We start from the raw sequence: 55,071 nt of genomic DNA on the forward strand, positions 1-55,071 counted from the left end.
GGGGGGGGGGGGGGGGGGGGGGGGGGGGGGGGGGGGGGGGGGCGGGGGGGGGGGGGGGGGGGCGGGGGGGGGGGCCCCCCCCCGCCCCCGTGGTGCGCGGGGTGCCGCGGTGTCGTTCCGTCAGCCGCGGCGGCGGAACGCCTTCCTGATGAAGTGCACGATCATCCAGATCACCAGGATCACGATGACGATGATCACGACGACGATCACGATCAGGAAGATGCCGAGCTTCTTGAAGAAGCCCATCTTCTTCTTCGGCTTGTCGTGGGTCGTGAAGGACGTCTGCTGCGCGGTGTGGTGGTAGGTGCCGTGCGAGCTGTGCGTGATGTGCCGCCACTTCATGGGCGTTCCGACGGCGGCCGCGGCGATGCGGGCGGAGGAGTCGGCGGCGGGCGCGGCCTGTTGGGCGGTCACGACGGCCGGGCGGGCCGCGGACGCGTCGGCAAGGCCGGCGGCGGCCGCCGGCCCGGCCGCGACGGCCAGCAGGCCGAACAGCAGCGCCAGGACGGCCACCGGGCGGCGGCGCGCCGCGGCCCGACGGGTGGATATCCGCGGCGAACCGGGCGTGCGGCGCGCGGAGTTGAAGAGCTTCGGTCGCATGGGTGCCTTTCCCCCTCGTACGGTGCGTTCAGCCATTATGGGCCGGTGCGGGCATCCCGGCGGACGTCTCGATCTCCAGCAGGGAGGCGCTCTGCCGCTCCTCGTCGAAGGCCGCGCGGCCGCCGCGCAGCCCGAACAGCCGCTTGGCGACGGCGATGTAGACCACGGCGAGGATGTTGATGACCAGGGTGGCGATCTTGAGCCAGCTGACCTTCTCGGTCAGTTCGTAGATCTCCAGCGGGAGGAACGCGGCGGTCGCCACCACCGCCAGGTACTCCGCCCAGCGCTGGGACATCCACAGGCCGACGCCCTCGACGATCTCCACCACCGCGTAGGTGAGCAGCAGCCCGGCCACCAGCAGCAGGGTGGAGTGGTGGTAGCCGAAGGTCTTCCGGATGGTGTCGACGATCGGCGAGTGGTCGAGGTCGTAGTGGAAGTGGACAGCCACCGGGCGGATCACTTCCAGGTTCTTGTCGAAGAACTGGCGGACCGCGTCCTGGCTGTTGCTGAACTGCCATACGGCGAGCGCCACCAACACGATGAACACCCCGCGCAGCGCCCGCTCCACGGCCAGGAACCGCAGGATGAACAGGTCCCGCAGCACCTTGCCGCGGGCGACCAGCGGGGCCTTCGCGGCCGGCCCGGTGGCGTGCGGATCGCCGAGGACGAAGTCGCCGCAGCGCAGACAGCGCCAGGCCGTGCCGTGAGCGGTGGCGGCGTGCAGTCTCGCCTGGAAGTGCTCCTCGTGCGGGAGATACGTGGTGTGGCCGCGCCGCGCGCAGGTGCGCCGGTCCCAGTCGATCTTCATCGTCGGAGCCCCGTGTTCCTCTCGTCGTCCGCGCAGGCTCGCGCCGCGGCGGTCGGCCGCCGCGGCGCACCCCGCGCTCCATGCCGCGTGATTGTCGCGTACATGCGCAAGCCACGGGCGTACGGGGATGCCTTACGGGGAGAGGGACGAGAAGAACGGCCCGGAGGTTGCCGGCGGGGCGTTCCGGCAGGGGCGCGCACGGCGCGCGGGCGGGGCGCTGGTTGGACGGGGGAGGCGGACCAAGGGGACGGCCGCCTCCCCCGATGAGGACCGAGCCCCGAATCCGGCGCCGCGTGAGCAAGGGACGCACGGTCCGGACCCCGCAGTGGGGCCAGGTCCCGGGGCCCCGCGCATTCCTGCCAGATCCGCCGGGCCTCGTTCCCTCATCCTGCCGCGCCGGCGCCGCCCCAACAGCCAGACGAAAGGCCCTCCTTGAGGGACCTTCGGCCCCTGGTCGCGGCGCGCGGGACGGGCCGAGCGGCCCTTTCCGCCTCGCCGGGTCGAACACGTGTGGTTACACTCGGCCGACTGCCCCGGAGGCCGGGGCGGCCATCGCCGGGGCCCGGATCCCGGGGGGATCGCCAGAGGCGACAGGGACCTGCCGCAGGGGAGACGGAACAGATGGCGACAGCAAAAAGAGTCGTGATGTGGGCGGTCATCGTCTTCGTGGCCTGGACCATCATCGCCACCCCCAAGCGGGCCGGAGCGCTCGTCCAGGTAGGCTTCGAGGGCATTTCGAACGCCGCGCAGAGCGTCGGCGTGTTCATGACCCAGCTGGTCAGTTAGGCCCTGGTCGGCCCGCCGGACCGGCCGCCCCTCGTCCCGCCGCACGGAGGCCGCAGTGATCCGCCACCTGGTCCTGTTCAAGCTCAACGAGGGCGTCTCGCGCGACGAGGAGCGGGTCCTGGCCGGCGCCCGCGCCTTCGCCGAATTGGGCACCCAGATCCCGGAGCTGACGTTCTGGGAGTGCGGGTGGAACCTCAGCGACCGCCCGATCGCCTACGACTTCGCGATCAACTCCGCGGTCGCCGACGCCGACGCGCTCACGCGGTATGTGGAGCACCCCGCCCACCAGGCGGCTGCCGCCCAGTGGCGCGAATTCGCCACCTGGGTGATCGCCGACTACGCGTTCTGACCCGGCCCCCGACGGCCCTCCGCGGCGCCCGCGCCGCCGCCCCCTTCCTGGCCCCTCGCCCCTGCGGCGGGGGGCTTTCCCGCGGGCCCGAACCACCCGCCGCACCCCCTCGCGCACCGCCCCCGCACCCCGCCAACTCTCTCTTCAACACGGCGTTATGGGGTGCTTGCACACAGTGCACATGTCTTGTGATGCTATGACCGCTTTTGCCGGATACATGCGATACGCGATACATGCGAACTGCACTGTGAAGGGTGGCGTGACCGTGACGGCCCGTACTGCGCCCAAGGCTCCGGCCCGCGAGAGCCGTAGCGCGGACACCCGGGCGCTGACGCAGGTGCTCTTCGCCGAGCTGGCAGGACTTGAACCCGGCACCCCAGAGCACTCCCGCGTCCGTGCCGCACTGATCGAGGCCAACCTGCCGCTGGTCCGCTACGCCGCGGCCCGCTTCCGCAGCCGCAACGAGCCGATGGAGGACGTGATCCAGGTCGGCACGATCGGCCTGATCAATGCCATCGACCGCTTCGATCCGGACCGCGGTGTCCAGTTCCCGACCTTCGCCATGCCCACCGTCGTCGGCGAGATCAAGCGCTACTTCCGCGACAACGTCCGCACCGTCCACGTCCCGCGCCGCCTGCACGAGCTGTGGGTGCAGGTCAACGGCGCCACCGAGGACCTCACGGTGCTGCACGGCCGCTCCCCCACCACCGCCGAGATCGCCGAACGGCTCAAGATCGGCGAGGAGGAGGTGCTGGCCTGCCTGGAGGCCGGCCGCTCATATCACGCCACATCTCTGGAGGCCGCCCAGGAGGGCGACGGCCTGCCCGGCCTGCTGGACCGGCTCGGCTACGAGGACCCCGAACTGGCCGGCGTCGAGCACCGGGACCTCGTGCGACACCTTCTCGTCCAGCTCCCGGAGCGTGAGCAGCGCATCCTTCTGCTCCGTTACTACAGCAATCTGACGCAGTCCCAGATCAGTGCGGAACTTGGGGTTTCGCAGATGCACGTGTCCCGGCTACTGTCGCGGAGCTTCGCCCGGCTGCGATCCGCAAACAGGATCGACGCCTAACCAGCACGGGCGACCCGTTCCTGCACAGATATGTCGACAAGACGCTACAGCGTGTTGCCGACATGTGACATTCTGCAGGAACCGCGTTTGCCGTGGTGCTGCCTCCGGTATTCAGGTGGAGGCATAACTCCTCGGTCCGCCCTGGGCCGGGGACGCCGCAGCGACCCGTCCGCGACCTCAAGGGGGTGGCATGTCCGTAGAACTGGGCAGCTCAAAGGTGCTTTCCGCGATTCCCGCGCCGGCACCACACGTGCATGACGACGTCGACGCCATCAACACCCGCTCGCTCTCCCGGTCCCTGTTCCTGCGGCTCGCCACGCTCGACAAGGACTCCGCCGAGCGCGCGTACGTGCGCGACACCCTGATCGAACTGAACCTCCCGCTCGTGCGCTACGCGGCCGCGCGCTTCCGCAGCCGCAACGAGCCGATGGAGGACATCGTCCAGGTCGGCACCATCGGCCTGATCAAGGCAATCGACCGTTTCGACTGCGAACGCGGGGTGGAATTCCCGACGTTCGCGATGCCCACCGTGGTCGGCGAGATCAAGCGGTTCTTCCGCGACACGTCCTGGTCCGTGCGCGTCCCGCGCCGCCTCCAGGAGCTCCGCCTCGCCCTCACCAAGGCCAGCGACGAGCTCTCCCAGAAGCTGGACCGCTCGCCGACGGTGCCCGAACTCGCCCTGTGCCTGGGGGTGTCGGAGGAGGACGTCGTCGACGGCCTGGCGGTCGGCAACGCCTACACCGCCTCCTCGCTCGACTCCCCCTCCCCCGAGGACGACGGCGGCGAGGGCTCCCTGGCGGACCGCCTCGGCTACGAGGACACCGCGCTGGAGGGCGTGGAGTACCGCGAGTCCCTCAAGCCGCTGCTGGCCAAACTCCCGCCCCGGGAGCGCCAGATCATCATGCTGCGGTTCTTCGCCAACATGACGCAGTCGCAGATCGGCGAGGAGGTCGGCATCTCCCAGATGCACGTCTCCCGGCTGCTCACCCGCACGCTGTCGCAGCTGCGGGAAGGTCTGATCTCGGACTGAGGCACGGTCCGCCGAGGGGCAGCCGGCGACAGCCGCTCCAGGTCGCTCGGCGGACAGCAAGGGAGACGGCGCCGCGCCACCGCGACGGTTCCGGCCCGCATGCCCCGGCCGCATCCGGTGACCCCCCACACCCGGCCACCTGCCGACCCACGCTCCGCCCACACTCTTCACACCTGACGTTGCGTCAGCCACACTGCCCCCAGCCACCGCTGGGAGGTACCCGCATGACGCGACGGACCACACCTGTTGCCTCCGCCTCGGCGATCGTGCTCTGCCTGGGCGTCCTCCTCACCGGCTGCGGCGCGGCCGGCTCCGGCTATGCCGCGGTGGGCCCGGCAGGCCCCCTGGACGGCACCGCCCGCACGACGCCCGTGGCCCCACCGGGCCGCGTCGAGCTGACGCCCCTGGACGGCGGCGACCGCGGCCCCGCACGCCCCGGCCCCTCCGGCGGCCCTCCCGGCCCTTCTACGGGCCCGACGGGCAGCGCCCCGGCCCCAGGCTCAGCCACCCCACCGGCAACACCGCCACACGGCTCCCCTACGGGCCCCGGCACCACAGGCGCCCCTGGCCCCACTCCCGCCCCCGGGCCCGGCACCAACCCCTCGTCCCCGCCCGGCGGTTCCAGCAGTCCACAGCCCGGCGGCTCCTCGCCCACTCCCGCGCCGCCCTCCCCCACCGTCCCGGCCGGCCCGGACGCCCCACCCGGCCTCGTGGTGGGCAAGCCGGTGCTCGCCGACACCGACGTCCGCTGGTGCCAGCAGGTCACCATCGACTTCCTCAACACCGGCGACCACCCCGTCACCACCGGCACCGTCACCCTCGGCAGCCACGTCATCGACGCCCTCGGCATCGACTGGGCGACCGTCGACTCCCCCCAATCGCTGCCGCTCCCCCTCATCCCCGGCAAACCGGCGACCGGCAGCTGGCGGGTGTGTGTGGACGCCTGGCGGGTGCCGCCGGGGATGCATCTGGACACCAAGGACGTCACTTTCAAGACAACTTAAGCGCCCGGGAGTTGTCGGCGTCGGCCGGGCTGCGGACCGTGGCGGGAACCCGCTCCCCGGAACCTGCCGCACCCGCTCGGCACGCTCCGCCTACGCCTCCATGGCGTATTCGAGGACGTACGCGGCCGCGTCCAGGATCATCTCGTTGACCTCCACCGGGCGGCCGCCGTCCATGAAGGCGATGCGGGTGATGAGGAACACGGGTGTGCCCGCGCTGAGGCGCAGCCGGTTCGCCTCGTCCCGGGACGGCATCCGGGAGCGGATCTCCTCGCGGAACTGCCGTGGTGCGCGGCCCAGTTCGGCCAGGCGCGCGTAGAGGCCGCCGGGGCCGGTGTCCTCCTGGGCGATCGCCGAGCCGGCCACCAGGTCGGCGGGGAGGAAGCTCGTCGCCAGCAGCACCGGTTTGCCGTCGAGGACGAACCGTCGGCTGCGCACGCAGGCCGGTTCGGCCGGTTCCATGCCGAGCGCGGCGGCGACGTCGGCGGGCGGCGGGGCCTGGTGCACGGCGACCTGGTCGACGATCAGTTCCCGCTCGCCGATGTCGGCCCACCAGATGGACCGGCCCGCTCCCCACTGCTCCCACGCCAGCCGCTGCACGCCGTGCCGCCGCAGCGGCGGGAAGTGGTCGTCGTTCTCGCCGGACCCTCGCCCACCGGGGCGCTGCTCCCGCGCCGCACCGGTCTCCGGCCGTGCAGGGGCCGCCCCGCGGCATTTCGGCTCGCGGCCGTCGACGTTGACGCTCATACGCCCTCCCTCTCCGCTCTCCAGGGGCCGGGCCGTCCGCCCCCGCCCCATCGGACAGGCCCTCGGGGCGCTCGGCTGCCCCTTCGCGGAATTCCCACCCGAATGGCGATGTCTGCGGCGCCGCGCGGTGGTCGATACACAGGACGGCCCCCGGCCACCAACCGACCGCAGCCACCCGGCCGTCCACCGACCGGCCCGACCGCCAGGAGCACGCCATGCCGAGGATCACCCCCAACCTCTGGTTCGACGCCCAGGGTCTGGAGGCCGCGGAGTTCTACTGCTCCGTCTTCCCCAACTCGCAGATCAAGCACGTCACGCACTACACGGAGGCCGGCCCGCGACCGGCCGGGACCGTGCTGACCGTCGAGTTCGTGCTGGACGGCCAGGAGTTCACCGCGATCAACGGCGGCCCGGAGTTCACCTTCGACGAGGCGATCTCGCTGGCCGTCAGCTGCGCCGACCAGGAGGAGGTCGACTACTACTGGGCCAAGCTCTCCCAGGGCGGCGAGGAGGGCCCCTGCGGCTGGCTCAAGGACAAGTACGGCCTGTCCTGGCAGGTCGTCCCGGAGGTGATGACCGACGTCCTCCAGGGCACCGACCGCGGCCGCGCCACCCGCGCGATGCGGGCCATGCTGGGCATGAAGAAGCTGGACATCGCGACCTTGAAGGCGGCGATGGAGGGGGAGGGGTGACGCTTCCGCGGAGGAGTTGCGCGGAACTGTCTCGGTACGACAACGGCCCCCGCTCAGGGGGCCGTTCTGCTGCTCGCGGCGTGCTCCTGAGTCAGCAGGAGAGCGCATCTTCCTTGACGGCCGTGACGAAGGAGGAGAAGGAGGAAGCCGGGAAGGAGAGGAGCGGACCCTCTACGGCCTTGCTGTCCCGGACCGGGACAACGCCGTGAGAGGGCACGAGGTTGATGGCGACCTCGACGCACTGTCCCCCGTTGGACCCGCTGTACGAGGACTTGACCCACACAGCAGCGGCGAGCTCGATCTCTGCGTTCATGAGATGTACTCCTTGTGCAGTTCCTCGGCGCACCTGACTGCCGATATGAACGTCGACCAACCACCCGCAGAGAAAACCAACGCGGGACCTTGCGGGTCCTTGGAGTCTCGAATGGCAATGCCCGAGTGCGTACCGGATATTTCGGCAACCTCGACGCACTGTGATTCGCTGCCTCCGCTGTAGGAGGACTTCTTCCAGAGGGCGCCTTCGACCGCATGGGCCATGAGGACGCATCCGATCTTCGCGGTCACTTGTGCAGTCCTTCCAGATGCTCGTTCAGACGATCCCGCGACTTCTCAACGGGAAGCGCGATGCGGGAGATTGCGGCGAACTCTTTCTCCAGGACGCCCACTTGCTCGGCATCATCCGTGTGGTTCCCGCCCATGGGGTTGTCGACGCTGACCACCTTCGACCACGGGTGCCGGTAGGACAGGACAGTCATGGCACCGATGGCCCCGTACGTCGGGTGAGCAGTGAGTGGGATGAGTTTGAGCTCGACGTTCGGCATCTCCGAAGCATCAAGGAGCCTGCGGATCTGGTCCCGCATGACCCCAGGGCCCGACTCGAACTGGGCGTGGAGAGCCGACTCCGGCACAAGTGCGTGGAGCTTGGTCGCTTTGCTGAGGACAGCCTGTCGCGCCAACCGAATGGAAACCAACATCTCAGCATGCTCAGCGGACACCGTGGTGAGTGCTCGGGTAATCATCTCCCTTACGTATCCGGGCGACTGGAGCAGCCCGGGCACGATCACCGGATGCTGGATGTGGATCGCCTGCGCTTCGGCTTCCAGCTCGATGAAGTCCAGGTAGTTCCGGCCGATGCGCCCGGCGTAGGCCGCCCACCAGCCTCCTCCTACCGGCTCCTCCGCAGCTTTCGCGACTTCCTCGACGCCAACCGGGTCTTCTACTCCCAACTTGGCGCACATCGCTCTGACTTCGTCACCCGAGATCCGGTATGTGCCGCGCTCGATTCGACTGAGGCGGGTGGTGTCCCAACCCATGAGCTTCGCCGCGTCGCCCGACTTCACAGATGCACGCCAGCGACGCAACTGACCGCCAACCCTCCGCCGTTTGATAGTCGGCGTTGCTCGTTTCTGCGTCATGGGCGCAGTTTGACACGACGCCAACTAGCTGTGCTATGGGGACACTTGTTCCATCCTCTTGGCAATACGCATCTCGGTGTTGCACATAGACCGCCAAAAAGAGCACAGTGGATCCGAGATCGGGAGGCGTCCGGTGTCGAAGACCGGCGCCTTCCCCTCCCTTGCTGGCCGGTGCCGTAATACCTCCGAGGAACGCGGCGCTCGTCAGCCCTCCGAAACAGAGCTCGCCGCATGAGAAGACCCCCGCGACGTTGCTGTGGCGGCGAACGTCCGGGGGCCGCGGCCATCAACCCCATGGAGGTTGACGACGTGCTTCAGGCTATCCGAACGATCTTCGAATCGCTGCTGTGCCGGTTACTCCCCGCGCATGGCCGCCACCGCGCCACCCCTCCCCGCCTCACCGCACGGCGGGAACGCCACTTGCAGCCCGGCCGGCGGCGGGAGCAGTGGCTGGCGGTGCATGGCATCGACGTGGCGCCTCATCGGTTCCACGGGATGGAGGTGGCCGCACGATGAGTCGCCACTTTCCGGACGACGCCAGGTTGCTGCCATGGACCAGCCCGGACGGGAAGCCGTGCTATCTCCTCGACGGCAGCGGGACCGGTTACGTCTCCCGCCTTGCGGACCGGGTGGAGGCCGAACAGATGAGCTCGGCCGGCGAGTTCATCGTGGAAGCCCGTCGCCTTCTCGTGGGTCGCGCGTGGACGCCGGGTGAAATCCACCTGCTGGCCGCGGACTTGAACGATCACCTGGTGCGGGTGCATCGGGTGTCGAGGAGTCGGGGTGCTCGGTTGCGGCTGCTGATCGACGGCCCCGATGAGGACGGCGGGGACGAGGAAGGGGAGGGGGCTCCGCCCGTCGCGTAGAGGAAGGCGGGGCGGTACGCGTCCCGCCCGGTGTGGATGAGGCCGGGCGGGGCCAGCGTGCGGTGGAGGCCCCGGAGGGGACGGAGGGGACGGAGGGGACGGAGGGGACGGAGGGGTGGTGCGGGCGGCGCCGGGGTGGTGGCCGGGGGCCGAACCCCCGCCTCCCGTCGGCCCGTTAGGCCAGTGCGAGCCAGGCGGCGCCGACCACCACGAGGATGGCGACGATCACGCCGACGATCAGGCCGAAGCGCGGTCCGCCCGACGCACGCTGGGGCGCGGCGGCGCGGCGGCCGCCCTGGGGAGCACCGGCACCGGCACCGGCGCCGGCACCCGGACCGGCGCTGCCGTCGTCGACGAAGGCCTGGAACATCTGCGTGCTGCCCGCCGGGTCGTAGTTGCCGGGCTGGTTCTGCGGGTTGGTCGCCATGGGGAAGGACCCTAGCGAACCCCTGAGCAGGGGGCACCCTTGGGGCGCGTATCCTGCGCGCGCGTACGCGGGTGGTGGGGAGCGGGCCGCCGCGGGCGCACTCACCGTGCGCGCACGGGCCGGGTACGGAGCGCAGGCGGGGCGGGCACGGAGCGGGGCCTGACGCGCACATGGCGTGACGCGCCGGATGGGCACCGGGGGCACGACCGCACAAAGGCCGCGGGTTTGCCGTCGAGTGCGACGTCTACCGCATTGACCAGCATCTTTACATGGCAATGCGGATTTATTGAGGCATACGTGACTCGGACTTTGCCGGTTCCATGCCATAAGCGGCCCGAAATCGTTTGCCTTCAGCAACCAACTTTGCCTATGGTTGCCCCAAGCAACAAAACATGCGCGAAGGCTGCGCAGGTGAAGAGGCGCGGAGGAGCCGATGGCCGCTCGAAGTCACTACGAAGAGCTGGCCCGGCAACTCAGCGCCGTCGGGGCCGTCAAGCGGGAGCTCGGGCGCATCCTGCCCCAGGAGTGCCCGCCGGCATCGGCCGCGGTGCTCACGCTTCTCGACCGGCACGGCGAGATGCGGATGAGCCAGCTGGCCGAGCTGCTCGCGATCGACATGTCGGTGACCAGCCGGCACGTCGCCCATGTCACGGAACACGGCTGGGTCGAGCGCGAGCCCGATCCGGCGGACAAGCGGTCACGGCTGCTGCGACTGACCCCGAACGGCAGGGAGCTCCTCGCGGAGCTCTCGGAGCGCTACACGCAGACGCTCGCCCGGTACTTGGACGACTGGACCGACACCGACGTCGGGCACCTCATCGAGCTGCTCGCCAGGCTCCGCAGGAGCTTCGGCGACTGCCGCACCCGGGCACCGCACGACTCCGCCTCCACCACCCGTGCCCCCGCAGCAGGATGAAAAGGAAGTAAAGGAACCACATGGCTACGACCTCACCAGCCGGTGTGCGGGGCGGGCATGCCAAGCATGGGGGCGGTCACAGCGCTTCCCCTGGCGAGCCCATGACGCACCGTCAGATCATGGAGGCGCTGTCCGGGCTGCTGCTCGGCATGTTCGTCGCCATCCTGTCGTCGACGATCGTCTCCAACGCACTGCCGCACATCATCCATGACCTGGGCGGCGGTCAGAGCGCCTACACCTGGGTCGTCACCGCCCAGCTGCTGGCGATGACCGCGACGACGCCGGTATGGGGCAAGCTCTCCGACCTGTTCAGCAAGAAGCTGCTGGTCCAGCTCGCCCTGGTCATCTACGTCGGCGGCTCGGTCGTCGCCGGTCTGTCGGAGAACCCCGGCATGCTGATCGCCTGCCGGGTGATCCAGGGCATCGGCGTGGGCGGTCTGTCCGCGCTGGCCCAGATCGTCATGGCCGCGATGATCTCCCCGCGGGAGCGCGGGCGTTACAGCGGCTACCTGGGCGCGACCTTCGCCGTCGCGACCGTCGGCGGACCGCTGCTCGGCGGCGTCATCACCGACACCAGCTGGCTCGGCTGGCGCTGGTGCTTCTACGTCGGCGTGCCGTTCGCGGTGATCGCGCTGATCGTGCTCCAGAAGACCCTGAAGCTGCCGGTCGTCAAGCGCGAGGGCGTCAAGGTCGACTGGGCCGGCTCGTTCTTCATCGCCGCGTCGGCCACCCTGCTGCTGATCTGGATCACGCTGGCCGGCAAGAACTACGACTGGATCTCCTGGCAGACCTGCGCGATGCTCGGCGGCTCGATCGTGCTGGCGCTGATCTTCGTGCTCGTCGAGACCAAGGCCGCCGAACCGCTGATCCCGCTGCGGCTGTTCCGCAACAAGACGATCACCCTGGCCACGCTGGCCTCGCTGTTCGTCGGCGTCGCGATGTACAGCGGCACGGTCTTCTTCTCGCAGTACTTCCAGCTGGCCGAGGGCAAGAGCCCGACGATGTCCGGCGTGATGACCATCCCGATGGTGACGGGCCTGTTCCTGTCGTCGATGGTCTCCGGCCAGATCATCACCCGCACCGGGCGCTGGAAGGTCTTCCTCGTCAGCGGTGGCGTGCTGCTCACCGCGGGCCTGGGCCTGCTGGGCACGCTGCGCACGGACACCCCGTACTGGCACACCGCGACCTTCATGGCCCTGATGGGTCTCGGCGTCGGCATGATGATGCAGAACCTGGTGCTGGCCACCCAGAACCAGGTCGCGCCCCAAGACATCGGATCTGCCAGCTCGTTGGTGACGTTCTTCCGTACCCTCGGTGGTGCGGTGGGCGTCTCGGCGCTCGGCGCGGTGCTCGCCAACCGGGTCACGCACTACGTGACCGACGGTCTGACGGCCCTCGGGCCCAAGGCCGCCGCGGCGGCGAGCCACGGCAGCAGCAGCGACGGCATCCCCGACCTGTCCACGCTGCCGGCCCCGATCCGGTCGATCATGGAGGACGCGTACGGACACGGAGTCGGTGACGTCTTCCTCTACGCCGCCCCGTTCGCCCTGCTCGCCCTGCTCATCACCCTGTTCATCAAGGAGGTCGCCTTGCGCAGCAAGTCCGGTACGGAGCGCACCCTCGCCGCCGGCGGCGACGGTGACGCAGCCCAGGCCCCCGCGGCCGCCCCGGCCACGGCCCCGCTCGCCGCGTCCGCCCCGGCGGCGTCCGCCGCCGAGGAGCGCGAGCCGGCCCTGGTCGGCGCCGCGCCGTCCATATCCGACGACGACGCACTGCACACCCCGTCCTGGGCCAAGGCGGCCCCGGCGGCCCAGCCCCTGGCGGCGTTCGCGTCGGCCGGCGGCGGTGACGCCGTCCCGTCCGGCCCCTCCGTCCACGGCTTCGTCCGCAACGCCGACGGCAACCCGGTGGCCAGCTCGGCCGTCACGCTGATCTCGCTCAGCGGCCGGCAGTTGGGCCGCGCGGTCGCCCAGGCCAACGGCGAGTACGCGCTCCAGGCCCCCGGCGCCGGCTCCTATGTGCTGATCGCGGCGGCCGACGGCCACCAGCCGCAGGCGTCCACGGTCGTGGTCGGCGAGGCGCCGCACGGCTACGACATCCTGCTCAGCGGCACCAGCGGCCTGTCCGGCCTGGTGCGCGGCGCGGTCACCGGCGAGCCGGTGAGCGGCGCGATGGTCGTGGTCACCGACGTCCGCGGCGAGGTGCTGTCCACCGGGCAGACCACCGCCGAGGGCACCTTCTCCTTCGGTGAGCTGGCCCCCGGCACCTACACCGTCGCGGTCAACGCGGCCGACTTCCGGCCCGTCGCCCAGCCGGTCGAGGTCGGCGGCCAGGGCACCACCCGCACCGAGATCGAGCTGCTCTCCGGCGCCCGGGTGCAGGGCGTCGTACGGGCCGGGGCGAACGGCGCCCCGCTGGCCGACGCCCGGGTCACCCTGGTCGACGCGGCGGGCAACGTCGTGGCCACCTCCACCACCGGCGAGGACGGCGCCTACGCCTTCACCGACCTGGACGCCGGCGACTACACGGTCATCGCGAGCGGCTACCCGCCGATCGCCGCCGGCCTGGTCGTCGACGCCGGCGGGGTGGACGGCTACGACGTCCAGCTCGCCCACCCCGGGGACTGACCCGGACCCGGGCCCCGCGCTCCGCGGCGGCCCGGGCGAACACCCCGGCCCGGGGCGCGCGTTGAGCGGAGACGCGCCCCGGACCGGACAGGGCTCCGGCGGCGGCGCTGCGCACAGGCAGGGGACGGCCTGCACGCCGCCGGCGGAGCCCGGCACCACCACCGACCGGCCGGGGAACGGTACGCACCGGGGCCGGAGCGGGCCGTCGCGGCCCACAGGACCACCCGCTCACACGGACACAGGCACGGACAGGCACGGCACGTACCCGACGGCACGGCACGTACCGGCACTGAACGGGAGAGGCACGCAGATGACTTCGACGGGCGCGGGAGCTGCCGGCGTACGGGCGCAGGTTCGCACGCGGGACGGCTGGGCGGTACAGCACGCCGTGCTGACCGTCACCGACATGACGGGCGCGCAGGTGCTGCGCGCGAACGCCGACGAGGACGGCGCGGTGCGCAGCGCGGAGCCGCTGCCCGCCGGCCCCTACACGGTCATCGTGACCGCCGTCGGCTATGCACCGGTCGCCTCCACCGCGATCGTCACGGCCAGCGGCCGGGTGGACGTGGGCACCGTGGTCCTGGCCCGCCAGGGCGGCGTGGAACTGCCGCCGCCCGGGCCCTGGACCATCGACCCGATGCACTCCACGGTGGGCGCGGTCGCCCAGCACCTGGGCATCTCCAGCGTGCACGGCCGCTTCACGGAGTTCAGCGGCCGGATCGACATCGCCGAGGACGTCGAGCGGTCCCGCGTCGAGGCGGTCATCAACGCCGCGTCGATCGACACCGGCAACGGCATGCGCGACGGCCACCTGCGCAACGAGGACTTCCTCGACGTCGAGGTCTATCCGCAGATCACCTACCGCAGCAACGGCCTGACGCCGGCCGGTCCGGACCGCTGGACGGTCCACGGCGACCTCTCGCTGCGCGGGGTGGTCCGCCCCGTCGACCTCGACCTCAGCTACCTGGGCACCGGCCCGGACCCGTGGGGCGGCACCCGCGCGGCGTTCCGCGCCACCGCCGAACTGCACCGCGAGGACTTCAAGATGAACTACAACCAGGTGGTGGCCGCCGGTATCGCGGCCATCGGCACCACCTTGAAGGTCGAGCTGGACATCCAGGCCGTCCAGGGCGAGAGCCTTCCGATGGCGTAGCGCGGCGGTCCGCGTGCGTCCGTGCGCGCGGGTGGCACAAGGGGCGGTCCCGGCAACGCGGTTGCGTGCCGGGGCCGCCCTTTTCGCCGTTCCCGGCCGTCCGGTCCCGCCGGTCCCCGGCCGTCCGTTCCCGCCGGTGGGCCCGTTACGACCGCAGCGCCTCCCGGGGTTCGGGGGCCGTCGCCGCGCTCTCCCACACCGTCAGGAAGGCCAGCCGCAGGCAGGCCGCGAGGGCGGGGTGCTCGATGACCAGGGCGGTGGTGGAGCCGGCGCCGGCGACCGGGTCGGGCATGTCGCACAGCACCAACGCGGCGTCGGCGATGACGAGTTTGAGCGGGAGGTCGTCGGTGAAGCGGGCCTCCTCGCCGGCCTCCGCGAAGCTGCGGACGTTGGCGAGCATGCCGGCGTCCGCCAGGGCGCCGGAGGTGTAGATGGCCCGGACGGTGCCGCCGGCCCGGTGCAGCCGGCGGGCGGCCTCGATGCCCTCGGCGTTCTCCGCCGGGGCGACGAACGGCGGTTTGCAGAAGCTGAGCAGTTCGCGGCGGGCCTGCCGCTGGATGTCGGCGAACCGCTCGGAGATCGCCACCGGTTCGCGCAGGATCTCCACGTAGTCGAGCGGGTCGGAGTGGTCGCGCCCGTCCGCCCACAGCGGCTGGAGGGCCGCGGCCAGGCTGCCGGAGGCGCGCTCCAGCCGCTCCAGGGACTCGCGTTGCAGCGCCACCAGGCGGTCGACGGCGAGTTCGGGCGCGACCGCCGAGTACGTCGCCACCCGCCCGGGGTGCGTCTGGGCCAACCGGCGGCGGACCAGGGCGTCCAGGACGTCGTAGACGCGCTGGCGCGGTACGTCCGCCTCACGGGCCACCTCGGCGGCGGTGTACGACTCACGTTTGACCAGGGCGAGGTAGACCCGCGCCTCATACCGGGCCAGCCCCAGCGCGACGAGGTTGCCGACCGCGTCCTCTTCCCACTCCATCAAAGTCCTTTCGAGGGGGCCACCGGCTTTGGCCGGTGGGGGAATCCAATCTCAGACTGTGCGCCGATCGCCGCGTGATCGCAGTGGACGCCCGCAACACCTCCCGCACCTGCCCGTCCGAGATCGGTGGATGTGGGCACGTCGCGAAGGAGAACCGCCTCACCCGAGCGAAGTTCGAGTGCGTCACATGCGGCCTGGTGGAGAACGCCGACCGCGTGGGCGCGCTCAACGTCCCGCACAGGGCCGGGCCGGCCCTCTGCGCGGAGGCTTGGCCACCGACGCAGGAAGCCCGCGACGTCAGTCGTGGGTGGAGTCACGGGTGGACAAGGTAGCGGCCTCGGACGCATGACGGGCCGGTGTCCACAAAGCCGACGGCGGCGGACCAGAAGAAGGCTTTGCCGTAACCCGGTGTCCCTTTGACGGTGTGTTCACTACTTTCCTAGCAAGCCACCACTGACCGGGGTGGCACCCACCGAGTGCACATGCGCGACGCACCACCGGAGTTGCACACACGCCCCACGGGGGGCTGGACGCCCTGACCGCGGCATGACCACGCATGAATGTCATGTGCGCGTCATGACGCCCAGGCGTGCGACTTCAACCGCCGGGTCCCCCACAGGTCCGCCTCCCGGCACCACGCACCACCCGCACCGCACCGGCACCCCCCACCCGGCCGCCGCCACCGTCGGCCGCCGGCCCCCCTCTCCCCCACGGAGGTCATCCCTTGCCTTCCCTGCGAACGAGCTCGGCGGACAACAGAGCGGACCGCACCCGAGGAATGGTGCGCCGGGGTGTCCCGGCGCTGCTCTCGGCGGCCACCCTCATCGTCGGCGGTCTGATCGCCGCCGCCCCGGCGGGCGCCGCCCCGGCCCCGGCCGCCCCGCACACGGCCCCCACCGCGTCCGGTTCCGCCGCCGTCCCCACCCACCGCCTGTGCTCCGAGCCGACCAAGCCCGGCTACATGGCGTGCAACGCGGTGGCCCGGACGGACGTCAAGCAGAGCCTGGCCCTCGGCCCCCACATCACGCCGTCCGGCTTCGGCCCCAGCGACCTGCGGAGCGCCTACAAGCTGCCCACGACGGGCGGTTCGGGCCAGACGGTCGCGATCGTCGACGCCTACGACGACCCCAACGCCGAGAAGGACCTGGCGACTTACCGCTCCCAGTACGGCCTGCCCGCCTGCACCACGGCCAACGGCTGCTTCAAGAAGGTCGACCAGAACGGCGGCACCAGCTACCCGACGGCCGACGCCGGCTGGGCCGGTGAGATCTCGCTCGACGTCGACATGGTCAGCGCCGCCTGCCCCTCGTGCCACATCCTGCTGGTCGAGGCGAAGAGCGCCAGCATGAGCGACCTCGGCACGGCGGTGAACCGCGCGGTCACCATGGGCGCCAAGTACGTCTCCAACAGCTACGGCGGCGGCGAGTCCTCCTCCGACGCCAGCTACGACACCTCGTACTTCAAGCACCCGGGCGTGGCGATCACCGTCAGCTCCGGTGACAGCGGCTACGGCGTCGAGTACCCGGCGGCCTCGCAGTACGTCACCGCGGTCGGCGGCACCTCGCTGAAGAAGGACAGCAGCAGCCGCGGCTGGTCCGAGTCGGTCTGGGGCACCAGCGCGGGCGGCGAGGGCGCCGGCTCCGGCTGCTCCACGTACGACGCCAAGCCGGCCTGGCAGAAGGACACCGGCTGCGCCAAGCGCACCGTCGCCGATGTCGCCTCGGTCGCCGACCCGGCCACCGGCCTCGCGGTCTACGACAGCTACCAGGCCACCGGCTGGAACGTCTACGGCGGCACCAGCGCGTCGTCCCCGTTCATCGCCGGCGTCTACGCCCTCGCGGGCGCCCCGGGCTCGACCGACACCCCCGCCTCGTACCCGTACAGCCACACCTCCTCGCTGAACGACGTCACCAGCGGTGCCAACGGCTCCTGCTCGCCGTCGTACCTCTGCAAGGCGGGCACCGGCTACGACGGCCCGACCGGCCTCGGCACCCCGAACGGGACCGCGGCCTTCACCAAGTGACCCACCCTCCGGTGGTCTGACCGCCCCCGCAAGCGGCCCCCGGGCCGCCCGGGGGCGGGAGGGACCGCCCCACCGACCGTCGCAGTCCGGCGCCCGTCCGACGAACCGGGCTGCGACGTCCCACCCCGTGGACCCGGACCGTTTCCCAACGGTCCGGGTCCACTCGTGCGCGGGCGCCCGCGGAGCCGGCGTAATTCGCTGGCCCGGGCCCCGTCGCCGGGGCTACGGTCCTGCGGTGGATATCGATGGAACGACGGTGATCCGCCCGGCAGTTGAGGGCGACGCGGCGGCGATCGCCCGCCTCCACCTGGCCTCGCGCGCGGCGACCATGCCGTATCTGCCGCCGCAGCGGCGCACGGAGGACGAGGTGACCCGCTGGATCCGGGAGATCGTGCTCCCGGAGTGCCGGACCTGGATCGCGGCGCGCGACGGCGAGCCCGTGGGCTACGCGGCCGTCGAGGACGCGCTGCTGGAGCAGCTCTACCTCCGCCCGGACGTCCTGCGCCAGGGCATCGGCACCCTCCTCCTCGACGAGGCCAAGCGGTACCGCCCCACGGGGCTGTCGCTGCACGTCTTCGAGCAGAACACCGGCGCCCGCGCGTTCTACGCCCGGCACGGCTTCACCGTCGTCGACCGCAGCGACGGCAGCCGCAACATGGAGCGGCTGCCGGATATGACGCTGCGGTGGACACCGCAGCGCGCGGCCGACGGGGACTGACCGCCGGCCGCGATGCGGCGCCGGGTCAGCGGCGGTGGGACGTCGTCCGGTACGGCGCCGCCGCCTGCTTCGCCGCGTACAGCAGGGCCGGCTTCAGCTTCGGCCAGAAGTAGCCGTCCTGGCAGGTGTACTTCGGGGTGAAGCCGGAGCAGCCGCGGCCGTCGCTGTCGCCGATCTCGATGGTGAAGCTGGCCAGTCCCAGCTTGTCGTAGGTCCAGTCGTCGGTGCCGCCGGACGCGTCGTAGAGGATCTCGCCGGCCTGTCCGGACTGGTAGCCGGTGAGCGAACCGAGCCGTCCGGCCAGCGCGCGGAGCGAGGCGTCGTTGCCGGTGTGCCGGGTGTGGTCGTCCTCCCAGGGGAACAGGACCATGCTCGCGTCGCTGTGGAGGCTGATCATCATGCCCTTGGCGGTGTCCGGCGCCGGATCGCCGTCGCCGGTGCCGGTGCGCACGGCCGGGTACAGCTTGCGGAACAGGCCCTCCAGGGCGCTGTTCTCCGGTTCGGAGTCGGCGGCCGGGCCCAGGTAGATCTCGCTGCACGGCTGGGTGGAGGTGCCCTCGCCGCCCCAGTGGCTGCCCGCGTTGCGGTTGAGGTCCACGCCGGTCTGGCCGTTCGCGCCGCACGTGCCCTTCGCGTCGTCGGCGTTCTTGCGCTGGAGGAGGGGGTGGTCGCCGCCCTGGGCGACGATGTCGACGCCGTCCGGGTTGGTGATCGGGACGACCCACATCTCGGTGGAGTCCATCAGGGCGGTGATGTCGGGGTCCTTGCCGTACTCCTTGGTCAGGGTGTCGATCCAGCGCCAGGAGACCTCACCGGTGGTGAGCTCGCGCGCATGGATCTGGCTCATCAGGAAGAAGCGCGGCTTGGGCGCCTTCGGATCGAGCCGGCAGTCCCCCTGCTTCATCTTGGTGAGGCAGACGGCCTTCAGATCGCGGCCGCCGCGGCCGTGCTCCTTGAGCCAGCTCTTCCCGTAGGTGACGACCTTCGCCATGTCCGGGTGCTGGGCGGCGACTTGGTCGAGGTGCGCGTAGTGCGCGTCGACGGTGTGGTAGCCGCCGTCGTAGGTGTCGTCGACCCCGCCGGTGGTGCGGGGCGGGCGCGGGGTGCGGGGCAGCGGCTGCTTCGTCGTCTCGACGGCCGTGGGGGCGAAGCCGAGCCGGCGCAGCCCGTCGGCGGTGCCCGGATCGCCCATGACGAACAGGTCGTCGCCCTGGCGGCGCTCCATCAGGTCGTATCCGGCGGAGATCAGTTTCTTCGCGTCCCCGCGGTCGTGGGTGGGGACGCGGTAGACGACCAGGGTGCGCGCGCCGGACGCGGCGGTGGGCTCCGGCGTACGGGCGAGGGCCGACGGGGACGCCGGGGTAAGGGCCGTAAGGGCCGCGACCATCGCTGCCGCGGCCGTGGTCACCAGGGATTTCCGGGGCATGGCTGGGCCTTCCGTGGGGGGTGTGGGGCACCTGCACACGGACGGGACACGCAACCGCGCGGCTCGCCCGCGACGGCTCCCGGAAGGCCGGACCGGTCGGCGCTCCGGACGCCTTGGTCGACGCAGAGGTATCGAGGGGCCTGGACGGATGGGAGGCATCGTGCCATGGGCATGCCACGCTGAGAAGGGAGCGTTCCGGGCGTTCTGACGACGAAGTCACCGGCGGGGCGCGGGAGTTCGGATGCGCGGGCGGCTTCCTGCATCCATGCCCCTGGACGGTGCGGCGGATACCTCTGCGGAGGTCTCCCCTGCGGAGGGCTGTTGCGGAGGCCCCTACGGGTGGCTCTTCGGCGGCGCGGGGGCCGGATCGGTCCCGCCCGCCTTCTCCCGCATCGCCTCGATGCCGGCGATCTGGAGGTCCAGGGCGAAGGCGAAGTCGCGGTCGAGCATCTCGCGGGCGCCGCCCTCGCTCGTGGCCCAGCCGGCACGGGAGGACAGGTCCATCGTCTCGGCGTACTCGGGCCGGTCCGAGATCGCCGAGACGAACTGGGCGACGTGCTCGTCGAGGCTGATGCCGGCGGCGCGGCAGCGGGCCTCGTGCAGGGACCGGATGGTCGCGAAGCCGTAGACGAACTGGAAGAGCGAGGCGAGGGCGCCGGAGGTGCCGTCCGGGCCCAGGCCGCTGCGGGCCATCACGCGCAGGGTGGCGTCGGAGAAGGCCGTGGAGCGCGGGCCGATGTTGAGGAACTCGCCGAGCAGCCGGGGCGCCCAGGGGTGGCGCAGCAGCACATCGCGGTAGGTCGTGGCCAGCTCGCGGAGCTGGTCGCGCCAGTCGGCGTCCGCGTCGGACTCGTCGGGCAGCGCCAGCTCGCCGGCCACCGCGTCCACGGCCCGTTCGAGCAGGTCGTCCTTGGTGTCGACGTACCAGTAGAGGGACATCGCGGTGACGCCGAGTTCGGCGGCGAGGCGGCGCATGGAGAACTTGGCCAGGCCCTCGTCGTCGAGCAGCCGGACGGTCGCCGCGACGATCCGGTCCAGGCCGAGTCCGGCCGGCTGCTCGGCCTTCCGCCGCAGCGGGGGGCGCTGGGTCAGCCAGACGCTGTGCGGCCGTTGCTCGGCGCGCCCGTTCGTCGCCGCTGCCATGGCGCCCCTCCTCGGGTCGTGCGGTTGGTGCAGGTGGTGCAGATCGTGCCGGTCGGACGGGGCGTCCGGGCCGGCCCACCCGGACGGTCACCGGTCCGGACGGGACAGGAAGCATCCCGTCCGGAACCGATGCTATTCCGCCGGCGCGGGGGCCGGCCGGGGGCCGGTGTCCTGGCCGCCGGCCGCGTCGCCGGTGCGCTCCGCGCGGCGCAGCAGCACCGCGGCGACCAGTCCGCCGAGGAAGACCGCGGCCGCGCCGACCAGTTGGCTGGTGCCGATGCCGGCGGCGAAGGCGTCGTGGACGGCGGTGCGCTCCTGCGCCGTGTGCGTACGGGCCAGGGCCGCGGGGACCGAGCCGGCGCCCGCGGCGACCAGCGGAAGCAGCGCGGCGAAGCGGGAGTTGAGCACCGCGCCGAGCACCGCGACGCCCAGGCCCTGGCCGAATTCCATCAGGGTGCCGTTGACCCCGGCACCGACGCCGGCCTTGGCGGGCGGGATCGCGGACATGATGGCGTTGGCCATCGTCGGCATCGCGATCGCCACACCGATGCCCATGACGATCAGGCCGAGCAGCATGCCGCCGTAGCCGTGCGCGCCGAACAGCGAGATCGCGGCGAGGCCGGCGGCCAGCAGCGTCATCCCGGTGACGATCATGCCCGGGGTGCCGAAGCGGGGCATCAGCCGGGCGCCCAGACCGGTGAAGTTGATCAGCACGACGGTCAGGGCGAGCGGCGCCATCCGCAGACCGGCCTCCAACGGCCCGTAGCCGAGCACCAGTTGGAGGTGCTGGGTGAGCAGGAACATCGAGCCGCCCAGCCCGAAGGCGACGAGGATGCCGCCGGAGACCGCGCCGATGAACCGGCGGTTGCGGAAGAAGTGCATGTCCAGCATGGGGTGCGGGACGTGCAGCTCCCAGAGGGCGAAGGCGGCCAGACCGAGGACGCCGACGGCGGCCGAGACCAGCACCCGGCCGGAGGCCCAGCCGTCCACCGGCCCGGAGATGATCGCGAAGACCACCCCGACCATGCCGACCATCGACAGCAGCGCGCCGAGCACGTCCGGCCGCTCACCGCCGCGGCTCTTGGACTCGGGCACCAGGGCGAGCACCGCCACGATGGCTATCGCCGCGACCGGGAGGTTGACCAGGAACAACGACCCCCACCAGAAGTGGTCGAGCAGCGTCCCGCCGATCAGCGGGCCGGCGGCGAAGCCCAGGGAGTTCACCGAGCTCCAGATGCCGATGGCCTTGGGGCGCTCGGCGTCGTCGAAGATCTGCATCACCACGGCGAGGGTGGTGGTCACCAGCAGCGCGCCGCCGATGCCCATCCCGGCGCGGGCGGCGATCAGTTGGCCGGGGGCCTGGGCGAGGGTGGCGGCGAGCGAGGCGAGGCCAAACAGTGCGAGGCCCGTGACGAGCATCTTCTTGCGGCCGTAGCGGTCGGCGGAGTTGCCGGCGATCAGCAGCAGACCGGACTGGACCAGCGAATAGGCGTTGAGCATCCACTGGACGTCGGCCGTGGTCGCGCCCAACTCCCCGGTGAGGGACGGGACCGCGACGTTCAGCACGGTGTTGTCGAGGATGACGGTGAGCTGGGCGAGGCAGATGACGGCCAGGATCAGCCAGCGGGTGGCGGGCCGGCCCGGTGGCTGGAGAGGGGTGGCGGTGGCATCGGGGGCCACGGCGGACATACGAGCTCCCTGTACGGTGCGAGCGGATGACTTACACCGTACAGGGACTCTTATACGCCGTACATGTGATTTACGTGGGTGGAGGCGGGGTGAAGGCGGGGCGGAGGGGCCCGGACGTCGTCAGCCCGTCCGCCCCGGCCCCGTTCCCCGACCCCGCCTCCTCGGCTACGCCTTCCGCTGCGTCAGGTCGTAGAAGGTGGCGCCGCCCGCGGTGACCTTGGTGAAGGTCTTCTCCACCCAGGCGCTGATCTCGGCCGCGGGGCCCTGCTGCCCGAAGCCGCCACCGGGCATCCCCTGGCCGCCGGCCCGCTTGCCGGCGGTGCCGCCGGTCGCCTCCGCGCCGCCCGCGGTGGTGCGGGAGCCGCCGCGGAAGCGGTCCCGCTCACCCCCCGCGATGAAGTAGTGGATCTTCCCCTCCGCGACGTACCGCTTGAACTGGGCGAGGGTCGGCGACGGGTCGCTCCCGTTGAAGCCGCCGATCGGCATCACCGGCTTCTGGGTGGCCAGTTGGTAGCTCGCGGCGTTCTGGGAGCCGATGGCGGCGGCGGCCCAGGTGTACTGGTCGGCCTTCTGCTCCACCAGGCGCTTGGCCTGGGCGCTCACCGTGGCGCCGTCGAGCAGGCCGCCCATCCCGCCGTGCGCCTTGCCGCCGTGCCCGGCACCGCCGCCCGGGACCCCCGGGCCGCCGGGGGGCTGGCCGGGGAAGCCCTGGCCACCGGGGAAGCCCCGTCCGCCGGGAAGACCCTGCCCGCCGGCCGCCCCCGCGCCGCCCGGGCGCTTCCCGCCGGCGCCGCCCGGCAGACCGCCCGGCGGGAAGCCCTTGGCCCCGCCCTGCCCGCGCATCCACCCCGCGCCGCCGGGGAAGCCCCGGCCGCCCTCGACCGCCGGACCGGCGGTGATGATCGAGCCGCCCTTGGGGGTGTGCACGGTGTCCAGGGTGTACGCGAGGGGGCCGGCCAGCGCCGTCGCCACCGCGAGCCCGCCCGCGGCCCCGGCCATGGCGCGGGCCGAGCGCGGACGCGCCGGCGCGCCGTCCCGCACGCCGTCCTGCGCGCCTTCCTGTGCGTCGTCCTGTGCGTCGTCCCGCGAAGCGTCCTGCGCACCGTTCCGCACACCGCCGCCCATGGACAGCAGGAGCCCCAGCGCCGCCAGCAGCCCCAGCGCCAGCACCACCCACCGCAACCACGGCAGCCACTCCGGCGACCGGTCCAGCAGCACGTACGACCAGACCGCCGTCACCGCGGCGACCGCGGCCGGCACGATCCGCGCGAGCCGGCCGCCGCGCCGCCACACCAGCACCGTGCCCATGCCGACGAGCGCCGCGATGTACGGGGCCAGCGCGATGTTGTAGTACTGGTGGAAGATCCCGGACATGAAGCTGAAGATCGTGAAGGTCATCAGCAGCGCGCCGCCCCACACCAGGAACTCCGCCCGCTGCGCGGCCTGTTCGGCGTCGATCGCGCGCCGCGCCCGCCACAGCACGCACACCGCCACGACCAGCAGGATCAGCGCGGCCGGCAGCAGCCAGGAGATCTGGCCGCCCATGTCGGAGGAGAACAGCCGGGTGATCCCGGTCTGGCCCCAGCCGCCCCCGCCCCCGCCGCCCGGCCCGTGATGGCCGCCGCCGACGCTGCCCCGCTCGTTCCCGGAGATCCGCCCCAGCCCGTTGTAGCCGAACGTCAGCTCCAGGAAGCTGTTGGTCTGCGAACCGCCCACGTAGGGCCGCGCCGACGCCGGCAGCAGCTCGACGATCGCCACCCACCAGCCGCACGAGACCACCAGCGCCAGCCCGGCCAGCAGCAGTTGGCCCAGCCGCCTGCGCAGCGCGACCGGCGCACAGCACGCGTAGACCACGGCCAGCGCCGGCAGGATCAGCCACGCCTGGAGGGTCTTGGTGAGGAAGCCCAGCCCGAAGCAGAGCCCGGCCAGCAGCAGCCACCGGGTCCGCCCCGCCTCCAGGGCGCGCAGCACACAGGCGATCGCGCAGACCATCAGCAGGCACAGCAGCGCGTCGGGGTTGTTGAAGCGGAACATCAGCGCGGCGACCGGGGTGAGCGCCAGCGTCCCGGCCGACAGCAGCCCCGCCGCCGCCCCGAACCGGCGCCGCACGGAGGCGTGGAGCACCCCGACGGTGGCGACGCCCATCAGCGCCTGCGGCACCAGCACCGCCCACGGGCTCAGCCCGAAGAGCCGCACCGAGAGCGCCATCGGCCAGAGTGCGGCCGGCGGCTTGTCCACGGTGATGGAGTTCGCCGCGTCCGAGGAGCCGAAGAAGAACGCCTTCCAGCTGACGCTGCCGGCCTGGACGGCGGCCGAGTAGAACTGGTTGGCGTACCCGGACGCCGAGAGGCCCCACACGTACAGCACCGCGGTGACCGCCAGCAGCGCGAGCAGCGCCGGGCGGGCCCAGCGCGGGTCCTCCGGGTGGCCCCGGACGATCCGTCGGGCGAGACCGCGGGGCGCGCCCCCGTCGCGGTCCTCGTGCTGGTCCGCCTGCGGGCCGTCCGTCGCCGTCGGTTCCGCTGCGGGGTCCGGCGCGCTGTCCGCTGCCGTCCTCGGGGCCATCGTTCGCTCCTGGTGCGTCATGTGTGGACGAGTGCTCATCGAGCACTCCTGCTCAGGTTGTTCCGGTCGTTGCGGTCGCTCCCGGTGTTCCGGTCGCTCCCGTCGTGCGCGCCGGTGCCGCCGGCGCCCGCCGGCCGGGCCGCCGCCTCCCGCCGCTCCGGGAACACCCAGGCGCGGAACAGCAGGAAGCGCAGCACCGTGGCCGCGAGGTTGGCGGCCACCAGCACGGTCAGTTCGCTGGTGTGCGTGGGGCTGCCGGTGGCCGCGTTCAGGGCCGCCAGCGATCCGCTGGTCAGCGCCAGCCCGATGGCGAAGACCACCAGGCCCTGCGCCTGGTGGCGGACCGCCCCCTCCCGCCCCCGCACCCCGAAGGTCAGCCGCCGGTTGGCGGCCGTGTTGACCAGGGCCGACACCAACAGGGCGACGGCGTTGGCCAGTTGGGAGCCCATCTCCAGCCGGCAGAGGGAGTACAGGCCGAGGTAGAGCGCCGTGCACAGCGCCCCCACGGCGCCGAACCCGAGGACCTGCCGGGCCAGACCGCGCGGCACGCCGGACAGCTCCCGGTCCCTGGGGTCGTCGCCGAACGGCCGGGCGAGCCGGTCCAGCGGCAGCGCACCGGTGGCCAGCGCCCGCCCCACCCGCCAGACGCCCTTGAGGTCGTCGGTCGCGGTGCGGACGAGGTGGACGGTGCTGTCGGGGTCGTCGACCCAGTCCACCGGCACCTCGTGGATCCGCAGCCCGGCCCGCTCGGCCAGCACCAGCATCTCGGTGTCGAAGAACCACCCGGTGTCCTCGACCATCGGCAGCAGCCGGCCCGCGACATCGCCGCGGATGGCCTTGAAGCCGCACTGCGCGTCGGAGAAGCGCGCGGCGAGCGACCCCCGCAGGATGAGGTTGTAGGTGCGCGAGATGAACTCCCGCTTCGGCCCGCGGACCACCCGCGCGCTCCGGCTGAGCCGGGAGCCGATCGCCAGGTCCGAATGCCCCGAGATCAGCGGCGCCACCAGCGGCAGCAGCGCGTTGAGGTCGGTGGACAGATCGACGTCCATATAGGCCAGCACCGGCGCCTCGGACAGCGACCACACCGTGCGCAGCGCCCGGCCGCGGCCCTTCTGCTCCAGCCGTACCGCGGTGACATGGTCCATCTCGTCGTCCAGCCGGGCGGCGATCCGGGGCGTGTCGTCGGTGCTCGCGTTGTCCGCGATGGTGATCCGGAAGCCGTACGGGAAGGTGCGGACCAGATGGTCGTGCAGCCGGCGCACACAGCGTTCGAGGTCCTTCTCCTCGTTGTAGACCGGGATCACGACATCGAGGACGGTCTCGATCTGGCCCGGACACAGATGCTCACGTGGCGGCAGGGAACCCAGCGGTGTCGGGGTCGGCGGTGGCGTCGTCATGACCACGACCGTCGCCGACCGGCCTGTCACCGCCGTGTGGTGAAGCTGTGGGCCGGCTGTGAGGTGGCGGCGGGACCGGGCGCGCACCGGGCGCATGGGCCCCGCGTGCGCCGTCCCCGGCGTCCGGCAGCGTCACCGTGAACACCGTGCGGCCCGGTACGCTCGCCATCCCCACCGTCCCGCCGTGCGCGGCCACCACCGCCTCCACGATGGCCAGGCCCAGCCCCGTACTGCCCCCGCTCCGGCCGCTGCCCGCGCTGCGCGAACGGGACGCGTCGCCCCGCGCGAACCGTTCGAAGACGTGCGGCAGCAGCTCGCCCGGAATCCCGGGGCCGTCGTCCTCCACCTCCAACTGGACGGCCGGCCGGCCCCGTTGGGGATCGTATGCATCCCGGGAAGCCTGGACGCCTCCCCGGACGGGGTACGCCGCCCCCTCCGCACCCGGCCGTCCCACGCCTCGCACGACCCGCACCCGGGCCGTCACCGTCGTCCCCTCCGGTGTGTGCGTGCGCGCGTTGGCCAGCAGGTTGACCAGGATCTGGGGCAGCCGGTCGGCATCGCCGCGCACCAGCGCCGGAGCGTCCGCGTCCGGCAGCTCCAGCCGCCAGCGGTGGCCCGGACCGGCCGCCCGCGCATCGCTCACCGCGTCCACCACCAGCGGCGCGAGGTCCACCGTGGCGTACGAGAGCGGGCGCCCGGAATCCAGCCGGGCGAGCAGCAGCAGGTCCTCCACCAGGCCCGTCATCCGCTCCGCCTCGGACTCGATCCGGCCCAGCGCGTGCCGGGTCTCCGGCCCCGGCCGCTCCGGCCCGCGCCGGGTCAGCTCGGCATAGCCGCGGATCGACGCCAGCGGCGTCCGCAGCTCATGACTGGCGTCGGCGACGAACCGCCGCACCCGCGTCTCGCTCTCCTGGCGCGCCGAGAGCGCCGAACCGACGTGGCCCAGCATCCGGTTGAGCGCCGCCCCGACCTGCCCCACCTCCGTACGGGCGTCGGCCTCGGCCGCCGGGACCCGGACGTGCAGCGCCACCTCGCCCTGATGCAGCGGGAGTTCGGACACCCGGGTCGCGGTCGCGGCGACCCGCCGCAGCGGACGCAGCGCGATCCCGACCATGGCCGACCCCGCGATCCCGGCCGCCACCAGCCCCGCGCCCGTCACACAGCACTCGATGAGGACCAGCCGCCCCACCGTGTCGTCCACCTCGCGGAGCGGCATCCCCAACACCAGCGCGCCGTCCTTGGCGTACTGCACGCGGTACGGGCCGAGCCCGGGCAGATGCCGGCTGTGCGGCTCACCGTCCCGGGGCACCGCGGACAGCACCGCGAGCTGCGGCGCGCTCAGCGAGGTCAGCCGCTCCGACGGTATCCGGCTCGTCGAGCGGTTCATCCGCGCACCGGCGCCCAACGTGCCGTCCGGGGCCACCCGCGCCCCCACCGACCCGAAGGGCTGGCCGGGCATGGCCACGAACTCCAGCGCCTCGTTCCGCCGCGGATCGTGCGGCCGCGGCAGCTCCGCCCGGATGATCGCGTCGACCAACTGGTCGTCCAGATGCCCCTGGAGGTACGAGTGCAGCGCGACCGCGGTGACCGTGCTGATCACCGCCGCCACCACGGCGATCAGCGCCACCGCCGACACCACCAGCCGCGTCCGCAACGTCCAGCGCCGCCGCCCCCGACGTCCGACGGTCCCGGAAGACCCCGCGACCTCGGAAGGCCCCACCGCCCGCTACCCGGCCGGCTTGATCAGATAGCCCGCACCCCGCCGGGTGTGGATCATCGGCTCCCGTCCGGCGTCGATCTTCCGCCGCAGATACGAGATATACAGTTCGACGACATTGGCCTGCCCCCCGAAGTCATAGCTCCACACCCGGTCCAGGATCTGCGTCTTGCTGAGCACCCGCCGCGGGTTCCGCATCAGATAGCGCAGCAACTCGAACTCCGTGGCCGTCAGATGGATGTCCTGGCCGTCCCGCCACACCTCATGGCTGTCCTCGTCCAGCACCAGGTCGCCCACGGTCAGGAGCGACTCGCTGCGCATCGTCGCCGCGCCCGCCCGCCGCAGCAGCCCGCGCAGCCGGGCCACCACCTCCTCCAGGCTGAACGGCTTGGTGACGTAGTCGTCGCCCCCCGCCGTCAGCCCGGCGATCCGGTCCTCGACCGCGTCCTTGGCGGTCAGGAACAGCACCGGGACGTCCGGCAGTTCGTTCCGCAGCCGGCCGAGGACGGTCAGCCCGTCCATGTCCGGCAGCATCACGTCCAGCACCACCGCGTCCGGCCGCCAGCTCCTGGCGCACCGCAGCGCGCTCGCGCCGTCGCCCTCCGCCTTGATGTCCCAGCCCTCGTACCGCAGCGCCAGCGACAGCAGATCCGCCAGCGAGGACTCGTCATCCACGACCAGCACCCGCACCGGACCGCCGTCGGCCCGCAACAGCTCCGGCTGCCTGCCGGGCACCCGGCCGGACGCCTTGCCGGGCGCCCTCACGGAGGACGAACCCGAGACCTGCGCACGGTGCAAAGGTGAGGACGTCGACGAAGTCAGGGTCATGCCGGGAGCCTGACCCGCCCCTCTGAAAGCTCCCTTGCCGGTTTCTGTGAATCTCCTGAGAATCTCCCCTTCCCTCGGTCAAGCCCCCGTCAAGCCCCCGCCCGCACCACGGCGCGCCCCGACGCCGGCCGCCCCGCCAGGCACCCGCCGGGCACCGCCGGCCCTCCCCCCTCAACGCCCTGGAGGCCCATGCCCCCAGCCCCCCGGCCCCCCTCTACGCCTCGAATACGCCGGACGCCCCGGACGCCCACAGGCAGCAACCCGGCCGTCGAACCAGCCTGGGCCGCCCCCCGCGCGGCCCAGACCGATCACCTGCCCTCAGCATCCCACCCCCCACTGACAATCCCCCCGACCTGCGCTTTCACGATCCGTCAACAGGCTTGCAGGGCACGCCCGTCGACACCGTCCAGGCGACCTCCCTCCCCGCCCCGCGCACCGCTCCCCCGTTCACCCCCACCCACCGCCGCCCCACCCCGTAACGTTAGCCGCATGCCCCGACTCCTGGCCCTCTCCGGCAGCCTCCGCGCCCGCTCCTCCAACGGCGCCGTCCTGCGCTCCGCCCTGGAACTCTTCGACGGCCCCACCGCCACCGCCGACATCGGCGCGCTCCCCCACTTCAACCCCGACCTGGACGGCGAGGACGCCACCCCGCCCGCCCCTGTCGCGGCCCTGCGCACGGCCGTCGCCGGTGCCGACGCCCTGCTCGTCGTCAGCCCGGAGTACGCGCACGGGGTCCCCGGCGTCCTCAAGAACGCCCTCGACTGGCTGGTCAGCAGCGGCGAATGCGTCGACAAGCCGGTCGCCGTGATCACCGCCTCCCCGTCCCCCACCGGCGGCGACCACGCCAACGCCCAACTCCGCGAAACCCTGCGCATGATGACCGGCAACGTCATCGCGGACGCCTGCCGCGAACTCCCCGCCATCGGCCCGAAGATCGACCCCACCGCCGAACGCGTCGCCGATGAGCCGACCCTCACCGACCTCCGCACCGCCATGTCCCACCTGGCCGCCGCAACCACCCCCGCCACCCCGGCAGGCCCTCTCACCACCCCGTAGCCGCCCCCTGGGCCCGGTCGTCACACTTCCCGTCAGCCGGTCGCCGCCCGGCACACCGAGAGCCCGCACCGGACACCGCCCAGCCCACACCCCGGGCGGACAACGGAGCTGTGCCGACAGGCCCCGGCCGGAAACCCACCAGCCACCTCAACCCCGCACGCCACCACCCCCAGCACACCCACTCCCAACTCACCCACCCCGCCGCACTCCAACTCACCCCAACTCACCCTCAAAACAACCCTTCCTGCTCCCCTCCCCGCTCCCGCCCCCGCTCCGCCGCCCACCGCACCGGCACCGTCGTCACCGTCCCCCGGGCCGCCCCCAGCACCCACCCGGACAGCACCCGCGCATCCAGCACGGCAACCGCTCCGCCACCCTCGCCGCCACCGGCCGCCGCCAGCCGCAGGTACACATCGGGCCCCGCCCCGGCCACCACCTCACCCACGACCTCCGCCCCGGCCGTCAGCCCGCCCAGCTCCGCGACCTCGCCGGCCGCCGGCAACCGCTCCAGCCCGAACAGCTCCGCGTGATCGACCGACGCGAACCCGACCGGCTCCAACGTCTCCGGCCAGCCCGCCAACTCCAGCGCCACGCCATGCAGTCGCGCCAGCTCGGCGGCCCGCTCCGGCAGCGGCGGCAGCGCCCCGCGCGCCGCCCGCTTGGCCTCCTTGCCGAACCGGTCCGGAACCCCCAGCGCACTCCCCAGCAGCGCCTCCGCCCGCCGCGCCGCCATCAGCGGCCCGCGCCCCAGCCAGGCGTACGCCACCGCCCCCTGCTCCACCAGCCGCGCCGCCCCGCGCTCCGCGGCCGTGATCCCCACCTTGACCAGCCCCGGCCCGAAGTACGCCAGGTAGACGCCGTACGGGCGCGGGTCATCGGCCATGGTGTCCGCCGCCACCGACCGCGACCGGTCCAGCTGCGCACACCGCGCGCACTGGCTCTTCACCCCCTCCCCCTCCAGCACCGCGCCGTACGGGCAGACGATCCACCGCCCGGCCCGCCGCACGCCCAGGCACCGCCGCTCCCCGACCGCCGCGAACGCCAGCGCCTTCCCCGCCGGCAACGGACTCATCCGCTCGGCATCCCGCTCCGCGCAGTACCACCCGAGCCGCTGACCGACCCGCTCCACCGTCCCGGCCTCCGGCCCACCGCCCGACCACCGCGGCCCCGTACATCGCCACACACCGCCAGCGTACGACCGCCCACCGACAATCCCCACGCCCACCGACCGTCACTCACCCACCCGCCGACCCCCGCCCCTCAACTCCCCCTCCCTCCACACCACTTACTACTCCTTGCCCCTTCCCCCCATGCAAAATCTCCCCATGCCCACCCACCGCCTGATCTCCGTCATCGGCAACAGCCCCGGCGTCGGCAAATCCACCCTCTGCCGCTCCCTGGCCGCCTGGCTCGGAGAATCCGGGGCCACCGTCGAGCACTTCGCCGAGGCCGACATCCTCACCCACCCCGCCTTCCGCCCCGTCGCCGAGGAATTCGCCGCCGGCGCCCACGGCGTCCGCCCCGAAACCCTGGTCGCCGCCACCCGCACCTACGTCACCGAAGCCCGCGCCGCCGGCACCGACTTCCTGGTCACCAACGCCCTCCTCCCCTTCATCCCCTCCCTCGTCGCCTGGGGCCACGACGAACCCGCCCTCACCCGCTTCCTCCAGGACCTGGTCGCCGCCGTCCACCCCACCGAGGTGACCGTGGTCTACGTACAGGACGACCCCAGCACCGCCCTCCGCCGCGCCATCGACCGCGAGGGCCCCGCCTGGGAGAACTGGTACATCGCCCGGCTCGCCGACTCCCCCGGCACCGCCACCGTCCACGACCTCGACTCCGCCGCCGCCCACCTCCGCGCCGAAACCGCCCTCACCCACCGCCTCCTCGCCACCGCCCCCTGGCACGTCCTCCCCGTCGACACCACCACCCGCACCGCCCCCGAAACCGCCACCCACACCCGCACCGAACTCACCAAACTCCTCAACCTCACCCCCTGACCCCAACCCGAGGGCCCCGCCGAGGGATCAGCGGGACCCTGGGCCTGATGCGCCCTTCCCCCCGCCCTCACGCGCCCACAACACGGGCCACCCCGCCCCGAGAACACGTCAGCCACCACCCACCACATGACGCCGCCGCCCCAAGACGGTTGCCGTCACCACCCGCGTCCACGCAAACGCCGAAGGCCCCGTCGATCTCTCGACGGGGCCTTCGACTTGCTGTGCGCTCGGCAGGATTCGAACCTGCAACCTTCTGATCCGTAGTCAGATGCTCTATCCGTTAAGCTACGAGCGCTTGGCTTCTCGGCGGTTTTTCTTGCCGGTCGGCGTTGCGAGAACAACATTACATGACCTGGGCCGTTAGGCGAAATCCCCTTCCCGCACCGCCTCTGACCTGGGGAAATGTCGTTTCGCTCGGATCTGGGGGTCAGGCGGGCCAGGGGGAGTCCTCGATGATCCGGACGAAGTTCTGGCGGGTGTAGCCCGCTTCGAAGCGTTCCAGGACGTCGGCCTTGACGTTGCCGAAGGTGGTCTGGGGGCGGTGGGCCAGGCCGGCGTGGAAGGCGCGGAGGATGCGCCGCTTGAAGTCGGGGCGGGGATGGGCGGCGAGGACGGCCTCGCGGGTTTCCCGGGGCAGGTCGGCGTAACCGATGCCGAGGACGTCGAGTTCGACGCCGGCGGTGACGAGGGCCACCTCCGGGGCCATGTGGTGCGGGATCTCGGGCGTGGTGTGCAGGGCGATGCCCTCCCAGACGAGGCGGGCGCGATCCTCCGGGACGCCCCGGGCGGTGAGGAAGGCGCGGGCCTCGTCGGCGCCGTCGAGTTCGAAGCGCTGCTGGGAGGTGCGGAACTTCTCGGTGAGGCCGAGGTCGTGGAAGAGCGCGCCCACGTAGAGCAGCTCGGGGTCGAAAGCCAGCCGGTGGCGGAGGCCGTGGTGGGCACCGAAGAGGTAGACGCGGTGGGAGTGGTGGTAGATCAGGTCGTCGGTGAGGTCGCGGACCAGTTCGGTGGCCTCGCGGACCAGCCGGCTGTCCGGGACGGGGATGCCGGCGAGGGTGTTGGGGGCTTCGTCGGGAGTCATATGACCAGGGTCACCCGGGGGTGGGGGTCGGCGCCCGGTGTGCAGGGGACGGATGGCCCACAGATGGGGACATGCGGGGCGGTCAGCGGGTGGTGGTGCAAAAGCGCGCGCGGTAGGCGGAGGGGGTCACGCCCAGGCGGCGGAGGAAGAGGCGGCGGAGGGTCTCGTCGCTGCCGATGCCGGTGCGGCGGGCGGTGGCGGTGGCGCTCTCGCCGTTCGCGAGGAGGGTCTGGGCGGCCTCCAGGCGGACGGCCTCGACGTAGCCGGCGGGGGTGGTGCCGGTGTGCTCGCGGAAGAGCCGGGCGAGATGGCGGGGGCTGAGGCCGGCCTTGGCGGCCAGCACGGTGTTGGAGTGGTCGGCGGCCGGGTCGGCGGCGATCTCGTCCAAGAGGGCGCGCAGCGCGTCGTGGCGGGGCCGCGGGGTGCGGGCCGGCACCGAGAACTGGGACTGGCCGCCCGGGCGCTGCATGAACACCACCAGGTCGCGGGCGACCTCGCGGGCCAGCCCCGGCCCCTCGTCGGCCTCCACGAGGGCCAGCGCGAGGTCGATGCCGGCCGAGACCCCGGCGGAGGTGAAGAGGTGGCCGTCGCGGACGTAGATCGCGTCGGGGTCGACGGAGAGGGTGGGGTGGCGGGCGGCGAGGGTGGCGGTGTGGCGCCAGTGGGTGGTGGCCCGCCGGCCGTCGAGCAGTCCGGCACCGGCCAGGGCGAACGCCCCGGCGCAGACGGAGGCGACCCGGCGGGAGCGGCCGGCCAGGGTGCGGACCGCGTCCAGCAGCCCGGGCGGGAAGCGGCCCTGGGTGAGTTCCTCGGCGCCGGGGACGAGGACGGTGTCCAGGGGAGGGGCGCCGCTCTCCGGCATCCCCGCGTCGACCGCCAGGCGGGTGCCGGAGGCGGTGGTGACGGCGCGGCCGTCGGGGGAGCACAGGTGGATCTCGTAACGGCCGCCGAGCCGGGCGGCGGCGCTGAAGACCTCCAACGGGCCGGTCACATCGAGCAGTCGGGCGCCCTCGAAGGCCAGCATCACGATGTGGCGGGCGGCGGGTGCGCCGTGCCGCACGGGCGCGGGCCGGGGCGGGGGCGGCGGGCTCGGCAGGGGCATGAGCGGCAGCGTAGGGGGCGGGGCGGGCGCACCGCGCTGCCCTTTCGGGGCGGCGCGCGGGGCCGGAGTACGCAAAAAGCTCCGGGCCCGGTCGTGATCGACCGGGCCCGGAGCTGAATGCACAAGCGGAGGCGGAGGGATTTGAACCCTCGATGGGCGTTAAAACCCAAACCGCATTAGCAGTGCGGCGCCATAGACCGGACTAGGCGACGCCTCCACTACACCTTCACGCGCGTGCTGCGCGCTGTGGCGTGACCAGATGATGACACAGCCCTGCGGCTCGCCACCAATCGCCCCCTACGGTACTCGGCCCGCGGGCCACCCGGCAAAGACGTTCCTGCGGCGCAACGTCGCGGCCGGCGGGGCGTTAGAGAGACGGGGCCGCGCGTCCGCACGCGTGTCGTGCGCCCCCGGCGCGTACGACCGCGTACCGCCGTCCGTCCCGTGCGGACCCGTACCGCGCACCCCCGTGCGCCCGCACTCTCCCCCTGGAGCCCGTGATGTCCCGTCGCCGGATCCCGTCCCGGTCGCTGTCCCTGCTCGTCGCGGCGGCCGCCGCCGTGTGCGCGCTCCCCGCGTTCGCCGCCGCGCCGGCCGCCTCCGCCGCCCCGATCCCGCTGCCGCACCACGACGACCTGCTTCTCGCCGGCTCCCCGGCGCTCGGCGGGGCGCGCGGCGACCACCTCACGATCACCGTCACCGGGTCCGGGTCGCCGCGCACGGACGGCACGTTCCAGCTGTACTGCCATCCGCACGGCGGGAACCACTTCGCCGCGGGGCCCGCCTGCGACCGGTTGGACCGCATGACGCGCTGGGGCCGGGACACCTTCGCGCCCGTTCCGCGGGGCGCGCGGTGCACGATGATGTACGGCGGTCCGGCGCGGGCGCACGTAAGCGGGACGTGGGCCGGGCGGCCGGTCAACGCCGACTTCCGGCGCACCAATGGGTGTGAGATCGAACGCTGGGGGCGCTTCGAACCCATGCTCCCCAAGACCGTTTCCTGACCCGGTTCGTGGCGGAGTAGCGCGCCAGGTCAGGACGAGGGGGCACATGTCGGGCGTGCGGCGAGTCGCGCCGGGGCGCGGCATTAACCAGGGCGTCATCCGCCTCCGCCTCCCCGGCATGTGGTCGTAGACTCCTGTCCCAGCGATCGCCGTGACGGTCGGCAAGATGCGGTAACAGGGAGGAAGCGTCTCGTGAGCAGCAGGCCATCCCGAGGCGCTGCTCGCCTCGCAGCCATACTGGACGCCCTCCCCGACGCGCTGCTGCTCGTCAACTGCAACGGCACCGTCGTCAACGCCAACGCCATCGCCCTGGAGATGTTCGAGACCCCGGGCACCGCCCTGGTCGGTCGCGGTCTCCTCGATCTGCTGCCGACCTTCGACTCCAAGCGGATCCCGGGCTCGATGCGGCGCCGGGACGAGGAGGTCGAGGGCCGGACCAAGCCGACGCGGATGATCGCGCGGCGCACCGACGGCACCGAGCTGCTGGTCGAGGTGACCAGCGCCAACCTGGAGGACGGCCGCACCCCGTACGAGTCCGCCTTCGAGGCCGCCTACGCCGACCACCGCAACGGCTATACGGGCAACGAACTGCTGATGCTCGTGGTGCGCGACCTGTCCGGGACGCTGGACACCGAGACCGAGCTGGCGCGCCAGCAGCGGCAGACGGAGATGATCCTGCGGGCCGCGGCGGAGGGCGTGGTCGGCGTCGACTCCGAGGGCCGGGTGGTCCTGGTCAACCCGTCCGCCGCGCAGATCCTCGGCTACCGGGCGAGCGAGCTGGGCGGCAAGGAGCTGCACCCGCTGGTCCACCACTCGCGGCCGGACGGTTCGACGCTGCCGTGGGAGGAGACCCCGCTCGCCGACACCCTCAAGTCGGGCCGCAAGCACCGGGTCCGCGGACAGGTGCTGTGGTCCAAGGACGGCCGTGCGGTCGCCGTGGATCTGACCACCGCGCCGGTGCGGGACGGCGACCAACTGGTGGGCGCGGTGATGACGTTCACCGACCGGCGGCCGTTCGACGCGCTGGCGGCGCGTCAGGCGCAGCTGCTGGCCGTCCTGGGGCGGTCGCTGCGCGGCCCGTTGGAAGAGCTGAGCGGCGAGTTGAGCACCCTCGCCTCCGATCCGGCCGGCCAGTTGTGGCCCGAGGCGAACCAGATCCTGCACCACCTCGCGGCCGGGCACGCCCGGATGACGACGCTGGTGGACAACGTCCTCAGCTACCAGCAACTGGACGCCGGCAAGACGAAGCTCGACCTCACCAGGGTGTCGCTGGACAAGGTGGTCGCGGCCGGCGTGGAGGGCGCGATCGAGCTGATCGGCCCGGGCCGGGCGCAGTTCGCGGTGCACGCGCCGCCGATAGCGGCACGGGTCGACGCGGAGCGGCTGGCGCAGGCGCTGGCGCATCTGATCGCGGACGTCGCGGGGGTGGACTCCACGGGCCGGACGCCGACCGGGCCCGCCGCGGCGGGCGGGCGGCCGGTGCCCGGCGACTCCACGATCGTGGTGGCCGCGGCCAAGCGCGGCCAGGTCGTACGGATCGAGGTGCGCGGGCCGTTCAACGGCGGCGACCCGGTCCACGGGCCGATCGTCCGCGGCATCGTGCGGATGCACGACGGGCTGATCCAGACGCACGAGGTGCCGGGCAGCGCCGGCGCGGGCGGCCGCGCGTACGTGCTGGAACTGCCGGTGCTGATCGACGAACCGGAGCCGGCGCAGGACGAGGAGCCGGCCGAGGGCGCCGAGAAGGCCGAGGACGGCGCTGAGGAGGCCGAGGGGGAGGCCGCGGCCCCGGAGGGTCCGGAGACCGACGGCGGCGGCCAGAAGGGCGCCGAGGAGCCGTCCTCGGGTACGGACACGGAGGGCGGTACGGACGGCGGGCAGCCGACCGGGCGGCGCCGGGCCCGGCACTCGGGCGGTGCGGCGGCCCCCGCGGCGGACGGCTCGCAGGGCGGCGAGGCGGCGCCGAGCGGGCGTCGCCGGGCGCGGCCGGCGTCCGAGGTTCCGGCGCTGCCGGCGCCGGCCGACGCCGGTGACGGGGCCCCGGCCGGCGGTCCGGCGAACGCGCTGACGCCCTCGGCCGCCCCGGCCCTCGGCCCGGTCCCGCCCCAGGGTCAGCAGCCGGCACCGCAGCCGGCGCAGCCGCAGGCGGCGCCCGCCGGGCAGCTTCCGGCCCGTGCCCCGGCGATGGCCGGCGGCCGGCGGGCCCGCCGTGCGCTGGCCGAGGCCCCCGAGCGGCCCGCCGAACCGAACGCGCCCGCTCAGGGCGCCGACGTACCGCAGCAGTCCGGCCGGCCGGCCGGCCAGGCTCCCGCCGGGCAGCGGTCGCCGTTCGCGCTGCCGCCCGCCCAGGCGGACCGGCCACCGCAGGCGCCGGCCGACCGGCCGGCGCTGCCCGCGATCTCCGGCGGGGTGCCCGTCCGCACCGGTGCCCCGGTGGAGGCCGGCCCGCAGGACGCTCCCGGTACGGGGCGGCGGCGGGCCCGCCGGGTGGTGGCGGCCGGCCCGGAGGCGGCCGCCGGCCGGGTGGCCACCCTGACCGACTCCCCTGACGCACCGGACGGTTGGGACACCGAGCCGACCGGCCGGCGGCGGGCCCGCCGGGCCGCCGCCGAGGAGCGCGCGGCCGCGGCGATGGCCGACTCCGAGGCGTCCGGCACGTTCGTGGCCGGGCCCGAGGGCCTGGTCCCGCAGCAGTCCGGTCCCGCGGACCCGGACGCGCCGGCCGAGGCGACCGGTACGGGCACCGGGGCCGCCCCCGGTGTGCCGGGTGCCCCCGCCCCGTCCGCGCCCACCGGGCGCCGCCGCGGCCGCCCCAGCCCCACCGAGGAGGCCGCCCCGGCGCCCGCGCAGGGCGCCCCGGCGCCGTCGCGGGGCCCGGCGCCCGCCGCGGCACGGCAGCCGCTGCCGCCCGCCGAGGAGGACTCCGGGCACACCGCAGGGCGGGCGTTCAGCGTGCGCACGCTCGGCCAGGGCGTGCCGTTCGCCCAGCAGTTGGCCGACCCGCAGCGCCAGGCGGCGCAGCCCGGCCCGGTCCCGCCGGGCAGCACCAGCACGCCGCCGGGCGGCACCCCCGCCGGTTCCGGCCGCCGCCGCAAGCTCGCCACGCCTCCGCCGGAGGGCGAGCGCGGCACCGCCGACGAGGCCGCCGCGCCCGGTGCCCCGCCGCAGCCGTCCGCCCGGCCCAAGCAGACGGCCCCGCAGCCGCACCTCCTGGACTCCGGTGAGGGCCGCGCGTTCGCCATCTCGGCGCCCGACGAGGGCAGCGAGGGGCCCGAGCCGCTGGACGGTCCGAACGGCGCGGTCGAGGTGACCGAGCGTCCGCAGCAGCCGATGGACGACGAGTTGCCCCCGGAGCCGCTGGACAACCCGCGCCGGCTGCTGGTCTGGCCGGCGCCCGACGCCGCCACCCGGCAGGCGCTCACCGACCGCGGCTACCGCCCGGTGATCGTCAACTCCCGTGAGGAGGTGGACGCGCAGATCGCCGCGTATCCGGCGGCGCTCTTCGTGGACCCGCTGACCGGCCCGATCACCCGCACCGCGCTCCAGTCGCTGCGCCAGGCCGCCGGCGCCGCCGAGGTGCCCGTGCTGGTCACCGCCGGGCTGGGGCACGCGAGCCGGGACGCCGCGTACGGCGCGGACCCGGCCGTGCTGCTCAAGGCGCTCGCCCCGCGCGACAGCGAGCAGCACCCGGCGCGGGTGCTGCTGATCGAGCAGCACGAGGCCGTCGCCGGCGCGCTGACCGCGTCGCTGGAGCGGCGCGGCATGCAGGTGGCCCGGGCCGAGGCGGACGCCGACGCGGTCGCGGTCGCCGCCCAGCTGCGGCCCAACCTCGTCGTGATGGACCTGATGCAGGTGCGCCGCCGGCGGGCCGGCATCGTGGACTGGCTGCGTGCCAACGGGCTGCTCGACCGCACCCCGTTGGTCGTCTACACCTCCGCCGAGCTGGACCAGGCCCAGCTGGCGGGGCTGGCCTCCGGGGAGACGGTGCTCTTCCTGGCGGAGCGCTCCACCGTCCCCGAGGTGCAGACCCGCATCGTGGACCTGCTGGCGAAGATCGGCACCAACTGACCGGCCGGGCCCGCCGGGTAGCCCTGCCCGACGGGCCCGGGCACCGGCGTCACCGCAGCAGCGTCACGTCCAGCTCGCCGTCCGCGTACTGCCGCCGCAGCACCTTCTTGTCGAACTTGCCCACGCTGGTCTTCGGCACCGCCGGGACCACCGTCCACCGCTCCGGCAGCTGCCAGCGCGCGACCTGCTCGCCGAGGAACGCCCGCAGCTCCTCGTAGTCGGGCGTCGCGCCGTCGGCCACCACCACGACCGCCAGCGGCCGTTCGCCCCACTTCTCGTCCGGGACGGCCACCACCGCGGCCTCCGCGACCCCCGGGTGGGCCATCAGGTGGTTCTCCAACTCGACCGACGAGATCCACTCGCCCCCGGACTTGATGACGTCCTTGGCCCGGTCGGTCAGGGTCAGATAGCCGTCCGGCGTGATCGTGCCGACGTCGCCGGTGCGCAGCCAGCCGTCCGGACTGAACTTGTCCTCCGGGCGCAGCGCTTCGCCCTGCGCGCCGCCGTAGTACGCGCCGGCGATCCACGGGCCGCGCACCTCCAGCTCGCCCGCGGCGGCGCCGTCCCAGGGCAGTTCCTCGCCGGCCGGGCCGATCAGCCGGGCCTCGACGGAGGCCGGGAAGCGGCCCTGGGTGGCGCGGTAGGCCCACTGCTCCTCGCCGCTCACGCCGGCCGGCGGATGGGAGACGCAGCCCAGCGGCGAGGTCTCGGTCATGCCCCAGGCGTGCACCACGCGGATCCCGTGCCGCTCCTCGAAGCCCCGCATCAGGGCCGGCGGGCAGGCGGAGCCGCCGATGACGACCGTCCGCAGGCAGGCCACGTCCCGCTTGCGGGCGTCGAGTTCGGCCAGCAGGCCCTGCCAGATGGTCGGCACCGCGGCGCCTATGGTGGGCCGCACCGTCTCGATCATCTCGGCGAGCGGCGCGGGCTGGAGGAAGCGGTCCGGCATCAGCAGCGAGGCGCCGGCCATGAACGAGGCGTGCGGCAGCCCCCAGGCGTTGACGTGGAACATCGGCACCACGGGCAGCGCGACGTCCCCCGCGGCGAGCGCGAACGCCTCCGCGGTGTTGACCTGGAGCGAGTGCACGTACAGCGAACGGTGGCTGTAGAGCACGCCCTTGGGCTCGCCGGTGGTCCCGGAGGTGTAGCAGAGCGCCGCGGCCTCGCGCTCGTCGATCTCGGGCCAGTCGTAGTGCTCCGGGCGGCCGGCGAGCAGCTCCTCGTAGTCATGGACCCGGGCGTGGGCGCCGGCCAGCGGGGCGCGGTCACCGGGGCCGACGACGACCACGTGCGCCACCTTGGGCAGGTGCGGCAGCAGGGGTGCCAGCAGCGGGATCAGCGTGCCGTTGACGAGGACGACGCGGTCCTCGGCGTGGTTGACGATCCAGGCGAGCTGCTCGGGCGGGAGCCGGAGGTTGAGCGTGTGCAGCACCGCCCCCATGGACGGGATGCCGAGGTACGCCTCCATGTGCTCGCTGTTGTTCCACATGAGCGTCCCCACCCGCTCTTCGGTGGCCACGCCGAGTTCGTCGTGGAGCGCGTGCGCCAGCTGCGCGGCCCGGCGGCCGATCTCGGCGAAGGTGCGGCGGTGCGGCTCCGCCTCGCCGGTCCAGGTGATGACCTGCGCATCTCCATGGACCGTGGCCCCATGGGTGAGGATCCGCGAGACCGTGAGCGGTACGTCCTGCATCGTGCTGAGCACCGTGTTGCCTCCGCTGTGTTACGGGCGGGTAGTGGTGCTGCGATTGTCAAGGTGTACCTGGCGGTATGTCACGCCTTGGTGTCCTGTTCTTTTCCCCACAGGCCGGAATCGGCCGGGAAACCGTGCCCGGTCGGCGTGGTCCTGGGGGGAGGCACGCGCGGGCGCGTCGGTCAGCCGTAGGGGCGGAGCACGCCGGTGTCGAAGACGAACGCGAAGGGCTCGGGGATGTGCACGCCCTCACCCGCCGCCCGGGCCGGCCCCGTCGCGCTCGCGGTGCCCCCGCTAAGCGACCCGGCTCAGGCCCAGGACGGCCAGTTCCGGGTCCTCGCGGAGCTTGGCCAGGGCGCGGGAGACCGCGCTCTTGACCGTGCCGACGGAGACCTCCATGACCTCGGCAGTCTGGGCCTCGCTGAGGTCCTCGTAATACCTGAGGACGACCATCGCGCGCTGCCGCGCCGGCAACCGCATGATGGCGCGCCACATCGCGTCGCGCAGGCCCTGGAGCTCGGCGGGGTCCGGGGCGGGGACCGGGTCCGGTTCGGGGAGCTCGTCGCAGGCGAACTCCTCGACCTTGCGCTTGCGCCACTGCGAGGTACGGGTGTTGATCAGCGCGCGGCGGACGTAGCCGTCCAGCGCGCGGTGGTCCTCGATGCGCTCCCAGGCCACGTAGGTCTTGGTGAGCGCGGTCTGGAGGAGGTCCTCGGCGTCGTTCGGGTTCGAGGACAGGGACCGCGCGGCGCGCAGCAGGACCGGCCCCCGGGCCCGTACGTAGGACGCGAACGACGGGAATGTCGCGGCCGTCGAGGCGCTGGTGCACACAGACGTGGTCATGGGCTCCACGCTAGGAGTGGAGGGGGCCGCGGGCGTCGCCCCAAGGTGCCGAAGCGGCGTCCCTCTCAAGTTGTACGGGCGGGTCCGCCCCCACCTCCTCAGGGGGGAGCGCAGGGGGTACTCCCCTAGGGCATGTCGTCAAACTTGCGCCTGCCGTGCGACGCCTGGCACGCGCCCTCGGGGCGCGCCGCCCCCGCTACCGCTCCCGCCCCAGCACCAACCCCGACGTCGGCACCCCCGTGCCCGCCGTGACGAGGAGGTGGGCGGGGGCGGCGGCCTGGTTGGGGCTGGTGCCGCGGAGTTGGCGGACGGCCTCGGCGATGCCGTTCATCCCGTGCAGATACGCCTCGCCGAGCTGGCCGCCGTGGGTGTTCAGGGGGAGGGTGTCGGCGGCGACGAACTCCGCGGCCTCGCCGCGGCCGCAGAAGCCGAACTCCTCCAGCTGCATGAGGACGAAGGGGGTGAAGTGGTCATAGAGGATGGCGACATCGATATCGGCCGGGGTCAGGCCGGAGGTGCGCCAGAGCTGGCGGGCGACCACGTCCATCTCGGGCAGGCCGGTCAGGTCGTCGCGGTAGAAGCTGGTCATCTGCTCCTGGGCGCGGCCGGCGCCCTGGGCCGCGGCGGTGATCAGCGCGGGCGGGTGCGGCAGGTCGCGGGCGCGTTCGGCGGAGGTCACCACCAGCGCCTGGGCGCCGTCGGTCTCCTGGCAGCAGTCCAGCAGCCGCAGCGGTTCGACGATCCAGCGGGAGGCGGCGTGGTCGGCGAGGGTGATCGGCTTGCCGTGGAAGTACGCGGCCGGGTTGCGGGCGGCGTGCCGGCGGTCGGTGACCGCGACATGGCCGAAGGCGTCCGGGCTCAGGCCGTAGGTGTGCAGGTAGCGCTGGGCGGCCATGGCGACCCAGGAGGCGGGGGTGAGCAGGCCGAAGGGGAGGTTCCAGCCGAGTGCGGTGCCCTCGGCGGTCGGTTCGCGCCGTTGGACGCCGGCGCCGAAGCGGCGGCCGGAGCGCTCGTTGAAGGCGCGGTAGCAGACCACCACGTCGGCGAGGCCGGCGGCGACCGCGAGGGCCGCCTGCTGGACGGTGGCGCAGGCGGCGCCGCCCCCGTAGTGGACGCGGGAGAAGAAGGTCAGTTCGCCGATGCCGGCCGCCTGGGCGACGGTGATCTCGGGGTTGGTGTCCATGGTGAAGGTGACCAGGCCGTCGACGTCGGCGGGGGTCAGGCCGGCGTCGGCCAGGGCGGCGTGCACGGCCTCGACGGCGAGCCTGAGTTCGCTGCGGCCGGAGTCCTTGGAGAACGCGGTGGCGCCGATGCCGACGACGGCGGCCCGGCCGCCGAGGGTGTCGGGACGGTGGCGGGTCATCGCCCGGCCGCCGGCAGCTCGACGGTGACGGTGCCGGTGACGTGGTTGCCGAGGCGGTTCGTCCCGACGATCCGCACCTGGGCCGTCGCACCGTCCACGGCGGTGACCGTGCCGCGCAACACCATGGTGTCTCCGGGGTGGTTGGGGGCGCCGAGGCGGATGGCGACCTTGCGCAGGACGGACCGGGGGCCGAAGTGGTCGGTGACGTAGCGGCCGACGAGGCCGTTGGTGGTCAGGATGTTCATGAAGATGTCCGGGGAGCCCTTCTCCCTGGCCGCCTCGGCGTCGTGGTGCACGTCCTGGTAGTCGCGTGAGGCGAGGGCCCCGGAGACGATCAGGGTGCGGGTGACGGGGAGGGTGAGGGGCGCAAGCTCCTGGCCCGGGCGGGGCGCGGCGGCCGGGTCCGCGTCCCGGGCGGCGTCGGTGGTCATGGCTGCGGCTCCTTCGTCAGCAACGCGCCCAGTTCTTCGAGGAGTTCGGCGCCCGCGCCCAGATACGCGTCGAGCTGCCGGCCCCAGAGGAAGTGCCGGTGCGCGGGGTGGTCGAGGTCGGCACCGAGGCCGCCGTGCAGGTGCTGGCCGGTGTGCACCACGCGTTTCCCGGCCTCGGACGCCCACCAGGCGGCGGTCAGCGCGTGCGGGACGGCGTCCAGGCCCGCGTCCCGGCGCCAGGCCGCCTCGTAGGCGGTGACCCGGATCGCCTCGGTGTCCATGTACGCGTCGGCGGCCCGCAGTTGGACCCCTTGGTTGGCCGCGAGCGGGCGGCCGAACTGCTCACGGGTGGCGGTGTGCGCCACCGCCCGGGCCAGCGCGCCCGCGCAGACGCCCGCCTGGAGGCCGGCGAAGGCGGTGCGGGCGGTGGCGAGGACGTCCTCGTGGGCGTCGGCACGGGCGCCCTCATACGGGCCCGCACAGGCGCCGGCCGCGTCGTGGCCGTCCCGGGTGCCCGGGGTGGCGCCCAAGGGCTCCGCCGGGGCGTCGTCCAAGGTCAGCCGGCCCGCCGACCAGGGCGCGGTCGTCGCCACCGGCTCGACGCGGACGCCCGGGGCGTCGACGCGAACGAGCCACAGTCGGCGGTGCACGTCCGGGACCAGCAGCAGGGTGGCTCCGCACAGCCAGGGGACGACGGGCACGCATCCGCGCAACCGGCCCGCGGTGGTGGCCGTCACCCGGGGCCCGCCGGCCCGCGCCCCGCCCGCGAAGGCGCCCGTGGCCACCTCCGTCCCGTCCCGCAGCCCCGGGAGCAGCCGCGCCCGCTGCTCCGCGCTGCCGTGCGCGCCGATGGCCAGCAGCCCGTACACGCAGCTGGCCGCGAACGGCACCTGGGCGGTCGTCCGGCCCTGCTCCTCCAGCATGAGCACCAGGCCCAGCAGACCGGTCTCCGCCACCGCCCCCAAAAGCCCGGCCGCGCACAGGGCCTTCCACAGGCCGGCGTCGGCGGACGGGCCCAGGGCGGCCAGCCGCTCCGGTGCGGACAGGTCGCCGAAGACCTCCGCCGCCAGGGCGCTCGCCGCCAGCTGCTCCTCCGTGGGCGTGAAGTCCATCTCAGCCCTCGCCGCCTTCCGGGCCGCGGGCGGTTTCGGGCGCGGGCCCGGCCGCCCCCGCGTCCGGCACCGCCCCGGCGCCGTCCCCGCCCCCGGCCCGGAAGACCGGGAGCACCAACTCCTCGTCCACCCGCAGGAATTCCAGCCGCACCGGCATCCCGATCCGCACCCGGTCGTACGGCACCCCGACCACGTTGCTGACCATCCGCACCCCCTCCGCCAGCTCGATCAGCCCGACCGCGTACGGCCCCGCCGCGCCGCCGCCCTCCCCGGGCGCGGCGAAGGCCGGGAACGGCGGGTGGTGCATCACCACATACGAATAGACCGTCCCCGCGCCGCCGGCCTCGACGGTGTCCCACTGCGCCGCACCGCAGTGGTTGCACCCGGGCAGCCAGGGGAAACGCAGCGTGCCGCAGCCGCCGCAGCGCTGGATGAGCAGCTTGCGGGCGGCCACGCCGTCCCAGAAACCGGCGTTGTCCCGGTTGACGACCGGCCGGGGGCGCTTCCCCGGGGACGGCCCGCCGCCCTCCCGGCCGTTGGGGGCACGCCGAGCCGCCGGCGCGTACTTGAGGACCCGGAAGCGGTGCGTCCCGGCCGGCTCCCCGTTCGCCCGGACGTCCATCCGGGTCGTGACGAAGTGGCCGGTGCCCAGTCTGGTGGTCTTGCGCGGCGACACCGACTCGATCACCGCGTCGAAGGTGATCACGTCCCCGGGGCGCAGCGGCCGCAGGTACTCCTGCTCGCAGTCGGTGGCGACGACGGAGGTGTAACCGGCCTCGTCGAGCAGGGCGGACAGCTCGGCATAGCCGCCGTCGCGGCCCTGATGGCCGGAGAGCCCGCCCATCGTCCACGCCTGGAGCATGGTCGGCGGGGCGACCGCGGCCGGCCCCCGGTAGGCGGGGTGGGCATCCCCCATCGCCTCGCACCAGTGCCGGATCATCGCCTCGTTGACCGGGTCCTTCCCCACACCCCCGGTCGACGCGGGACGCCCCTCGAACGCCTTCAGCGCCCGCTCGTACGCGGCGGCGTCCCCGCGCGGACGGCCGCCCCCGCGCACCCCGTCCCGCCCCGCAACCCTCTCCGCGCCCCCCTCCACGGCCGCCCCCGCGGCCCCCTCCTCCCCGCTCATCGCCGCCGTCCCTTCCGCATCCCCAGCCGCATCGTGGCCACGATCTCCCTCTGCACCTCGCTGACCCCGCCCCCGAAGGTGTTGATCTGCGCGGCCCGGTTCATCCGCTCCAACTCGCCGCCCCCGTGGGCGCCCGGCGATCCGGCCCGGACCAGCGCCGCGTCCCCGACCACCTCCTGGCATATCCGGTAGACCTCGACCGCGCTCTCCGTCCCGGCGAACTTGACCCCGCTGGCGTCCCCGGGGCTCAGCGTCCCGTTGCCCACGTCGCCGACCAGCCGCCAGTTGAGCAGCCGGGTGGCGGCCAGCCGGGCGTGCGCCTCGGCGAGCCGGGAACGCACCCAGGACCGGTCGGCGGGCCGCTCCCCGGTGTCCGGGTCCGGCGTACGGGCATAGGTCAGCGCGGCCTCGTAGGCGTCCTCGGCCTGCATGCCGATGGCGGCCAACGCGACACGTTCATGGTTGAGTTGGTGGGTGATCAGCCCCCAGCCGCCGTTCTCCTCCCCCACGAGGTTCCCGTACGGGACGCGCACCCCGTCGTAGTACGTCGCGGTGGTCATCAGCCCGCCGACCGTCTCGATGGGCGTCCAGGAGAAGCCGGGGGCGTCGGTCGGCACCAGGAGGATCGAGATGCCCCGGTGCTTGGGCGCGTCCGGGTCGGTACGGCAGGCGAGCCAGATCCAGTCGGCCTGGTGGGCGTTGCTGGTGAAGCTCTTGCCGCCGTGGATCAACCAGTCGGGGCCGTCGGAACCGTCGGAGCTACTGGGGGTGTTGACGGTGTTGAGGCTGCTGGGGCTGTCGCGGCCATCAGGTCCGTCGGGGCTGTCGGTGCTGCTGGGGCCCGCCTTCACCGCCCGTGTCCGGAGCGACGCCAGGTCGGTGCCCGCCTCCGGTTCCGTGTAGCCGATCGCGAAGACCAACTCGCCCGTGAGGATGCGGGGCAGGAAGAAGTCCTTCTGGCGCTGCGTCCCGTAGGCCATCAGCGTCGGTCCGACGGTGTTCAGGGTGACCATCGAGACCGGGGCGCCCGCGCGGTACGCCTCGTCGAAGAAGACGAACTGCTCGTCCGGCCCGCGCCCCTGGCCGCCGTACGCGGTCGGCCAACCCAGCCCCAGCAGCCCGTCGGCGCCGATCCGGCGGAGCACCGCGCGCTGCGCCGCCGGATCGTCGACCGGTCCGTCGGACAGCAGGTCGCGGAAATAGGCGCGGAGTTCGGCGCGCAGCCGCTGCTGGCGCGCGGTGGGGGCGAGGTGCACGTCGGCGGGCCTTCCTTCTGGTGACGGCCGTACGAACGAGCGAGCGGGTTTCTGACTGTCCGTCAGAAACCCGCTCGCTGTCAAGGTCCGCGCGGTGAACCCCAGAGCGATCCACATGTCCGCCGCGCGCCACCTCGTATCACCCGCCGGTCAGCCGCCGCGCGTGCGCGCGGCCGGCCGGCTCACCAGATCTGGTGGAAGTCGACGTTGGCGTTGTCCTGGTCGATCACCGTGAAGCCGGAACCGTTGACGCTGGCGGTGTTGTTCTGGTTCGACGCGCCGGGGCCGTTGGCCACCTGCTGGCCCGTGGTGGAGTTGCCGTGGTTGCCGCCGCCGACACCGGTGCCCCGCTGGCTGGTGGCGGCGGAACTCGACCCGTTGCTCGCAAAGCCGCCGTTGTCGGCCTGCGCCACGCCGGTGCAGAGCGCCGCCGCGAAGGGCAACGCCAGCGCGCCGGCGACGAGGCGGGCGGTACGGGTGCTTGCCATGTTCTCTTCCTCCTACGGAACGCGACTTCCGACTTCTGACTTCTGACTTATGGCTTACGACTCATGGCTTCTGCTCGGACGGGATGCGGCGCGCGGATCCGGAATCCGGGTCCGCTACAGGGGTGGTCCGGGATCCGGGTCCACCACAGGGATCCGAAGCCCGGGTCCGACATATCGATCCGGTATGCGGATCCAGCCGCCCGAACCCGCCCCCCTGGGCCGAGCCCCCTCCCCCGGACCCACTCCGGACGACCGCCCCCACCGGCCCGCACAGCCCCAACACCCCCTGCTCACCGCGTAGTTGGCCGACCATCGCGGCACCTGCACCGACGTCGCGACCTCAGGATTGCCCACCCGGACCCCGCCGAATCCGCAGGCAAAGAACGATTCCCCCGCAAGCATGAGAGGCCCCGGGTAAACCCCGATGCCCCCGTTCGCGCCCCCGGGTCGCCCCCGCACTCCACGGTGATCCACCACGACCGGCTCGCCCCAAGGGGCGGGGAGACCGCCCGGCGCTCCGACCGCCCCGGCGCGCGCGTGATCTTCACCGCACACCACCCCGACCCCCTTCCCTTCGTCGAACATTCGTACGAAAATGAAGCCATGGCCACGCCCCACCGCCATACCGTTCCGCCCACCGCACACCCGGCCCCGCCCGAGGTCCCCGCCGACCTCCGCCCCGCCCTGCGCCCGACGCCCCCCGCACCCGAGGCACCCCCGGCCGCCCTCTCCGCAGCCGACCCGGCCCCCTCACCGCTCCCCGCCGACGCCCACCACGCCGCCCTCGCGCACGCCCTCCTCGCCGCCGAACGCGGCTACCCCGTCATCCCCCTGACCCGCACCAAACTCCCCGCCCTGCGCTCCCCGCACCACGATCACGAGACGCCCGCCGCCCCCGCCGCCCGGCCCTGCCGCGGCGCCTGCGGCCGGCTCGGGCACGGCGTCCACGACGCCGCCACCGACCCGTTCGCGGTCCGCCGGATGTTCGCCGCCGCCCCCTGGGCCACCGGCTACGGCATCGCCTGCGGCCGGGCCCCGCACCACCTCATCGGCCTCGACCTCGACACCAGGCACGGCGCCGACGGCCCCACCGCCCTCCGCCTGATCGCCGAGGCCCACGGCATCCCGCTCCCGCCGACGGCCACCGTCCTGACCCCCTCGGGCGGCCGCCACCTCTGGTTCACCGGCCCGCCCGCGCCTTCGGTCCCCAACTCCGCCGGCCGGCTCGCCCCGGGCATCGACGTCCGCGGCGCCGGCGGCTATCTGGTCGGCCCCGGCTCGCTCACCACCCACGGCCGGTACGTCCTCGCCCCGGACACCCCGCGCCGCCCCGCCCCGGCCCCGCCCGCCCTCCTGGCGCTGCTGCTCCCCCCGCTCGGCGCCCCGCCGCACCCGGCCGCGGCCCCGTCCGCCCGCCGTCAGCCGTCCGCCGCCGCCCTCCTCGGCTTCGTCCGCGCGTCGCCCCGGGGGCAGCGCAACACCCGCCTCTTCTGGGCCGCTTGCCGCGCCCACGAGGCCGGTCTGGGGCCCGAACTCGCCGAACGCCTGGTGGCCGCGGCCCGCCACACCGGCCTGCCGGAGGCCGAGGCCCGCGCCACCCTCGCCTCGGCGACCCGACGCTGACCGCCCCGGGGCGCGGGAGCACCGGCCCCGCCCCTCCCCTATGCGGCCGGCTCCCGCTCCTCCGGCTTCCGCGCCTCGATCAGAAACCGCGTCGTATGCGCCACGAAAGCGCCCTCGCGCCGGATCAGCAGGTCCAACTCCCGCAGCCGCTCCCGGTATTGCTCCACGGTGAACCCCGGCACCATCCACACCACCTTGCGCAGGAAGTAGATGACGGCCCCGATGTCGAAGAACTCCGTCCGCAACGACTCACAGCGCAGATCGACGACCTCCAGCCCCGCCGCCTCCGCCCTCCGCCGCGCGTCCTCGGGGCGCCGGGCCCTGCGCACCTCCTCCGGCTGCGGCCCGAGGAAGTACTCCACCAGCTCGAACACGCTGGCCGGGCCGACCTGTTGGGAGAGATAGACACCCCCCGGCCGCAGCACCCGGGCGACCTCCTCCCACCACACCGTCACCGGATGCCGGCTGGTCACCAGGTCGAACGCCGCGTCCCCGAACGGCAGCGGCGGCTCGTCCCCGTCCGCCACCACCACCGCGCCCAGCGGATGCAGCAGCGCGGTCGCCTTGGCGACGTTCGGCGGCCAGGACTCCGTGGCCGCCATGACCGGCGGAAACGCCCCCGCACCGGCCAGCACCTCACCACCGCCGGTCTGGATGTCCAACGCCGCCGACGCCCGCGCCAGCCGCTCCCCCATCAGCCGCTGATACCCCCACGAGGGCCGCTGCTCGGTGGCCCGCCCGTCCAGCCAGGAGAAGTCCCAGCCCGCCACCGACACCGCCTCGGCCTCTGCCACCCATTCCTCAAATGAACGCTCCATGCCCCCACCCTCGACGTCCTCACCGCCGCCCGCCACCGATTTCTCCCCCTGCCGGTGCCCCGCCCCCACACCCCCACCCCCACCCCCCATGCCAACCGGGCGAAAACCCACCAACCCACCCCACCACTCCGCCAGAATCGAACGAGTGAGCGGTATCCTTGTGCCGTGGCCGACAAGCAGAAGACCTATGACTTCCCCCAGGACCTGCGGGAAGCGCAGCTGGAGCTGCACCAGGTCCAGTCCGCCCTCGCGGACCTCTACAAGCGCCTCCCGTGGTCGATCGAACCGCTCTCCGGCTGGAAGCACACCAAGGAGAACGGCCACTTCCACGAGGCCGAGCGCGCCGACTCCCCCGGCTGGTCCGACGAACAGCAGGCCCAGGTCACCGAGTTGCGAGACCGCATCCTCGACCTCGCCGCCCGCGTCGTCACCCACGACTTCTGGTCCACCTGCGACGACGCCCCCGCCGCCCGCTCGGCCCTGAAGCACCTCCACGAACAGGAAGAACAGACCGAGGAGCAACAGGCCCTCGGCGAATAACGGCCCCGGCCCCGGCGCACAAAAGCGGTCCCTGACCAGTAACTCCCTGGTCAGGGACCGCTTTTATCGCTTCACCTGCGGAGGCTGTGGGATTTGAACCCACGGTGGCGTTGCCGCCACGACAGTTTTCAAGACTGTTCCCTTAGGCCGCTCGGGCAAGCCTCCCCGCGGCGCCGGAGTGCGGTGCCGCGGGGATCAGACTAGCGCGTCACTTGTCGCCCGTGCGCTGTCCCAGGGTGACCTGGGTGGTGTGCTCCTTGCCGCCGCGCTTGAAGGTGAGGGTGACGCGGTCGCCGGGCTTGTGCTGCCAGATCTCGCTGATGAGGGTCGGGCCGCTGTCGACGATGGTGCTGTCGAGCTTGGTGATGGTGTCGCCGGGCTTCAGGCCCGCCTTGTCGGCCGGGCCGCCCGGGGTGACCGGGTCGCTGCCGTTGTTGCCGGTCTGGGCGATGGTCGCGCCGTCGCCGGACTCCCGCATGCCGACCTGGACCCCTATCTGCGGATAGACCGGCTGGCCCGTCTTGATCAGGTCCTCCGCCACCCGCTTCGCCTGGTCGATGGGGATCGCGAAGCCCAGGCCGATGCTGCCGGACTGGCCGGACTCGCCGCCGAACCCGCCGCCGTTGCCGGCCGACTGGATCGCGGAGTTGATGCCGATGACGTTGCCGCCGGCGTCCAGCAGCGGGCCGCCGGAGTTGCCGGGGTTTATCGACGCGTCGGTCTGGAGGGCGCTCATGTACGAGGCGCTGCTGCCGCCGCCGTCGCTGGAGGCCACCGGGCGGTCCTTGGCGCTGATGATGCCGGTGGTGACCGTGCCGGACAGGCCGAAGGGCGCGCCGATGGCGATCGTGGCGTCGCCGACCTGGACGTTGGCGGACTTGCCGAGCGGGAGCGGGTTGAGCGTGGCGCCCGCGGCGTTCTTGAGCTTGATCACGGCGACGTCGTAGCCCTGGGCGTGGCCGATGACCTCGGCGTCGTACTTCTTGCCGTTGGAGAACGTCGCGGTGAGCCGGCCGCCGTCGGCCGCGCTGGCGACGACGTGGTTGTTGGTGAGGATGTGGCCCTGCTTGTCGTAGACGAAGCCGGTACCGGTGCCGCCTTCGCCGCCGGCGCCCTGCGCCTCGATCGTGACGACGCTGGGCAGCGCGCGCTGCGCTATCCCCGCGACGGAGGTGGGCTTGCGGTTCAGCGCCTCGGGGTCGCCGGAGGCGGAGACCGTGGTGGAGGCGGTGTCGGTGCGGCCCGCGGCCCAGTAGCCGATGCCGCCGCCGACGCCGCCGGCGACCAGCGCGGCGGCGAGCACCGCGGCGATCAGGCCGCCGTTGCGCCGCCGGGGGGCCGGGTGGTGGCCGGGCGCGGCCCAGGGGTTGCCGCCGGGCGGGGGTGCGCCCCAGCCGCCGGCGGGGCCGTGGCCGGCCGCGGCGTACGGGGTCGAGGGGGCCGTGCCCGGGGCGGGCGGCTGTTCCTGGTGGGCGGACGCGGTGGGCGTCGGGGGGAGCGGCTGTGTGTGGTCCCCGTCGGCCGGGCCGGCGTCGCCGGATCCGGCGGGCCGCGGGGCGTAGTCCGGCGGCGGGGGCGTGGCCGGGGCGGGCGGGGCGTCGTGAGTCCGGTCGCCGGAGGCGGGCGCGGGGGCGCTGTCCGACTGCGGCCCGGTCGGCGGCTTGGCCTCCGGCGGGACGCCTGCTCCCTCGTTCTCGGTGCTCACAGCTCTCTCCTCAGTCAGCGTGCGTCACAGCGGTGCCGCCCCAGGGGACCGCTTTGGTATTCCAGCATCCGCGATCTCGCCGCTCCGGGCGAGTCCCGGCCGTCCCGGCGGCGGGCCAGGGTCCGCCGGGGACCGCCGGATCCCACCGTCCCGGCCGCCGTCGCCCAGCCTTCCTCAGCTTTCCCCATGGCTCGTCAGAGCACCGTAAGCCGAACCTGTGACTTATTCGCCGCGTTCCGGGGCAGAGGGCGACAGATCAGCCGCATGCGAGGGCGGGCAGAGCCGGCGGCCGGTGAACTCCCGCGGGCGCGGGGCGGGGACGGCGGATGGCACGATAACGCGGTGACCTACCCCCGCCCCGCCGAGGACGCCCGTCCGGGGCGTCCCGCCATCGCCGTCGTGGCCCACCGCGGCGCGTCCGAGGACGCTCCCGAGCACACCCTGGCCGCCTACCGCAAGGCGATCGAGGACGGTGCGGACGCGCTGGAGTGCGATGTCCGGCTGACCGCGGACGGCCAGTTGGTCTGCGTCCACGACCGCCGGGTGAACCGCACCTCCAACGGGCGCGGGGCGGTCTCGGCGCTGGAACTGGCCGATCTCGCCGCACTGGACTTCGGCTCCTGGAAGGAGATGGAGCGCAAGGGCCTCCTGGAGCGCCTGGGCCGCGCCTCCGGGCGGCCGGTGGACGCGGGCGAGGAGCCGGACTGGCAGCAGGAGGACGCCGACCGGACCTCCGTGCTGACCCTGGAGCGGCTGCTGGAGCTGGTCGCGGACGCGGACCGGCGGGTCGAGCTGGCCATCGAGACGAAGCATCCGACCCGCTGGGCCGGACAGGTGGAAGAGCGGCTGGTCGAGCTGCTGGCCCGCTTCGGCCATACGAAACCGGCCACCCGCGGCGGGACGCCGCCGGTCCGCGTCATGAGCTTCTCGGCGCGCTCCCTGCACCGCGTGCGGGCGGCCGCGCCGGACATCCCCGGCGTCTATCTGATGCAGTTCCTCACCCCCCGCCACCGTGACGGCCGGCTGCCCCCCGGCGTCCGCATCGCCGGCCCCGGCGTACGGATCCTCCGCGCACACCCGGAGTACGTCGCCAAGGCGCACCAGGCGGGCCACCAGGTCCATGTCTGGACGGTCAACGACGCGGCGGACGTGGATCTGTGCCGCGAGTTGGCGGTGGACGCGATCATTACGAACCGCCCCAAACAGGTTCGTATGCAACTCGGCCTCGGGTAAGGCTCCTCACAGGGTGTGCCCCGGCGCACTCGTCCCGTATTCGACGGTGTCGAGTGCGTCACTGCGTGCCGATTGGCCGGTTTCCGGTCCAGTCCATTGGGGCATCCATCCCGTGGCGTGGGGCAAAGGAGGTCTCGGGGGTGGCGTTGGTGGTGGCACAAGAGGTGCCGACGTCGTCGATCATGGCCGTACCCCATGGTGCAGCGGGTGTCGGCATGGCCAGGCGGCGCATGCGAAAAGAGCTGTTGGCAAGTGGAGTTCAGGACACAGTCGTCGATGACGCGGTCCTGGTGCTTTCGGAACTGTTGAGCAATGCCTGTCGCCATGCGCGTCCGGTGGGCGGCGACCGCGCGGCGGACTCCGGCTCCGACGCCGCGTCAGGTCCGCCGTCCGGTCCCGTCGCGTCGGTCCGCGCCGCCTGGCGCATCGACGGGCAGGGGCGGTTGATCGTCGCGGTCACCGACGGCGGCGGTCCGACCCGTCCGGTTCCGGCCACACCGTCGGTCACCGCCCGCGGCGGCCGGGGGCTGGCGATCATCCGCTCGCTCGCCAAGGACTGGGGCGTCCGCGACACCGTCCCCGGCGAGGTGACGGTCTGGGCCGCCCTCTCCCTCCAGGGCGCGTTCGCCACCCGCGTGGATCTGGCCGCCGACCTGACCGCCGGGCTGCCGCTCTCGCTGCGGAAGGGCTCGCGCGAGGGGAAGGTCCGCACGGCCCGCGGCGTCCGCGGCCCCGGCCGGAGCGCGAGCCTGGCCTTCGCGGAGTTCGACGAGTTCCCGTAGCGGGGCGCCGAAGGGCCGCCCCGGCAGCGGCCGCCCGCCCTCGCGCCGACGCGGCCTCGGCGTCCTCGGCGATGTTGCCGGCACCGCGGCACTAGGCTCGCGCCGGAACGCGTCCGTACGACCAAAAATCACCAGGAGCACCGTCGCCATGGCCAAGAAGCGCCGTCCCCAGCCCCGGGCCGCAGCAGCACAGATCAAGGACGGCGAGGTGCCGGTGGTCGGCGCCCGCGAGCCCTGTCCGTGCGGTTCCGGCCGCCGTTACAAGGCCTGCCACGGCCGGCAGGCCGCGCACGCCGCCACCGAGCTGGTGCGGCGCCCGTTCGAGGGGCTGCCCGGCGAGTGCGACTGGGTGGCGCTGCGCGAGCTGGTGCCCGCCGCCACCGCCCCGTTGACGCTCAAGGGCGGGCTGCCCGAGGGCGTGCCCTCGGTGACGCTGGCCACCGTGCTGCCGATGGCCTGGCCGGCGCTGCGCCGGGACGACGGCGCGGTGCTGCTCGGCCTCCAGAACGACACCGCGTCCGGCGACATCAGCCGGGACCTCGCCGACACCCTGAAGCGGGCGCTGACCACCGAGCCCGGCCACCCGGTCGCCGCCGGGCGGGCCCCCGCCGACGGGCCGCGGCTTCAGGACCTGCTGGACCCGGACGCTCCTTTTGAGCCGACCGTCCACACCGGCTTCGAGTTCTGGGTGGAGGACGCCGAGAACGCCGGCGCCGAGGTCGCCGCCTCCCTGGAGCGGGCCAACGCCGCGGCCATCCCGACCGCCCGGATCCCGGGCCTGG

General features: G+C 73.3%; 52 protein-coding genes and 3 tRNA genes (1 of these 55 running past the window's edge). 23 read left to right on the forward strand and 32 right to left on the reverse strand.

Annotated features, from left to right (window positions below; translation table 11 throughout):
• Nucleotides 1-120: 120 nt before the first annotated feature.
• Both ACIQE0_RS08785 and ACIQE0_RS08790 read right to left on the reverse strand, forming a co-directional pair.
• Complete coding sequence (locus ACIQE0_RS08785) at nt 121-600, reverse strand: hypothetical protein (protein WP_402330054.1); 480 nt, start codon at nt 598-600, stop codon at nt 121-123.
• A 28-nt stretch (nt 601-628) separates the two neighbouring features.
• Nucleotides 629-1,408 (reverse strand): DUF2127 domain-containing protein, encoded by a 780-nt coding sequence (locus ACIQE0_RS08790; protein WP_366331342.1) that lies wholly within the window; start codon nt 1,406-1,408, stop codon nt 629-631.
• A 621-nt stretch (nt 1,409-2,029) separates the two neighbouring features.
• Between ACIQE0_RS08790 and ACIQE0_RS08795 the strand changes: the two genes are divergently transcribed.
• The 5 genes from ACIQE0_RS08795 to ACIQE0_RS08815 all read left to right on the forward strand — a co-directional run bounded on the left by ACIQE0_RS08795 (nt 2,030) and on the right by ACIQE0_RS08815 (nt 5,646).
• The gene (locus tag ACIQE0_RS08795) at nt 2,030-2,194 is read left to right on the forward strand and encodes a hypothetical protein (protein WP_366331341.1); all 165 of its coding nucleotides are present in this window, start codon (nt 2,030-2,032) and stop codon (nt 2,192-2,194) included.
• A gap of 55 nt (nt 2,195-2,249) precedes the next feature.
• A complete protein-coding gene (locus ACIQE0_RS08800; protein ID WP_402330057.1) occupies nt 2,250-2,543 on the forward strand; it encodes a Dabb family protein in 294 nt (97 codons plus the stop codon).
• Nucleotides 2,544-2,802: 259 nt separating this feature from the next.
• On the forward strand, nt 2,803-3,612 hold the full coding sequence (locus ACIQE0_RS08805; RefSeq protein ID WP_366331339.1) for an RNA polymerase sigma factor SigF: 810 nt from the start codon (nt 2,803-2,805) through the stop codon (nt 3,610-3,612).
• A 190-nt stretch (nt 3,613-3,802) separates the two neighbouring features.
• The gene (locus ACIQE0_RS08810; RefSeq protein ID WP_366331338.1) at nt 3,803-4,642 is read left to right on the forward strand and encodes an RNA polymerase sigma factor SigF; all 840 of its coding nucleotides are present in this window, start codon (nt 3,803-3,805) and stop codon (nt 4,640-4,642) included.
• A gap of 224 nt (nt 4,643-4,866) precedes the next feature.
• Nucleotides 4,867-5,646 carry a hypothetical protein gene (locus tag ACIQE0_RS08815; RefSeq protein ID WP_402330059.1) on the forward strand — a complete coding sequence of 260 codons (780 nt, stop codon included), beginning with the start codon at nt 4,867-4,869 and terminating at the stop codon, nt 5,644-5,646.
• Nucleotides 5,647-5,736: 90 nt separating this feature from the next.
• On the opposite strand, the gene ACIQE0_RS08820 is transcribed toward ACIQE0_RS08815, so the two are convergent.
• A complete protein-coding gene (locus tag ACIQE0_RS08820; RefSeq protein ID WP_402330061.1) occupies nt 5,737-6,390 on the reverse strand; it encodes a GntR family transcriptional regulator in 654 nt (217 codons plus the stop codon).
• Nucleotides 6,391-6,605: 215 nt separating this feature from the next.
• On the opposite strand from ACIQE0_RS08820, the gene ACIQE0_RS08825 reads away from it, so the two are divergent.
• Nucleotides 6,606-7,082 (forward strand): VOC family protein, encoded by a 477-nt coding sequence (locus tag ACIQE0_RS08825; RefSeq protein WP_366331335.1) that lies wholly within the window; start codon nt 6,606-6,608, stop codon nt 7,080-7,082.
• A gap of 91 nt (nt 7,083-7,173) precedes the next feature.
• Here ACIQE0_RS08825 and ACIQE0_RS08830 read toward each other — a convergent pair whose 3' ends face one another.
• Genes ACIQE0_RS08830 through ACIQE0_RS08840 form a run of 3 tightly spaced genes read right to left on the reverse strand, consistent with a single transcriptional unit; the run spans nt 7,174 to nt 8,497 of the window.
• Complete coding sequence (locus tag ACIQE0_RS08830; RefSeq protein WP_402330063.1) at nt 7,174-7,395, reverse strand: DUF397 domain-containing protein; 222 nt, start codon at nt 7,393-7,395, stop codon at nt 7,174-7,176.
• The gene (locus tag ACIQE0_RS08835) at nt 7,392-7,646 is read right to left on the reverse strand and encodes a DUF397 domain-containing protein (protein ID WP_402330065.1); all 255 of its coding nucleotides are present in this window, start codon (nt 7,644-7,646) and stop codon (nt 7,392-7,394) included. Before ACIQE0_RS08835 ends, ACIQE0_RS08830 begins: the two co-directional genes overlap by 4 nt.
• Nucleotides 7,643-8,497: a helix-turn-helix domain-containing protein gene (locus ACIQE0_RS08840; RefSeq protein ID WP_402330067.1), complete on the reverse strand. Its 855-nt coding sequence runs from the start codon at nt 8,495-8,497 to the stop codon at nt 7,643-7,645. Before ACIQE0_RS08840 ends, ACIQE0_RS08835 begins: the two co-directional genes overlap by 4 nt.
• 294 nt (nt 8,498-8,791) lie before the next feature.
• Between ACIQE0_RS08840 and ACIQE0_RS08845 the strand changes: the two genes are divergently transcribed.
• Nucleotides 8,792-9,013, forward strand: coding sequence for a hypothetical protein (locus ACIQE0_RS08845; protein ID WP_402330068.1), 222 nt, complete (start codon nt 8,792-8,794; stop codon nt 9,011-9,013).
• Entirely contained in the window at nt 9,010-9,363 is a 354-nt protein-coding gene (locus tag ACIQE0_RS08850; protein ID WP_402330070.1) for a hypothetical protein, read from the forward strand. Before ACIQE0_RS08845 ends, ACIQE0_RS08850 begins: the two co-directional genes overlap by 4 nt.
• A gap of 175 nt (nt 9,364-9,538) precedes the next feature.
• On the opposite strand, the gene ACIQE0_RS08855 is transcribed toward ACIQE0_RS08850, so the two are convergent.
• Nucleotides 9,539-9,790 (reverse strand): hypothetical protein, encoded by a 252-nt coding sequence (locus ACIQE0_RS08855; protein WP_402330072.1) that lies wholly within the window; start codon nt 9,788-9,790, stop codon nt 9,539-9,541.
• A 433-nt stretch (nt 9,791-10,223) separates the two neighbouring features.
• On the opposite strand from ACIQE0_RS08855, the gene ACIQE0_RS08860 reads away from it, so the two are divergent.
• The 3 genes from ACIQE0_RS08860 (at nt 10,224) to ACIQE0_RS08870 (ending at nt 14,486) form a co-directional block, all read left to right on the forward strand.
• Entirely contained in the window at nt 10,224-10,706 is a 483-nt protein-coding gene (locus ACIQE0_RS08860; protein WP_366331331.1) for a MarR family transcriptional regulator, read from the forward strand.
• Nucleotides 10,707-10,726: 20 nt separating this feature from the next.
• Nucleotides 10,727-13,333, forward strand: coding sequence for a DHA2 family efflux MFS transporter permease subunit (locus ACIQE0_RS08865; RefSeq protein ID WP_366331330.1), 2,607 nt, complete (start codon nt 10,727-10,729; stop codon nt 13,331-13,333).
• Between the two features lie 310 nt (nt 13,334-13,643).
• Nucleotides 13,644-14,486 carry a YceI family protein gene (locus ACIQE0_RS08870; protein ID WP_366331329.1) on the forward strand — a complete coding sequence of 281 codons (843 nt, stop codon included), beginning with the start codon at nt 13,644-13,646 and terminating at the stop codon, nt 14,484-14,486.
• 145 nt (nt 14,487-14,631) lie between these two features.
• On the opposite strand, the gene ACIQE0_RS08875 is transcribed toward ACIQE0_RS08870, so the two are convergent.
• Nucleotides 14,632-15,459: a helix-turn-helix domain-containing protein gene (locus ACIQE0_RS08875; RefSeq protein ID WP_366331328.1), complete on the reverse strand. Its 828-nt coding sequence runs from the start codon at nt 15,457-15,459 to the stop codon at nt 14,632-14,634.
• 74 nt (nt 15,460-15,533) lie between these two features.
• Between ACIQE0_RS08875 and ACIQE0_RS08880 the strand changes: the two genes are divergently transcribed.
• The 3 genes from ACIQE0_RS08880 (at nt 15,534) to ACIQE0_RS08890 (ending at nt 18,200) form a co-directional block, all read left to right on the forward strand.
• Nucleotides 15,534-15,791, forward strand: a complete 258-nt coding sequence (locus ACIQE0_RS08880; RefSeq protein ID WP_402330074.1) for a zinc ribbon domain-containing protein — start codon at nt 15,534-15,536, stop codon at nt 15,789-15,791.
• A 446-nt stretch (nt 15,792-16,237) separates the two neighbouring features.
• Entirely contained in the window at nt 16,238-17,482 is a 1,245-nt protein-coding gene (locus ACIQE0_RS08885) for a S53 family peptidase (protein ID WP_366331432.1), read from the forward strand.
• Nucleotides 17,483-17,717: 235 nt separating this feature from the next.
• Nucleotides 17,718-18,200 (forward strand): GNAT family N-acetyltransferase, encoded by a 483-nt coding sequence (locus ACIQE0_RS08890; protein ID WP_402330076.1) that lies wholly within the window; start codon nt 17,718-17,720, stop codon nt 18,198-18,200.
• Nucleotides 18,201-18,225: 25 nt separating this feature from the next.
• Here ACIQE0_RS08890 and ACIQE0_RS08895 read toward each other — a convergent pair whose 3' ends face one another.
• The 7 genes from ACIQE0_RS08895 to ACIQE0_RS08925 all read right to left on the reverse strand — a co-directional run bounded on the left by ACIQE0_RS08895 (nt 18,226) and on the right by ACIQE0_RS08925 (nt 28,848).
• A complete protein-coding gene (locus tag ACIQE0_RS08895) occupies nt 18,226-19,626 on the reverse strand; it encodes a M14 family zinc carboxypeptidase (protein WP_366331326.1) in 1,401 nt (466 codons plus the stop codon).
• 333 nt (nt 19,627-19,959) lie between these two features.
• Nucleotides 19,960-20,769: a TetR/AcrR family transcriptional regulator gene (locus ACIQE0_RS08900; RefSeq protein WP_402330078.1), complete on the reverse strand. Its 810-nt coding sequence runs from the start codon at nt 20,767-20,769 to the stop codon at nt 19,960-19,962.
• A 132-nt stretch (nt 20,770-20,901) separates the two neighbouring features.
• A complete protein-coding gene (locus tag ACIQE0_RS08905; protein WP_402330080.1) occupies nt 20,902-22,458 on the reverse strand; it encodes an MFS transporter in 1,557 nt (518 codons plus the stop codon).
• 165 nt (nt 22,459-22,623) lie between these two features.
• Nucleotides 22,624-25,062, reverse strand: coding sequence for an ArnT family glycosyltransferase (locus ACIQE0_RS08910; protein ID WP_402330082.1), 2,439 nt, complete (start codon nt 25,060-25,062; stop codon nt 22,624-22,626).
• The gene (locus ACIQE0_RS08915) at nt 25,059-26,420 is read right to left on the reverse strand and encodes a glycosyltransferase (protein WP_402330084.1); all 1,362 of its coding nucleotides are present in this window, start codon (nt 26,418-26,420) and stop codon (nt 25,059-25,061) included. Before ACIQE0_RS08915 ends, ACIQE0_RS08910 begins: the two co-directional genes overlap by 4 nt.
• Complete coding sequence (locus tag ACIQE0_RS08920) at nt 26,368-28,056, reverse strand: sensor histidine kinase (protein ID WP_402330318.1); 1,689 nt, start codon at nt 28,054-28,056, stop codon at nt 26,368-26,370. Before ACIQE0_RS08920 ends, ACIQE0_RS08915 begins: the two co-directional genes overlap by 53 nt.
• Nucleotides 28,057-28,146: 90 nt before the next feature.
• A complete protein-coding gene (locus ACIQE0_RS08925; RefSeq protein ID WP_366331431.1) occupies nt 28,147-28,848 on the reverse strand; it encodes a response regulator transcription factor in 702 nt (233 codons plus the stop codon).
• 606 nt (nt 28,849-29,454) lie between these two features.
• Between ACIQE0_RS08925 and ACIQE0_RS08930 the strand changes: the two genes are divergently transcribed.
• Nucleotides 29,455-30,021 (forward strand): NADPH-dependent FMN reductase, encoded by a 567-nt coding sequence (locus tag ACIQE0_RS08930; protein ID WP_402330086.1) that lies wholly within the window; start codon nt 29,455-29,457, stop codon nt 30,019-30,021.
• A 229-nt stretch (nt 30,022-30,250) separates the two neighbouring features.
• Here ACIQE0_RS08930 and ACIQE0_RS08935 read toward each other — a convergent pair whose 3' ends face one another.
• A complete protein-coding gene (locus tag ACIQE0_RS08935; RefSeq protein WP_402330321.1) occupies nt 30,251-31,093 on the reverse strand; it encodes a DUF2797 domain-containing protein in 843 nt (280 codons plus the stop codon).
• A 253-nt stretch (nt 31,094-31,346) separates the two neighbouring features.
• On the opposite strand from ACIQE0_RS08935, the gene ACIQE0_RS08940 reads away from it, so the two are divergent.
• Complete coding sequence (locus ACIQE0_RS08940) at nt 31,347-32,021, forward strand: hypothetical protein (protein WP_402330088.1); 675 nt, start codon at nt 31,347-31,349, stop codon at nt 32,019-32,021.
• Between the two features lie 222 nt (nt 32,022-32,243).
• Here ACIQE0_RS08940 and ACIQE0_RS08945 read toward each other — a convergent pair.
• The 4 genes from ACIQE0_RS08945 to ACIQE0_RS08960 form a co-directional block, all read right to left on the reverse strand.
• Nucleotides 32,244-32,316 (reverse strand) — tRNA-Arg (locus tag ACIQE0_RS08945).
• Between the two features lie 132 nt (nt 32,317-32,448).
• Nucleotides 32,449-33,102 carry an HD domain-containing protein gene (locus tag ACIQE0_RS08950; protein ID WP_402330089.1) on the reverse strand — a complete coding sequence of 218 codons (654 nt, stop codon included), beginning with the start codon at nt 33,100-33,102 and terminating at the stop codon, nt 32,449-32,451.
• Between the two features lie 82 nt (nt 33,103-33,184).
• On the reverse strand, nt 33,185-34,204 hold the full coding sequence (locus tag ACIQE0_RS08955; RefSeq protein ID WP_402330091.1) for a GlxA family transcriptional regulator: 1,020 nt from the start codon (nt 34,202-34,204) through the stop codon (nt 33,185-33,187).
• A gap of 126 nt (nt 34,205-34,330) precedes the next feature.
• Nucleotides 34,331-34,421, reverse strand: a tRNA-Ser gene (locus tag ACIQE0_RS08960).
• Between the two features lie 283 nt (nt 34,422-34,704).
• Between ACIQE0_RS08960 and ACIQE0_RS08965 the strand changes: the two genes are divergently transcribed.
• Nucleotides 34,705-35,208, forward strand: a complete 504-nt coding sequence (locus tag ACIQE0_RS08965) for an SSI family serine proteinase inhibitor (RefSeq protein WP_402330093.1) — start codon at nt 34,705-34,707, stop codon at nt 35,206-35,208.
• Between the two features lie 192 nt (nt 35,209-35,400).
• Nucleotides 35,401-39,276, forward strand: a complete 3,876-nt coding sequence (locus tag ACIQE0_RS08970; protein ID WP_402330095.1) for a PAS domain-containing protein — start codon at nt 35,401-35,403, stop codon at nt 39,274-39,276.
• Between the two features lie 49 nt (nt 39,277-39,325).
• Here ACIQE0_RS08970 and ACIQE0_RS08975 read toward each other — a convergent pair whose 3' ends face one another.
• From ACIQE0_RS08975 to ACIQE0_RS09010, 8 genes are all read right to left on the reverse strand, one after another.
• Entirely contained in the window at nt 39,326-40,978 is a 1,653-nt protein-coding gene (locus tag ACIQE0_RS08975) for a long-chain fatty acid--CoA ligase (protein ID WP_402330096.1), read from the reverse strand.
• A gap of 282 nt (nt 40,979-41,260) precedes the next feature.
• Nucleotides 41,261-41,809 (reverse strand): SigE family RNA polymerase sigma factor, encoded by a 549-nt coding sequence (locus ACIQE0_RS08980; RefSeq protein WP_366331297.1) that lies wholly within the window; start codon nt 41,807-41,809, stop codon nt 41,261-41,263.
• Between the two features lie 196 nt (nt 41,810-42,005).
• Complete coding sequence (locus tag ACIQE0_RS08985) at nt 42,006-43,172, reverse strand: lipid-transfer protein (protein ID WP_402330098.1); 1,167 nt, start codon at nt 43,170-43,172, stop codon at nt 42,006-42,008.
• Nucleotides 43,169-43,603, reverse strand: coding sequence for a MaoC family dehydratase (locus ACIQE0_RS08990; protein WP_402330099.1), 435 nt, complete (start codon nt 43,601-43,603; stop codon nt 43,169-43,171). Before ACIQE0_RS08990 ends, ACIQE0_RS08985 begins: the two co-directional genes overlap by 4 nt.
• Nucleotides 43,600-44,715, reverse strand: a complete 1,116-nt coding sequence (locus ACIQE0_RS08995; RefSeq protein WP_402330101.1) for an acyl-CoA dehydrogenase family protein — start codon at nt 44,713-44,715, stop codon at nt 43,600-43,602. Before ACIQE0_RS08995 ends, ACIQE0_RS08990 begins: the two co-directional genes overlap by 4 nt.
• A 1-nt stretch (nt 44,716) precedes the next feature.
• Nucleotides 44,717-45,844, reverse strand: a complete 1,128-nt coding sequence (locus ACIQE0_RS09000; protein ID WP_402330103.1) for a bifunctional MaoC family dehydratase N-terminal/OB-fold nucleic acid binding domain-containing protein — start codon at nt 45,842-45,844, stop codon at nt 44,717-44,719.
• On the reverse strand, nt 45,841-47,100 hold the full coding sequence (locus ACIQE0_RS09005) for an acyl-CoA dehydrogenase family protein (RefSeq protein WP_402330104.1): 1,260 nt from the start codon (nt 47,098-47,100) through the stop codon (nt 45,841-45,843). The genes ACIQE0_RS09000 and ACIQE0_RS09005 overlap by 4 nt, the downstream gene beginning before the upstream one ends.
• Before the next feature lie 182 nt (nt 47,101-47,282).
• Nucleotides 47,283-47,588 (reverse strand): hypothetical protein, encoded by a 306-nt coding sequence (locus tag ACIQE0_RS09010; protein WP_366331291.1) that lies wholly within the window; start codon nt 47,586-47,588, stop codon nt 47,283-47,285.
• A 603-nt stretch (nt 47,589-48,191) separates the two neighbouring features.
• On the opposite strand from ACIQE0_RS09010, the gene ACIQE0_RS09015 reads away from it, so the two are divergent.
• A complete protein-coding gene (locus ACIQE0_RS09015) occupies nt 48,192-49,211 on the forward strand; it encodes a bifunctional DNA primase/polymerase (protein WP_402330106.1) in 1,020 nt (339 codons plus the stop codon).
• A 38-nt stretch (nt 49,212-49,249) separates the two neighbouring features.
• Here the strand turns inward: ACIQE0_RS09015 and ACIQE0_RS09020 are convergent, their stop codons facing one another.
• Nucleotides 49,250-50,029, reverse strand: a complete 780-nt coding sequence (locus tag ACIQE0_RS09020) for a class I SAM-dependent methyltransferase (RefSeq protein ID WP_402330108.1) — start codon at nt 50,027-50,029, stop codon at nt 49,250-49,252.
• Between the two features lie 165 nt (nt 50,030-50,194).
• Here ACIQE0_RS09020 and ACIQE0_RS09025 point away from each other — a divergent pair, with 165 nt between their 5' ends.
• Nucleotides 50,195-50,569: a hypothetical protein gene (locus ACIQE0_RS09025; RefSeq protein WP_402330109.1), complete on the forward strand. Its 375-nt coding sequence runs from the start codon at nt 50,195-50,197 to the stop codon at nt 50,567-50,569.
• 78 nt (nt 50,570-50,647) lie between these two features.
• Here ACIQE0_RS09025 and ACIQE0_RS09030 read toward each other — a convergent pair.
• Nucleotides 50,648-50,734: transfer RNA gene (locus ACIQE0_RS09030), tRNA-Ser, on the reverse strand.
• Between the two features lie 43 nt (nt 50,735-50,777).
• The gene (locus ACIQE0_RS09035; protein WP_402330111.1) at nt 50,778-52,274 is read right to left on the reverse strand and encodes a trypsin-like peptidase domain-containing protein; all 1,497 of its coding nucleotides are present in this window, start codon (nt 52,272-52,274) and stop codon (nt 50,778-50,780) included.
• A 342-nt stretch (nt 52,275-52,616) separates the two neighbouring features.
• Here ACIQE0_RS09035 and ACIQE0_RS09040 point away from each other — a divergent pair, with 342 nt between their 5' ends.
• On the forward strand, nt 52,617-53,507 hold the full coding sequence (locus tag ACIQE0_RS09040; protein WP_366331286.1) for a glycerophosphodiester phosphodiesterase family protein: 891 nt from the start codon (nt 52,617-52,619) through the stop codon (nt 53,505-53,507).
• A 58-nt stretch (nt 53,508-53,565) separates the two neighbouring features.
• Here the strand turns inward: ACIQE0_RS09040 and ACIQE0_RS09045 are convergent, their stop codons facing one another.
• Complete coding sequence (locus ACIQE0_RS09045; protein ID WP_282503903.1) at nt 53,566-53,691, reverse strand: hypothetical protein; 126 nt, start codon at nt 53,689-53,691, stop codon at nt 53,566-53,568.
• On the opposite strand from ACIQE0_RS09045, the gene ACIQE0_RS09050 reads away from it, so the two are divergent.
• Both ACIQE0_RS09050 and ACIQE0_RS09055 read left to right on the forward strand, forming a co-directional pair.
• Nucleotides 53,648-54,289, forward strand: a complete 642-nt coding sequence (locus ACIQE0_RS09050) for an ATP-binding protein (RefSeq protein ID WP_366331285.1) — start codon at nt 53,648-53,650, stop codon at nt 54,287-54,289. The genes ACIQE0_RS09045 and ACIQE0_RS09050 overlap by 44 nt on opposite strands.
• Before the next feature lie 148 nt (nt 54,290-54,437).
• Nucleotides 54,438-55,071: the 5' portion of a DUF5926 family protein gene (locus tag ACIQE0_RS09055; RefSeq protein ID WP_366331284.1), read on the forward strand. It continues 335 nt past the right edge of the window; the window shows 634 of its 969 coding nt (coding positions 1-634); the start codon lies at nt 54,438-54,440; its stop codon lies off the right edge, out of view.

Origin of the sequence: Streptomyces sp. NPDC093097, from assembly GCF_044754325.1 — a bacterium.
Lineage (GTDB): Bacteria > Actinomycetota > Actinomycetes > Streptomycetales > Streptomycetaceae > Streptomyces.

Bases quoted from the DNA above. Each gene is read 5' to 3' on its own strand.
- ACIQE0_RS08990 (WP_402330099.1), bottom strand. From the start codon at position 43,603: ATGACCACCGACGCCGCCCGGGACGCGGACCCGGCCGCCGCGCCCCGC.
- ACIQE0_RS08985 (WP_402330098.1), bottom strand. From the start codon at position 43,172: ATGACCCGCCACCGTCCCGACACCCTCGGCGGCCGGGCCGCCGTCGTC.
- ACIQE0_RS08915 (WP_402330084.1), bottom strand. From the start codon at position 26,420: ATGACGACGCCACCGCCGACCCCGACACCGCTGGGTTCCCTGCCGCCA.
- ACIQE0_RS08825 (WP_366331335.1), top strand. From the start codon at position 6,606: ATGCCGAGGATCACCCCCAACCTCTGGTTCGACGCCCAGGGTCTGGAG.
- ACIQE0_RS08830 (WP_402330063.1), bottom strand. From the start codon at position 7,395: ATGAACGCAGAGATCGAGCTCGCCGCTGCTGTGTGGGTCAAGTCCTCG.
- ACIQE0_RS08865 (WP_366331330.1), top strand. From the start codon at position 10,727: ATGGCTACGACCTCACCAGCCGGTGTGCGGGGCGGGCATGCCAAGCAT.
- ACIQE0_RS08785 (WP_402330054.1), bottom strand. From the start codon at position 600: ATGCGACCGAAGCTCTTCAACTCCGCGCGCCGCACGCCCGGTTCGCCG.
- ACIQE0_RS08900 (WP_402330078.1), bottom strand. From the start codon at position 20,769: ATGGCAGCGGCGACGAACGGGCGCGCCGAGCAACGGCCGCACAGCGTC.
- ACIQE0_RS09010 (WP_366331291.1), bottom strand. From the start codon at position 47,588: ATGGCAAGCACCCGTACCGCCCGCCTCGTCGCCGGCGCGCTGGCGTTG.
- ACIQE0_RS08860 (WP_366331331.1), top strand. From the start codon at position 10,224: ATGGCCGCTCGAAGTCACTACGAAGAGCTGGCCCGGCAACTCAGCGCC.
- ACIQE0_RS08905 (WP_402330080.1), bottom strand. From the start codon at position 22,458: ATGTCCGCCGTGGCCCCCGATGCCACCGCCACCCCTCTCCAGCCACCG.
- ACIQE0_RS08845 (WP_402330068.1), top strand. From the start codon at position 8,792: ATGGAGGTTGACGACGTGCTTCAGGCTATCCGAACGATCTTCGAATCG.
- ACIQE0_RS08855 (WP_402330072.1), bottom strand. From the start codon at position 9,790: ATGGCGACCAACCCGCAGAACCAGCCCGGCAACTACGACCCGGCGGGC.
- ACIQE0_RS08875 (WP_366331328.1), bottom strand. From the start codon at position 15,459: ATGGAGTGGGAAGAGGACGCGGTCGGCAACCTCGTCGCGCTGGGGCTG.
- ACIQE0_RS08870 (WP_366331329.1), top strand. From the start codon at position 13,644: ATGACTTCGACGGGCGCGGGAGCTGCCGGCGTACGGGCGCAGGTTCGC.
- ACIQE0_RS08950 (WP_402330089.1), bottom strand. From the start codon at position 33,102: ATGACTCCCGACGAAGCCCCCAACACCCTCGCCGGCATCCCCGTCCCG.
- ACIQE0_RS09015 (WP_402330106.1), top strand. From the start codon at position 48,192: ATGGCCACGCCCCACCGCCATACCGTTCCGCCCACCGCACACCCGGCC.
- ACIQE0_RS08955 (WP_402330091.1), bottom strand. From the start codon at position 34,204: ATGCCCCTGCCGAGCCCGCCGCCCCCGCCCCGGCCCGCGCCCGTGCGG.
- ACIQE0_RS08980 (WP_366331297.1), bottom strand. From the start codon at position 41,809: ATGACCACGTCTGTGTGCACCAGCGCCTCGACGGCCGCGACATTCCCG.
- ACIQE0_RS08790 (WP_366331342.1), bottom strand. From the start codon at position 1,408: ATGAAGATCGACTGGGACCGGCGCACCTGCGCGCGGCGCGGCCACACC.
- ACIQE0_RS08940 (WP_402330088.1), top strand. From the start codon at position 31,347: ATGCCCACCCACCGCCTGATCTCCGTCATCGGCAACAGCCCCGGCGTC.
- ACIQE0_RS09045 (WP_282503903.1), bottom strand. From the start codon at position 53,691: ATGATCGACGACGTCGGCACCTCTTGTGCCACCACCAACGCCACCCCC.
- ACIQE0_RS08995 (WP_402330101.1), bottom strand. From the start codon at position 44,715: ATGGACTTCACGCCCACGGAGGAGCAGCTGGCGGCGAGCGCCCTGGCG.
- ACIQE0_RS08930 (WP_402330086.1), top strand. From the start codon at position 29,455: ATGCCCCGACTCCTGGCCCTCTCCGGCAGCCTCCGCGCCCGCTCCTCC.
- ACIQE0_RS08820 (WP_402330061.1), bottom strand. From the start codon at position 6,390: ATGAGCGTCAACGTCGACGGCCGCGAGCCGAAATGCCGCGGGGCGGCC.
- ACIQE0_RS09020 (WP_402330108.1), bottom strand. From the start codon at position 50,029: ATGGAGCGTTCATTTGAGGAATGGGTGGCAGAGGCCGAGGCGGTGTCG.
- ACIQE0_RS08810 (WP_366331338.1), top strand. From the start codon at position 3,803: ATGTCCGTAGAACTGGGCAGCTCAAAGGTGCTTTCCGCGATTCCCGCG.
- ACIQE0_RS08815 (WP_402330059.1), top strand. From the start codon at position 4,867: ATGACGCGACGGACCACACCTGTTGCCTCCGCCTCGGCGATCGTGCTC.
- ACIQE0_RS08895 (WP_366331326.1), bottom strand. From the start codon at position 19,626: ATGCCCCGGAAATCCCTGGTGACCACGGCCGCGGCAGCGATGGTCGCG.
- ACIQE0_RS08840 (WP_402330067.1), bottom strand. From the start codon at position 8,497: ATGACGCAGAAACGAGCAACGCCGACTATCAAACGGCGGAGGGTTGGC.
- ACIQE0_RS08885 (WP_366331432.1), top strand. From the start codon at position 16,238: ATGGTGCGCCGGGGTGTCCCGGCGCTGCTCTCGGCGGCCACCCTCATC.
- ACIQE0_RS08910 (WP_402330082.1), bottom strand. From the start codon at position 25,062: ATGAGCACTCGTCCACACATGACGCACCAGGAGCGAACGATGGCCCCG.
- ACIQE0_RS08965 (WP_402330093.1), top strand. From the start codon at position 34,705: ATGTCCCGTCGCCGGATCCCGTCCCGGTCGCTGTCCCTGCTCGTCGCG.
- ACIQE0_RS08795 (WP_366331341.1), top strand. From the start codon at position 2,030: ATGGCGACAGCAAAAAGAGTCGTGATGTGGGCGGTCATCGTCTTCGTG.
- ACIQE0_RS09000 (WP_402330103.1), bottom strand. From the start codon at position 45,844: ATGAGCGGGGAGGAGGGGGCCGCGGGGGCGGCCGTGGAGGGGGGCGCG.
- ACIQE0_RS08935 (WP_402330321.1), bottom strand. From the start codon at position 31,093: ATGAGTCCGTTGCCGGCGGGGAAGGCGCTGGCGTTCGCGGCGGTCGGG.
- ACIQE0_RS08850 (WP_402330070.1), top strand. From the start codon at position 9,010: ATGAGTCGCCACTTTCCGGACGACGCCAGGTTGCTGCCATGGACCAGC.